The organism is Streptomyces lacrimifluminis, assembly GCF_014646095.1.
GTDB lineage: Bacteria > Actinomycetota > Actinomycetes > Streptomycetales > Streptomycetaceae > Streptomyces > Streptomyces lacrimifluminis.
Genome location: NZ_BMMU01000005.1, coordinates 1 through 55,686 on the forward strand (window position 1 = coordinate 1; position 55,686 = coordinate 55,686).

The 55,686-nt window shown below is 68.9% G+C and carries 56 protein-coding genes and 1 riboswitch (1 of these 57 only partly in view); of the genes, 26 read left to right on the forward strand and 30 right to left on the reverse strand.

Annotated features, from left to right (window positions below):
- The 4 genes from IEY89_RS09895 to IEY89_RS09910 all read left to right on the forward strand — a co-directional run.
- Positions 1-3,496, forward strand: a 3,496-nt coding sequence (locus IEY89_RS09895) for a multifunctional oxoglutarate decarboxylase/oxoglutarate dehydrogenase thiamine pyrophosphate-binding subunit/dihydrolipoyllysine-residue succinyltransferase subunit (RefSeq protein ID WP_189146952.1), incomplete at its 5' end; no start/stop codon positions are given.
- Between the two features lie 217 nt (positions 3,497-3,713).
- Positions 3,714-3,896 (forward strand): DUF6104 family protein, encoded by a 183-nt coding sequence (locus IEY89_RS09900; RefSeq protein ID WP_019075209.1) that lies wholly within the window; start codon positions 3,714-3,716, stop codon positions 3,894-3,896.
- A 161-nt stretch (positions 3,897-4,057) separates the two neighbouring features.
- On the forward strand, positions 4,058-4,942 hold the full coding sequence (locus IEY89_RS09905; RefSeq protein WP_189146953.1) for a DUF4097 family beta strand repeat-containing protein: 885 nt from the start codon (positions 4,058-4,060) through the stop codon (positions 4,940-4,942).
- A 1-nt stretch (position 4,943) separates the two neighbouring features.
- Positions 4,944-6,056 carry a helix-turn-helix transcriptional regulator gene (locus tag IEY89_RS09910; protein WP_189146954.1) on the forward strand — a complete coding sequence of 371 codons (1,113 nt, stop codon included), beginning with the start codon at positions 4,944-4,946 and terminating at the stop codon, positions 6,054-6,056.
- A gap of 57 nt (positions 6,057-6,113) precedes the next feature.
- On the opposite strand, the gene IEY89_RS09915 is transcribed toward IEY89_RS09910, so the two are convergent.
- The 4 genes from IEY89_RS09915 to IEY89_RS09930 form a co-directional block, all read right to left on the reverse strand.
- The gene (locus IEY89_RS09915) at positions 6,114-6,677 is read right to left on the reverse strand and encodes a Clp protease N-terminal domain-containing protein (RefSeq protein ID WP_189146955.1); all 564 of its coding nucleotides are present in this window, start codon (positions 6,675-6,677) and stop codon (positions 6,114-6,116) included.
- Positions 6,677-6,886 carry a helix-turn-helix domain-containing protein gene (locus IEY89_RS09920; protein ID WP_189146956.1) on the reverse strand — a complete coding sequence of 70 codons (210 nt, stop codon included), beginning with the start codon at positions 6,884-6,886 and terminating at the stop codon, positions 6,677-6,679. The genes IEY89_RS09915 and IEY89_RS09920 overlap by 1 nt, the downstream gene beginning before the upstream one ends.
- Before the next feature lie 192 nt (positions 6,887-7,078).
- Entirely contained in the window at positions 7,079-8,044 is a 966-nt protein-coding gene (locus IEY89_RS09925) for a zinc-binding dehydrogenase (protein ID WP_189146957.1), read from the reverse strand.
- A 306-nt stretch (positions 8,045-8,350) separates the two neighbouring features.
- Positions 8,351-9,559, reverse strand: a complete 1,209-nt coding sequence (locus IEY89_RS09930; protein WP_189146958.1) for an NAD(P)-dependent malic enzyme — start codon at positions 9,557-9,559, stop codon at positions 8,351-8,353.
- A 683-nt stretch (positions 9,560-10,242) separates the two neighbouring features.
- Between IEY89_RS09930 and IEY89_RS09935 the strand changes: the two genes are divergently transcribed.
- From IEY89_RS09935 to IEY89_RS09945, 3 genes are read left to right on the forward strand one after another with little or no spacing between them, the layout of a single operon-like run.
- Complete coding sequence (locus IEY89_RS09935; protein ID WP_189146959.1) at positions 10,243-11,205, forward strand: ABC transporter substrate-binding protein; 963 nt, start codon at positions 10,243-10,245, stop codon at positions 11,203-11,205.
- A gap of 32 nt (positions 11,206-11,237) precedes the next feature.
- Positions 11,238-12,167: an amino acid ABC transporter permease gene (locus IEY89_RS09940; protein WP_189146960.1), complete on the forward strand. Its 930-nt coding sequence runs from the start codon at positions 11,238-11,240 to the stop codon at positions 12,165-12,167.
- Positions 12,164-12,964 carry an amino acid ABC transporter ATP-binding protein gene (locus IEY89_RS09945; protein ID WP_308437427.1) on the forward strand — a complete coding sequence of 267 codons (801 nt, stop codon included), beginning with the start codon at positions 12,164-12,166 and terminating at the stop codon, positions 12,962-12,964. Before IEY89_RS09940 ends, IEY89_RS09945 begins: the two co-directional genes overlap by 4 nt.
- A 60-nt stretch (positions 12,965-13,024) precedes the next feature.
- Here IEY89_RS09945 and IEY89_RS09950 read toward each other — a convergent pair whose 3' ends face one another.
- Together IEY89_RS09950 and IEY89_RS09955 are read right to left on the reverse strand one after the other, a co-directional pair.
- A complete protein-coding gene (locus tag IEY89_RS09950) occupies positions 13,025-13,459 on the reverse strand; it encodes a hypothetical protein (RefSeq protein ID WP_189146961.1) in 435 nt (144 codons plus the stop codon).
- 183 nt (positions 13,460-13,642) lie between these two features.
- Complete coding sequence (locus tag IEY89_RS09955) at positions 13,643-14,422, reverse strand: class I SAM-dependent methyltransferase (protein WP_189146962.1); 780 nt, start codon at positions 14,420-14,422, stop codon at positions 13,643-13,645.
- A gap of 124 nt (positions 14,423-14,546) precedes the next feature.
- On the opposite strand from IEY89_RS09955, the gene IEY89_RS09960 reads away from it, so the two are divergent.
- Positions 14,547-15,194 carry a CGNR zinc finger domain-containing protein gene (locus IEY89_RS09960; protein WP_189146963.1) on the forward strand — a complete coding sequence of 216 codons (648 nt, stop codon included), beginning with the start codon at positions 14,547-14,549 and terminating at the stop codon, positions 15,192-15,194.
- Here IEY89_RS09960 and sodX read toward each other — a convergent pair.
- Positions 15,098-15,568 (reverse strand): nickel-type superoxide dismutase maturation protease, encoded by a 471-nt coding sequence (gene sodX / locus IEY89_RS09965; RefSeq protein ID WP_189146964.1) that lies wholly within the window; start codon positions 15,566-15,568, stop codon positions 15,098-15,100. The genes IEY89_RS09960 and sodX overlap by 97 nt on opposite strands.
- A gap of 144 nt (positions 15,569-15,712) precedes the next feature.
- Between sodX and sodN the strand changes: the two genes are divergently transcribed.
- Complete coding sequence (gene sodN, locus IEY89_RS09970; protein ID WP_005480378.1) at positions 15,713-16,108, forward strand: superoxide dismutase, Ni; 396 nt, start codon at positions 15,713-15,715, stop codon at positions 16,106-16,108.
- Positions 16,109-16,339: 231 nt separating this feature from the next.
- Here the strand turns inward: sodN and IEY89_RS40510 are convergent, their stop codons facing one another.
- From IEY89_RS40510 to IEY89_RS09990, 4 genes are all read right to left on the reverse strand, one after another.
- Complete coding sequence (locus IEY89_RS40510) at positions 16,340-16,603, reverse strand: methyltransferase domain-containing protein (protein ID WP_229695134.1); 264 nt, start codon at positions 16,601-16,603, stop codon at positions 16,340-16,342.
- An 85-nt stretch (positions 16,604-16,688) separates the two neighbouring features.
- Positions 16,689-17,573, reverse strand: a complete 885-nt coding sequence (ppk2, locus tag IEY89_RS09980) for a polyphosphate kinase 2 (protein WP_189146965.1) — start codon at positions 17,571-17,573, stop codon at positions 16,689-16,691.
- A 52-nt stretch (positions 17,574-17,625) separates the two neighbouring features.
- On the reverse strand, positions 17,626-17,859 hold the full coding sequence (locus IEY89_RS09985) for a hypothetical protein (protein WP_189146966.1): 234 nt from the start codon (positions 17,857-17,859) through the stop codon (positions 17,626-17,628).
- Between the two features lie 16 nt (positions 17,860-17,875).
- Positions 17,876-19,030 carry an inorganic phosphate transporter gene (locus tag IEY89_RS09990; RefSeq protein WP_189146967.1) on the reverse strand — a complete coding sequence of 385 codons (1,155 nt, stop codon included), beginning with the start codon at positions 19,028-19,030 and terminating at the stop codon, positions 17,876-17,878.
- Between the two features lie 107 nt (positions 19,031-19,137).
- On the opposite strand from IEY89_RS09990, the gene IEY89_RS09995 reads away from it, so the two are divergent.
- A complete protein-coding gene (locus IEY89_RS09995; protein ID WP_189146968.1) occupies positions 19,138-19,917 on the forward strand; it encodes a VOC family protein in 780 nt (259 codons plus the stop codon).
- 253 nt (positions 19,918-20,170) lie between these two features.
- Here IEY89_RS09995 and IEY89_RS10000 read toward each other — a convergent pair whose 3' ends face one another.
- From IEY89_RS10000 to IEY89_RS10010, 3 genes are all read right to left on the reverse strand, one after another.
- Positions 20,171-20,500 carry a DUF952 domain-containing protein gene (locus IEY89_RS10000; RefSeq protein ID WP_189146969.1) on the reverse strand — a complete coding sequence of 110 codons (330 nt, stop codon included), beginning with the start codon at positions 20,498-20,500 and terminating at the stop codon, positions 20,171-20,173.
- 77 nt (positions 20,501-20,577) lie between these two features.
- Positions 20,578-20,799, reverse strand: a complete 222-nt coding sequence (locus IEY89_RS10005; RefSeq protein ID WP_189146970.1) for a hypothetical protein — start codon at positions 20,797-20,799, stop codon at positions 20,578-20,580.
- 44 nt (positions 20,800-20,843) lie between these two features.
- Positions 20,844-21,428, reverse strand: coding sequence for a dihydrofolate reductase family protein (locus IEY89_RS10010; protein WP_189146971.1), 585 nt, complete (start codon positions 21,426-21,428; stop codon positions 20,844-20,846).
- A gap of 117 nt (positions 21,429-21,545) precedes the next feature.
- On the opposite strand from IEY89_RS10010, the gene IEY89_RS10015 reads away from it, so the two are divergent.
- On the forward strand, positions 21,546-22,154 hold the full coding sequence (locus IEY89_RS10015) for a TetR/AcrR family transcriptional regulator (protein WP_189146972.1): 609 nt from the start codon (positions 21,546-21,548) through the stop codon (positions 22,152-22,154).
- Here the strand turns inward: IEY89_RS10015 and IEY89_RS10020 are convergent.
- The 3 genes from IEY89_RS10020 to IEY89_RS10030 all read right to left on the reverse strand — a co-directional run bounded on the left by IEY89_RS10020 (position 22,145) and on the right by IEY89_RS10030 (position 25,595).
- Positions 22,145-22,774, reverse strand: a complete 630-nt coding sequence (locus tag IEY89_RS10020) for a GNAT family N-acetyltransferase (RefSeq protein WP_189146973.1) — start codon at positions 22,772-22,774, stop codon at positions 22,145-22,147. The two genes, IEY89_RS10015 and IEY89_RS10020, sit on opposite strands and share 10 nt — an antisense overlap.
- 176 nt (positions 22,775-22,950) lie before the next feature.
- A complete protein-coding gene (locus tag IEY89_RS10025; protein ID WP_373287220.1) occupies positions 22,951-24,192 on the reverse strand; it encodes a family 2 encapsulin nanocompartment cargo protein polyprenyl transferase in 1,242 nt (413 codons plus the stop codon).
- Positions 24,189-25,595, reverse strand: a complete 1,407-nt coding sequence (locus tag IEY89_RS10030) for a family 2B encapsulin nanocompartment shell protein (RefSeq protein ID WP_189146975.1) — start codon at positions 25,593-25,595, stop codon at positions 24,189-24,191. The genes IEY89_RS10025 and IEY89_RS10030 overlap by 4 nt, the downstream gene beginning before the upstream one ends.
- Positions 25,596-25,867: 272 nt before the next feature.
- On the opposite strand from IEY89_RS10030, the gene IEY89_RS10035 reads away from it, so the two are divergent.
- The 3 genes from IEY89_RS10035 to IEY89_RS10045 all read left to right on the forward strand — a co-directional run bounded on the left by IEY89_RS10035 (position 25,868) and on the right by IEY89_RS10045 (position 27,914).
- Positions 25,868-26,104: a hypothetical protein gene (locus IEY89_RS10035; RefSeq protein WP_189146976.1), complete on the forward strand. Its 237-nt coding sequence runs from the start codon at positions 25,868-25,870 to the stop codon at positions 26,102-26,104.
- 160 nt (positions 26,105-26,264) lie between these two features.
- Entirely contained in the window at positions 26,265-26,855 is a 591-nt protein-coding gene (locus IEY89_RS10040; protein WP_189146977.1) for an N-acetylmuramoyl-L-alanine amidase, read from the forward strand.
- 189 nt (positions 26,856-27,044) lie between these two features.
- A complete protein-coding gene (locus IEY89_RS10045) occupies positions 27,045-27,914 on the forward strand; it encodes a 1-aminocyclopropane-1-carboxylate deaminase/D-cysteine desulfhydrase (RefSeq protein ID WP_189146978.1) in 870 nt (289 codons plus the stop codon).
- Between the two features lie 21 nt (positions 27,915-27,935).
- Here IEY89_RS10045 and IEY89_RS10050 read toward each other — a convergent pair whose 3' ends face one another.
- Positions 27,936-29,531 (reverse strand): Na+/H+ antiporter, encoded by a 1,596-nt coding sequence (locus IEY89_RS10050; protein ID WP_189146979.1) that lies wholly within the window; start codon positions 29,529-29,531, stop codon positions 27,936-27,938.
- Positions 29,532-29,625: 94 nt separating this feature from the next.
- Between IEY89_RS10050 and IEY89_RS10055 the strand changes: the two genes are divergently transcribed.
- The 3 genes from IEY89_RS10055 (at position 29,626) to IEY89_RS10065 (ending at position 31,769) form a co-directional block, all read left to right on the forward strand.
- Positions 29,626-29,886 (forward strand): UBP-type zinc finger domain-containing protein, encoded by a 261-nt coding sequence (locus tag IEY89_RS10055; protein ID WP_164322494.1) that lies wholly within the window; start codon positions 29,626-29,628, stop codon positions 29,884-29,886.
- Positions 29,887-30,231: 345 nt separating this feature from the next.
- Positions 30,232-30,645 carry an ATP-binding protein gene (locus tag IEY89_RS10060; RefSeq protein WP_006380964.1) on the forward strand — a complete coding sequence of 138 codons (414 nt, stop codon included), beginning with the start codon at positions 30,232-30,234 and terminating at the stop codon, positions 30,643-30,645.
- The gene (locus tag IEY89_RS10065) at positions 30,642-31,769 is read left to right on the forward strand and encodes an RNA polymerase sigma factor SigF (RefSeq protein WP_189146980.1); all 1,128 of its coding nucleotides are present in this window, start codon (positions 30,642-30,644) and stop codon (positions 31,767-31,769) included. Before IEY89_RS10060 ends, IEY89_RS10065 begins: the two co-directional genes overlap by 4 nt.
- Positions 31,770-31,779: 10 nt before the next feature.
- Here the strand turns inward: IEY89_RS10065 and IEY89_RS10070 are convergent, their stop codons facing one another.
- A complete protein-coding gene (locus IEY89_RS10070) occupies positions 31,780-32,226 on the reverse strand; it encodes a hypothetical protein (protein ID WP_189146981.1) in 447 nt (148 codons plus the stop codon).
- Positions 32,227-32,443: 217 nt separating this feature from the next.
- Here IEY89_RS10070 and IEY89_RS10075 point away from each other — a divergent pair, with 217 nt between their 5' ends.
- Together IEY89_RS10075 and IEY89_RS10080 are read left to right on the forward strand one after the other, a co-directional pair.
- Positions 32,444-33,412: a diacylglycerol/lipid kinase family protein gene (locus IEY89_RS10075; protein WP_189146982.1), complete on the forward strand. Its 969-nt coding sequence runs from the start codon at positions 32,444-32,446 to the stop codon at positions 33,410-33,412.
- A gap of 319 nt (positions 33,413-33,731) precedes the next feature.
- Positions 33,732-33,989: a WhiB family transcriptional regulator gene (locus tag IEY89_RS10080; RefSeq protein ID WP_006380970.1), complete on the forward strand. Its 258-nt coding sequence runs from the start codon at positions 33,732-33,734 to the stop codon at positions 33,987-33,989.
- Positions 33,990-34,179: 190 nt separating this feature from the next.
- Here the strand turns inward: IEY89_RS10080 and IEY89_RS10085 are convergent, their stop codons facing one another.
- Positions 34,180-35,655 (reverse strand): sensor histidine kinase, encoded by a 1,476-nt coding sequence (locus IEY89_RS10085; protein ID WP_189146983.1) that lies wholly within the window; start codon positions 35,653-35,655, stop codon positions 34,180-34,182.
- Positions 35,656-36,168: 513 nt separating this feature from the next.
- Between IEY89_RS10085 and nagB the strand changes: the two genes are divergently transcribed.
- The gene (gene nagB / locus IEY89_RS10090; protein WP_189147215.1) at positions 36,169-36,954 is read left to right on the forward strand and encodes a glucosamine-6-phosphate deaminase; all 786 of its coding nucleotides are present in this window, start codon (positions 36,169-36,171) and stop codon (positions 36,952-36,954) included.
- 118 nt (positions 36,955-37,072) lie between these two features.
- Here the strand turns inward: nagB and IEY89_RS10095 are convergent, their stop codons facing one another.
- The 4 genes from IEY89_RS10095 to IEY89_RS10110 all read right to left on the reverse strand — a co-directional run bounded on the left by IEY89_RS10095 (position 37,073) and on the right by IEY89_RS10110 (position 41,949).
- Complete coding sequence (locus tag IEY89_RS10095; RefSeq protein ID WP_189146984.1) at positions 37,073-38,566, reverse strand: glycoside hydrolase family 3 protein; 1,494 nt, start codon at positions 38,564-38,566, stop codon at positions 37,073-37,075.
- A 9-nt stretch (positions 38,567-38,575) separates the two neighbouring features.
- Positions 38,576-39,490: a carbohydrate ABC transporter permease gene (locus IEY89_RS10100; protein ID WP_229695135.1), complete on the reverse strand. Its 915-nt coding sequence runs from the start codon at positions 39,488-39,490 to the stop codon at positions 38,576-38,578.
- A complete protein-coding gene (locus IEY89_RS10105; protein WP_189146985.1) occupies positions 39,487-40,485 on the reverse strand; it encodes a carbohydrate ABC transporter permease in 999 nt (332 codons plus the stop codon). Before IEY89_RS10105 ends, IEY89_RS10100 begins: the two co-directional genes overlap by 4 nt.
- Positions 40,486-40,665: 180 nt before the next feature.
- The gene (locus IEY89_RS10110) at positions 40,666-41,949 is read right to left on the reverse strand and encodes an extracellular solute-binding protein (protein WP_189146986.1); all 1,284 of its coding nucleotides are present in this window, start codon (positions 41,947-41,949) and stop codon (positions 40,666-40,668) included.
- A gap of 399 nt (positions 41,950-42,348) precedes the next feature.
- On the opposite strand from IEY89_RS10110, the gene IEY89_RS10115 reads away from it, so the two are divergent.
- From IEY89_RS10115 to IEY89_RS10135, 5 genes are all read left to right on the forward strand, one after another.
- Entirely contained in the window at positions 42,349-43,113 is a 765-nt protein-coding gene (locus IEY89_RS10115) for a GntR family transcriptional regulator (RefSeq protein ID WP_189146987.1), read from the forward strand.
- 158 nt (positions 43,114-43,271) lie between these two features.
- Positions 43,272-43,556, forward strand: coding sequence for a DUF3311 domain-containing protein (locus IEY89_RS10120; RefSeq protein ID WP_189146988.1), 285 nt, complete (start codon positions 43,272-43,274; stop codon positions 43,554-43,556).
- Positions 43,553-45,178: a monocarboxylate uptake permease MctP gene (gene mctP, locus IEY89_RS10125; protein ID WP_189146989.1), complete on the forward strand. Its 1,626-nt coding sequence runs from the start codon at positions 43,553-43,555 to the stop codon at positions 45,176-45,178. Before IEY89_RS10120 ends, mctP begins: the two co-directional genes overlap by 4 nt.
- A gap of 162 nt (positions 45,179-45,340) precedes the next feature.
- Positions 45,341-45,464, forward strand: a riboswitch (cobalamin riboswitch).
- 126 nt (positions 45,465-45,590) lie between these two features.
- Positions 45,591-47,978: a ribonucleoside-diphosphate reductase subunit alpha gene (locus tag IEY89_RS10130; protein ID WP_189146990.1), complete on the forward strand. Its 2,388-nt coding sequence runs from the start codon at positions 45,591-45,593 to the stop codon at positions 47,976-47,978.
- Positions 47,978-49,048 (forward strand): ribonucleotide-diphosphate reductase subunit beta, encoded by a 1,071-nt coding sequence (locus IEY89_RS10135; protein ID WP_373287221.1) that lies wholly within the window; start codon positions 47,978-47,980, stop codon positions 49,046-49,048. The genes IEY89_RS10130 and IEY89_RS10135 overlap by 1 nt, the downstream gene beginning before the upstream one ends.
- Before the next feature lie 18 nt (positions 49,049-49,066).
- Here the strand turns inward: IEY89_RS10135 and IEY89_RS10140 are convergent, their stop codons facing one another.
- Positions 49,067-49,261, reverse strand: a complete 195-nt coding sequence (locus IEY89_RS10140; protein WP_189146991.1) for a hypothetical protein — start codon at positions 49,259-49,261, stop codon at positions 49,067-49,069.
- Positions 49,262-49,354: 93 nt separating this feature from the next.
- Here IEY89_RS10140 and IEY89_RS10145 point away from each other — a divergent pair, with 93 nt between their 5' ends.
- Positions 49,355-50,317 carry a GlxA family transcriptional regulator gene (locus tag IEY89_RS10145; RefSeq protein WP_189146992.1) on the forward strand — a complete coding sequence of 321 codons (963 nt, stop codon included), beginning with the start codon at positions 49,355-49,357 and terminating at the stop codon, positions 50,315-50,317.
- Between the two features lie 30 nt (positions 50,318-50,347).
- Here IEY89_RS10145 and IEY89_RS10150 read toward each other — a convergent pair whose 3' ends face one another.
- The 5 genes from IEY89_RS10150 to IEY89_RS10170 form a co-directional block, all read right to left on the reverse strand.
- A complete protein-coding gene (locus IEY89_RS10150; RefSeq protein WP_189146993.1) occupies positions 50,348-51,718 on the reverse strand; it encodes a bifunctional albaflavenone monooxygenase/terpene synthase in 1,371 nt (456 codons plus the stop codon).
- Positions 51,715-52,800, reverse strand: coding sequence for an epi-isozizaene synthase (gene cyc1 / locus IEY89_RS10155; protein ID WP_189147218.1), 1,086 nt, complete (start codon positions 52,798-52,800; stop codon positions 51,715-51,717). Before cyc1 ends, IEY89_RS10150 begins: the two co-directional genes overlap by 4 nt.
- Before the next feature lie 308 nt (positions 52,801-53,108).
- Positions 53,109-53,759: a peptide deformylase gene (gene def, locus IEY89_RS10160; RefSeq protein ID WP_189146994.1), complete on the reverse strand. Its 651-nt coding sequence runs from the start codon at positions 53,757-53,759 to the stop codon at positions 53,109-53,111.
- Between the two features lie 124 nt (positions 53,760-53,883).
- Positions 53,884-54,864: a tetratricopeptide repeat protein gene (locus IEY89_RS10165; protein ID WP_189146995.1), complete on the reverse strand. Its 981-nt coding sequence runs from the start codon at positions 54,862-54,864 to the stop codon at positions 53,884-53,886.
- A 157-nt stretch (positions 54,865-55,021) separates the two neighbouring features.
- On the reverse strand, positions 55,022-55,686 hold the 3' portion of the coding sequence (locus tag IEY89_RS10170; RefSeq protein WP_189146996.1) for an HD-GYP domain-containing protein. The gene runs 562 nt beyond the window's last position; 665 of the gene's 1,227 nt are visible here — the last part of the coding sequence; its start codon lies beyond the right edge, outside the window; its stop codon occupies positions 55,022-55,024.

Below are 55,686 nucleotides of genomic sequence, written 5' to 3' on the forward strand. Positions count from 1 at the left end.
GGCTCCGGCGCCCGCTCCCCGGCCCACCTCGGCCGCTCCGGCCGCGAAGCCCGCCGCAGCGGCGGCCAAGCCGGCCGCCGCCAAGCCGAAGGCCGCTCCCGCGGCCGAGCCCGCCGCCGGCGCCGTCGACGGTCCCGAGTTCGTGACGCTGCGCGGCCCGTCCGCGGCTGTGGCGAAGAACATGAACGCCTCGATCGAGGTGCCCACGGCCACGTCCGTGCGCGCGGTCCCGGTGAAGCTGCTCTTCGACAACCGCATCGTCATCAACAACCACCTGAAGCGTGCCCGGGGCGGGAAGATCTCCTTCACCCACCTCATCGGCTACGCGATGGTGCAGGCCATCAAGGCCATGCCGTCGATGAACTACTCCTTCGCGGAGAAGGACGGCAAGCCGACCCTGGTCAAGCCGGCGCACGTCAACTTCGGCCTGGCCATCGACCTGGTGAAGCCCAACGGCGACCGCCAGCTCGTCGTGGCCGGCATCAAGAAGGCCGAGACGCTGAACTTCTTCGAGTTCTGGCAGGCCTACGAGGACATCGTCCGCCGCGCCCGCGAGGGCAAGCTGACGATGGACGACTTCACCGGTGTCACGGTCTCCCTGACCAACCCCGGCGGCCTCGGCACCGTCCACTCGGTCCCGCGCCTGATGCCCGGTCAGTCGGTCATCATGGGCGTCGGTTCCATGGACTACCCGGCGGAGTTCCAGGGCACCTCCCAGGACACCCTGAACAAGCTCGGCATCTCCAAGGTCATGACGCTCACGTCGACCTACGACCACCGGGTCATCCAGGGCGCCGCCTCCGGCGAGTTCCTGCGCGTCGTCGCGAACTACCTGCTCGGCGAGGCCGGCTTCTACGACGAGATCTTCGAGGCGCTGCGCATCCCCTACGAGCCGGTCCGCTGGCTCAAGGACATCGACGCCTCGCACGACGACGACGTCACCAAGCCCGCCCGCGTCTTCGAGCTGATCCACTCCTACCGGGTCCGCGGCCACGTCATGGCCGACACCGACCCGCTGGAGTACCGCCAGCGCAAGCACCCCGACCTGGACATCACCGAGCACGGACTCACCCTCTGGGACCTGGAGCGCGAGTTCGCCGTCGGCGGCTTCTCGGGCAAGTCCCTGATGAAGCTGCGCGACATCCTCGGCGTGCTCCGCGACTCGTACTGCCGCACCACCGGCGTCGAGTTCATGCACATCCAGGATCCCAGGCAGCGCAAGTGGATCCAGGACCGCATCGAGCGCCCGCACAGCAAGCCGGAGCGCGAGGAGCAGCTGCGCATCCTGCGCCAGCTGAACGCGGCGGAGGCCTTCGAGACCTTCCTGCAGACCAAGTACGTCGGCCAGAAGCGCTTCTCGCTGGAGGGCGGCGAGTCCGTCATCCCGCTGCTGGACGCCGTGATCGACTCGGCTGCCGAGTCGCGCCTCGACGAGGTCGTCATCGGCATGGCCCACCGCGGCCGTCTGAACGTGCTCGCGAACATCGTCGGCAAGTCGTACGCCCAGATCTTCCGGGAGTTCGAGGGCAACCTCGACCCCAAGTCGATGCACGGCTCCGGCGACGTGAAGTACCACCTGGGCGCCCAGGGCGTGTTCACGGGCCTGGACGGCGAGCAGATCAACGTCTCGCTGGCCGCCAACCCGTCCCACCTGGAGACGGTCGACCCGGTCATCGAGGGCATCGCCCGCGCCAAGCAGGACATCATCAACAAGGGCGGCACGGACTTCACGGTCCTGCCGGTCGCCCTGCACGGTGACGCGGCCTTCGCGGGCCAGGGCGTGGTGGCCGAGACGCTCAACATGTCCCAGCTGCGCGGCTACCGCACCGGCGGCACGGTCCACATCGTCATCAACAACCAGGTCGGCTTCACCGCGGCGCCCGAGTCCTCGCGTTCCTCCATGTACGCGACCGACGTCGCCCGCATGATCGAGGCGCCGATCTTCCATGTGAACGGCGACGACCCCGAGGCCGTCGTCCGCGTCGCTCGCCTGGCCTTCGAGTTCCGCCAGGCGTTCAACAAGGACGTCGTCATCGACCTCATCTGCTACCGCCGCCGTGGACACAACGAGTCCGACAACCCGGCGTTCACCCAGCCCCTGATGTACGACCTGATCGACAAGAAGCGCTCGGTGCGCAAGCTCTACACCGAGTCCCTCATCGGTCGCGGCGACATCACCCTGGAGGAAGCCGAACAGGCGCTGCAGGACTTCCAGGGCCAGTTGGAGAAGGTCTTCACGGAGGTCCGCGAGGCCATCTCCGCGCCGGCCGAGGCCCATGCCGGCGACCCCCGGGCCGAGTTCCCGGTGGCCGTCCAGACCGCGGTCTCCCAGGAGGTCGTCAAGCGCATCGCCGAGTCCCAGGTCAACATCCCCGACAACGTCACGGTCCACCCGCGGCTGATCCCGCAGTTGCAGCGCCGGGCGGCGATGATCGAGGACGACACGATCGACTGGGGCATGGGCGAGACGCTCGCGATCGGCTCCCTGCTCCTGGAGGGCACCCCGGTGCGCCTCTCGGGCCAGGACTCCCGGCGTGGCACCTTCGGCCAGCGTCACGCGGTCCTGATCGACCGGGTCACCGGCGAGGACTTCACCCCGCTCCTGCACCTGTCGGACGACCAGGCCCGCCTGAACGTCTACGACTCCCTGCTCTCCGAGTACGCGGTCATGGGCTTCGAGTACGGCTACTCGCTGGCCCGCCCCGACGCGCTCGTGATGTGGGAGGCGCAGTTCGGCGACTTCGTCAACGGCGCGCAGACGGTGGTGGACGAGTACATCTCGGCCGCGGAACAGAAGTGGGGCCAGACGTCCGGCGTCACCCTGCTCCTCCCCCACGGCTACGAGGGCCAGGGCCCGGACCACTCGTCCGCGCGCATCGAGCGGTTCCTCCAGCTGTGTGCCCAGAACAACATGACGGTCGCTCAGCCGACGCTGCCGTCGAACTACTTCCACCTCCTGCGGTGGCAGGTGCACAACCCGCACCACAAGCCGCTGGTGGTCTTCACCCCGAAGTCGATGCTGCGCCTGAAGGCGGCGGCCTCGAAGACGGAGGAGTTCACCACGGGCGCCTTCCGCCCGGTCATCGGCGACGAGTCCGCCGCCGCGGCCGACGTCCGCAAGGTCGTCTTCTGCGCCGGCAAGCTGTACTACGACCTTGAGGCCGAGCGGAAGAAGCGCGGCACCACGGACACGGCGATCATCCGCATCGAGCGCCTGTACCCGCTCCCGGGTGCGGAACTCCAGGCGGAGATCGCCAAGTACCCGAACGCCGAGAAGTACCTGTGGGCGCAGGAGGAGCCGGCGAACCAGGGCGCGTGGCCCTTCATCGCCCTCAACCTGATCGACCACCTGGACCTCGCGGTCGGCGCGGACATCCCGCACGGCGAGCGTCTGCGGCGCATCTCGCGTCCGGCGGGCTCGTCCCCGGCGGTGGGTTCGGCGAAGCGTCACCAGGCGGAGCAGGAGCAGCTGGTACGTGAGGTGTTCGAGGCGTAAGCCTCAAGCGGCTCCCAGCGGCTCTGCCGAACAGGGTCGACGCACGAGTGCCCGGCACCGGAGAGATCCGGTGCCGGGTTCTTTGTCGTCAGGGCCCCCGATACGTGCACATAACCTGGAGGGGTACGACCGGCGGCCCCGGCCCCGGCCCGGCCCCGGTCACAGTCCTCACCACCAAGTCCCGGCAATCCCAGCAGCAGTCCCCAGGAGAACAACCGTGTACTTCACCGACCGAGGCATCGAAGAACTGGAGAAGAGGCGCGGTGAGGAGGAGGTCACCTTCGAGTGGCTCGCCGAGCAGCTGCGGACGTTCGTCGACCTGAACCCGGACTTCGAGGTCCCGGTGGAGCGCCTGGCGACCTGGCTGGCCCGGCTGGACGACGAGGACGACGACGAGTAGCGCGTGGGCAGGCGCGGCGAGCGGCTCCGGTCCGGGTGTCTTGACTTTCCGCGACCGCGATATATCGTGAATAACGGAAGACGCGATATGGCGTGTCGTGACGTACCCGGTCGTCGGCCCGCCGTTCGTCAGCCCGTCCGTTCACCAAGGGGGTCCGCACCATGTCCACCACATCCGCGTCCGAGTGGTCCGTCAAAGAACCCGGCAACCTCGCCTTCGCCGAGCCGATCACGGACCTGCACGTACGCATCGTCAACGGCACGGTGAACGTGGTGGGCACGGACGAGCCCTCCGCCCGTCTGGAGGTCTCCGAGATCGAGGGCCCACCCCTGGTGGTGACCCAGGAGGACGGCGTCCTGACGGTGGCGTACGAGGACCTGCCCTGGCAGAACTTCCTCAAGTGGCTTGACCGCAAGAGCTGGCGCCGCACCGCGGTGGTGTCCCTGACCGTCCCGGCCGGCGCACGCGTCGAGGTGGGCGTGGTCGGCGCCGCCGCGGTCGTCTCGGGGGTCGACGGGCCGACGGTGGTGAAGGGCGTCACCGGCGACACGACTCTCGTCGGCCTCTCCGGGCCCGTCCGCGCGGACACGGTCTCGGGCAGCCTGGAGGCCCAGGCGGTCACGGGCGACCTGCGCTTCAACTCCGTCTCCGGCGACCTCACCGTGGTCGAGGGCTCCGGACCCTCCGTGCGTGCCGAGTCGGTGAGCGGCTCCATGATCGTCGACCTCGACCCGGAGGGCCCGACGGACGTGCAGCTGACGAACGTCTCGGGCGAGATCGCCATCCGCCTCCCGCATCCGGCGGACGCCGAGGTGGAGGCGAACACGGCGAGCGGAAGGATCTCGAACGCCTTCGACGACCTCCGCGTCCACGGCCAGTGGGGCGCCCACCGCGTCACCGGCCGCCTCGGCGCCGGCACGGGCAAGCTCCGGGCGACGACGGTCTCCGGCTCGATCGCCCTGCTCCGCCGCCCCCAGCGGGAGGACGAACCGGCCGACTCCACCCCCGAGGACACTTCCGGTACGACGAACAAGAAGGTGCTCTGACATGCCTCCCGTCTTCGCCCACGGCCGCCTGCGCCTCTACCTGCTGAAGCTGCTGGACGAGGCCCCCCGCCACGGCTACGAGGTGATCCGCCTCCTGGAGGAGCGCTTCCAGGGGCTGTACGCGCCGTCGGCGGGCACCGTGTACCCCCGCCTGGCCAAGTTGCAGACCGAGGGTCTGGTCACGCACACCACCGAGGGTGGCCGCAAGGTGTACGCCATCACGGACGCGGGCCGTGCCGAACTGGCCGACCGCAGCGGCGAGTTGGCCGACCTGGAGCTGGAGATCCGCGACTCGGTCGCCGAACTCGCCGCCGAGATCCGGGCCGACGTCCGGGGCGCGGCGGGCGATCTGCGCCGGGAGGTGCGCGCGGCGGCGAGCGCGGCCCGCAGAGCCCCCGGAGCCGCGCCGAACGCCCCGTTCGGGGAACACGGGGACCACGGTGAGCACGGGGATCACACGGACGGCGGCGACAAGGAGGCGTGGCGTGCCGCCAAGGAGGAGATGCGGCGCGCCAAGCAGGAGTGGAAGGAGCAGGCCCGGCGCGCGAAGGACGAGAGCCGCCGGGCCCGCGAGGAGGCCCAGCGGGCCAGGCGCCAGGCCAAGGAGGCCCAGGACCATGCCCGCGCCCAGGCCCAGGAGGAGGTCCAGCGCATCGCCAGGCGCGTCCAGGAACAGGTCCAGGACCACTTCAGCCGGGGCGACTGGCCGACGGGGGTCCGGGAGGGCCTGACCGAACTGGCCAAGGAGTTCGGCGAGTTCGGGAAGGACTTCGGCAAGAACCTCGGCAAGGACATCGGCCAGGGCCTGGGCAAGGACTTCGGCTTCCCCCGCCCCGGCTCCACCACGACCGCCACGGCACCGGAACCGGAGCGCCCGCAGTACACGGACACTCCCCCGGACTTCCCGGCCGGCTACGAACCGTCCTGGGCCCACGAGGACTCCACCGGCGACCCGGCCCGCGACCTGGACCGCCTCCTCGACCGCTTCCGGGACGGCATCCGCGACACGGCCCGCGATCACAGCGTCACGGAACCCCAACTCCACGAGATCCGCAGCCACTTGTCCGCGGCGGCGGCACTGGTGGAGGCGACGCTGCGGGCCCCCAAGATGTGAAGGGGGACGCGGCCGAGACACGGTACCCCGCGCCGAACACCGTCCCGGCCCGCCGCCTCAGCCCGCCCTGGCCTCACCCCCGCCGTACAGCACACGGCTCAGGGCCTCGTACGTGACTCCCTGATCGGCGAGGACCTCCGCCGGTACGCCGGGGCGGGCCGTGAGGGCGAGGAGGATGTGCTCGTCGCCGATACGGCGCTCCCGGTGGGCCAGGGCGATGCGCAGACACCTCTCCAGCACCTCCTTGGCGTCCCGGCTGAAGGTGCGGCGCCCCGACCACCACCCCTTGTCCTTGCGATCGCCGGACATCGCACCGACGCCGTGCACCTCCTCGATCCGGGAGACGATGTCGGAGACGTCGATTCCGAGCCCGGCGAGGGCGTCGGCCTCGGCCTGGGACAGCCCGGCGCGGCGCCGGGCGTCGGCCAGAGCTGCCCGCACTGACTCCTTCCGGTCGGCGAGTCCGAGCGAGGCAAGCGCGAAGGAGCCTCGACTGGCCTCGCGGTCGAGCAGCGCGAGCAGCAGGTGCTCGGCGTCGACGGACCGGCTGCCGACGCGTTCGGAGTGCTCGGCGGCACCCCGCACGACGTCGCGTGCATCGCTCGTGAACCGTTCGAACATCAATGCCTCCCGTGTTTCTTGTGCACGGCCTGCCTGCTGACACCGAGTTCCGCGGCGATCTCCTGCCACGACCAGCCCTGATTGCGCGCACTGCGCACCTGCACGGACTCCAACTGCTCGACCAGCTTCCGCAGCGCGGAGACGGCCCGCAGCCCGATCCGCGGATCGCGGTCACCCGCGCGCTCGGCGAGATCTGTTGCTTCGGTCATGACGTCAACTTAGGTTGACATCACCGACACTGTCAACCCTAGTTGACGCGGAGAGTGCCGCGCACGCACGAGCGGCGGACCCGGAAACCCGGGCCCGCCGCAGGAAGACGCGCGTGACGGTGATCGGAACACGATGTTCAGGACGTGATGACAGGAGGCGCTGGTCAGGAGGCGGTGACCAGGAGGTGCTGATCAGGAGGTGGTGAGGACGATCTTGCCGAACAGGTCGCCGGACTCAAGGCGTTCGAAGCCCTCGCGGGCCCGGTCCAGTGGGAGCACCTCGTCGATGACGGGCCGCACGCCGGTGGTGGCGCAGAACGACAGCAGGTCCTCCAGCTCGTCCTTCGTGCCCATCGTGGAACCGACGACCTTGAGTTCGAGGAAGAAGATGCGGGTCAGTTCGGCGTGCGAAGGGCGGTCGCCGCTGGTGGCGCCCGAGATGACGAGCGTGCCGCCGGGCCGCAGCGACTTGACCGAGTGCGACCAGGTGGCCGCCCCGACCGTCTCGATCACGGCGTCCACGCGCTGCGGCAGCCGTGCTCCGGACTCCACCGCCTCGACAGCACCCAGCTCCACCGCCCGCTTCCGCTTGGCCTCGTCCCGGCTGGTGGCGAACACCCGCAGGCCCGCGGCCTTGCCGAGCACGATCGCGGCGGTCGCGACACCACCGCCGGCGCCCTGCACGAGCACCGAGTCGCCGGGGCGGACTCCCGCGTTGGTGAAGAGCATGCGGTACGCCGTCAGCCAGGCCGTGGGCAGACAGGCGGCCTCCGCGAAGGAGAGCTCCTTGGGCTTGGGCAGGACGTTCCACGCCGGTACGGCGACCTGCTCGGCGAAAGTGCCCTGGTAGCGCTCGGTGAGGATGGAACGGGGCTCCTTGGGGCCGACGCCGTGACCCGTCTGGCCGATGACGGAGTGCAGGACGACCTCGTTGCCGTCCGCGTCGACGCCGGCCGCGTCGCAGCCGAGGATCATCGGCAGGCGGTCCTCGGGGAGTCCGACCCCGCGCAGGGACCAGAGGTCGTGGTGGTTGAGCGAGGCGGCCCTGACGTCGACCGTCGTCCAGCCGGGGCGCTCTCCGGGGGCTGGGCGGTCGCCCAACTCCAGTCCGTCGAGCGGGTGGTCGGGGTCGATACGGGCGGCGTAGGCAGCGAACATGACCTTGACGATAGGGGTCGGGGCGGGCCGGGGGAACGAGGTGACGCTGTGACACACGCCCTGTTGATTTCACCCCCGCCGCCCCTACCCGGCCCTCCCCCAGAGGGGGGACCCCCATCGGGGGCGCTGCCCCCGAACCCCCGCTCCTCAAACGCCGGAGAGGCTGAACCAACCAGCCCGTCCGGCGTTTGAGGACGAGCGCGTTCAGCGCGAAGGGGGGTCTGGGGGCACAGCCCCCAGGGACGGGGCGGGTAGGGCGAGAAAAATGGCCCCGCCGCAACCGGCGGGGCCACCCAAAGCCAAAGCTCAGCGCCGAGCGACACCCTCCGCCCGAGCCGCCGCAGCGACCGCCGCGGTCACCGCCGGAGCGACCCGCGAGTCGAACGGCGACGGAATCACGTAGTCCGCGGCCAGATCCTCACCGACGACAGCCGCGAGCGCGTCAGCCGCCGCGATCTTCATCCCCTCAGTGATCCGCGAGGCCCGCACCTGCAACGCCCCCGCGAAGATCCCCGGGAACGCCAGCACGTTGTTGATCTGGTTGGGGAAGTCCGAGCGCCCGGTCGCGACGACCGCCGCGTACCTGTGCGCCACATCGGGGTGCACCTCGGGGTCAGGGTTGGCCATCGCGAACACGAACGCGCCCTTGGCCATCGAGGCCACCGCCGCCTCCGGGACCGTACCGCCGGAGACTCCGATGAAGACGTCGGCGCCCGCCAGGGCGCTCTCCAGCGACCCCGTCAGTCCGGCCCTGTTCGTGAGCTCGGCCAGCTCGCGCTTGACCGGCGTGAGGTCGTCCCGGTCTGCCGAGACGATGCCCTTGCGGTCGGCGACGGCGACATCGCCGAGCCCCGCCTCAAGAAGGAACTTCGCGATGGCGACGCCCGCCGCACCCGCGCCCGAGATCACCCCACGCAGCTCCCCGAGCTCCCGCCCGGTGAGCCGCGCCGCGTTACGCAGGGCCGCCAGCGTGACGATCGCCGTGCCGTGCTGGTCGTCGTGGAAGACGGGGATGTCCAGCTGCTCCTGGAGCCGCCGCTCGATCTCGAAGCACCGCGGTGCCGAGATGTCCTCCAGATTGACCCCGCCAAAGGACGGCGCAAGCCGGACCACCGTCTCGATGATCTCGTCCACACCCGTGCAGGCCAACGCGATCGGGACCGCGTCCACGCCACCGAACTGCTTGAACAGGATCGCCTTGCCCTCCATCACCGGGAGGGAGGCCTCGGGGCCGATGTCCCCGAGTCCGAGGACCGCCGTACCGTCCGTCACGACCGCGACGACGGACGACTTCCAGGTGTAGTCGTTGACGAGGTCGGGCTGCTCGGCGATGGCGGTGCACACCCGGGCCACACCAGGTGTGTACGCGAGGGACAGGTCGTCCTTGTCACGGATCGGCACGGTGGCCTGCACGGCCATCTTGCCGCCCCGGTGCAGGGCGAACACCGGGTCGAACTCACCGGCATCACTGTCGGTTTCGATGTCGCTGCGAGGATTGACGATCTCCGCTGCCACTTTGTTGTACCCCTTAGGTCTTCACGGTTTGAGGGTGGCCACTCCTGGTGAGGGGTGGGCGGGCACCGCGCAAGGCCCCGGTGAGTGATGCGCACGGGCACGAACGCGACGGGCGCGCCGCACACGCGCCCTGAGCCCCTGATGAGGGGTGTAAAGAACCTTCTTACCGGACGGAGGACACCGGCGACGACCCCATAACGCGAAGGTCACACGTGGGCGACATGACTCATCACCACACATGACCACATACCCGGGCATGATCGATCAAATCGAGAAGCGAGTCGACGAACGAACCGGGCACCGGATCGGGACCCTTGTCGGGCGACGAGTCGCGCCCCGAGTCCGGCCAAAGCTCTCGCGCGGCCGGGCGTACGGATGCAACAGCCGCTCACCTGGCGAGATACACCGAAGATCCTCCGGGCGGAACGGTTGATTCCCGTAGAAGATCCGGGAAGCTCCGGCTCTCATGCGCCGACCTGACGCTCCACGGGGGTCACCCGTTATCCGATTTTGACATGGCCGGTCGTCTGAATGCCTCCGTCCGAATGGCAAGATGCCGTAATCACACAAGGTCGCGACACTCAAAGATGTGTGCACCAGTCGACCGACCCGCCGGCATCGTCCGCCCCCTGGGCGGACGCCGGCCCCAATGGCTCACCATCCATCCGCCGGAGGAACCCACCATGACCGCACGCTCCACCCTTCGTACGACCGCAGCGCACAACCGGCTAGCCGCGGTCGGTGCGATCGCGGTCGCGGGCGCCCTGCTGCTCACCGGATGCGGTGACCAGACAGACAAGGGCAACGACAGCAGCTCCAGCTCTCCGTCCTCGACGGCGCCGCTCGCCGACAAGCTTCCCGCGAGCATCCGGAACGCAGGCGTCGTCAAGGTGGGCTCCGACATCGCGTACCCGCCCGTCGAGTACATGGTCGACGGCAAAGCCGCCGGCATCGACCCGGACATCGCAGCCGCTCTCGGCAAGCAGCTGGGCGTGAAGTTCGAGTTCCAGAACGGAAAGTTCGACCAGCTCATCGTCGGTCTGCAGTCCAAGCGGTTCAACGTGGTCATGTCTGCGATGAACGACACGAAGGACCGTCAGAACGGCGTCGACTCGGACACCGGCAAGAAGGTCGGCGACGGTATCGACTTCGTCGACTACTTCACCGCCGGCACCTCGATCCTGGTCCAGAAGGGCAACCCGAAGGGCATCAAGTCCCTGGACGACCTGTGCGGCAAGGTCGTAGCCCTGCAGAAGGGCACCACGTCCGAGGGCATCGCCAAGACACAGAGCGCGAAGTGCAAGACGGACGGCAAGAAGGCCATCGACCTGCAGACCTTCGACACCGACCCCGAGGCGCTGCTGCGCCTCAAGCAGGGCGCCTCGGTCGCCGACCTCAACGACTTCCCGGTTGCCGCCTACAACGCGAAGACCTCAGGCGGCGGCAACGACTTCGAGGTCATCGGCGATCAGATCGAGGCAGGCCCGTACGGCATCGGCGTCAGCAAGGACAACGCCGAGCTGCGAGATGCCCTCCAGGCGGCAATGGCCGCGATCATCAAGAACGGCGAGTACGCGAAGATCCTTGAGAAGTGGAACGTCGTGGACGGCGCGGTGACCGAGTCCAAGGTCAACGGTGGCTCCTGATCTGCCCGGCGCAACACTGAAGGGCAGTCACCGTGACTGACACTGTCGACAAGGCTCCGGCGCCCTCACTGCCTCCGGAGCAGATCAAGGCCATCCCCGTACGCCACTACGGCCGCTGGGGTGCTGGTGTGGCGGTCGTCGCGCTGCTGGTGATGATCGGGATCGCCTTCTCCAACGCGAAGATCAACTACAGCATCATCCCGGACTACGTCACGGACGGGACCATCCTCTCCGGCGTATGGCACACGCTGTACATCTCCGTCCTCGCCATGCTCCTCGGACTCGTCCTGGGTGTGGTTCTCGCGGTGATGCGGATGTCGTCGAACCCCGTCACGAGCACCGTGGCCTGGTTCTATGTCTGGTTCTTCCGTGGCACGCCCGTGCTGGTCCAGCTCCTCCTCTGGTACAACATCGCGCTCGTGTTCCCCGTCCTCAACCTGGGGTTCTACAAGGACGAGATGAACCAGGTGATGACGCCGTTCCTGGCAGCGTTGCTGGGGCTCGGCCTCAACGAGGCCGCGTACATGTCCGAGATCGTCCGGGCGGGCATCCAGTCGGTGGACGAAGGACAGACAGAAGCGTCGCATGCCCTGGGCATGACCCAGGGCAAGACTCTGCGTCGCGTGATCCTCCCCCAGGCGATGCGGGTGATCGTGCCACCGACGGGCAACGAGTTCATCAACATGCTGAAGACCTCGTCGCTCGCCTATGCGGTCCAGTTCAACGAACTCATCAAGCGATCCACGGACATCTCCAGCACTTCGCTCGCGGTCGTCGAGCTATATTTCGTGGCATCGATCTGGTACCTGATCCTGACCAGCGTGTTCAGCGTCGGCCAGTACTACCTTGAACGGCGCTACGCACGTGGATCGTCGCGCAACCTGCCACCGACCCCACTCCAGCGTCTGAGGAAGAACCTCCGACTATTCGGTTCTTTCCGCCGTCCGGAGGTGGCCCGATGAGCGGCATCAGCAAGAGCCTTGGCAAGCCCACGAGCGGGCACCCCATGGTGAAGGCCGAAGGCGTACATAAATCCTTCGGTCTTGCCCACATTCTCAAGGGCATCGATCTGGAGGTGAATGCGCGTGAGGTGTTCTGCCTGATCGGCCCGTCCGGCTCCGGTAAATCAACATTCCTGCGATGCATCAACCACCTGGAGAAGATCAGCGCCGGCCGTCTGTCCGTCGATGGCGAGCTGGTGGGTTACCGGCAGAAGGGCGACAAGCTCTACGAGCTGAAGGAGCGTGAAGTCGCTGCGCAGCGACGGGACATCGGCATGGTGTTCCAGCGCTTCAATCTCTTCCCTCACATGACGGCTCTGGAGAACGTCATGGAAGCGCCGGTCCAGGTCAAGCGCGAGTCCAAGGCTGTAGCCCGGGAGCGGGCTCAGCAGCTGCTGGACCGTGTGGGGCTCGGCGATCGGAAGAGTCACTACCCTGCCCAGCTCTCCGGCGGTCAGCAACAACGGGTCGCCATCGCCCGCGCGCTGGCGATGGAGCCCAAGCTGATGCTCTTCGATGAACCGACCTCGGCTCTCGACCCCGAGCTCGTCGGTGAGGTCCTCGACGTCATGCGGGACCTTGCCGAGGACGGCATGACGATGATCGTCGTCACACACGAGATGGGCTTCGCCCGCGAGGTCGGCGACTCTCTCGTGTTCATGGACGACGGTGTGGTGGTCGAGGCCGGCCATCCGAGAGAAGTGCTAACAAACCCGCGGCACGAACGGACGCAGGCGTTCCTGTCGAAGGTTCTCTGAACAGGAAAGGGCGCACCGGATTTCCTCCGGTGCGCCCTTTCCTGTCAAGCTCGACCGATCCTACTTGCCGGAGACATATCCGATGATGGCATTGGACGGGTGCTGGTTGGCACCATTGGCTCCGTCCCTGGCCACCACCGCAAAGTTGATGAAGATCTGTCGGCCTTCAGGGAAATCGTAGTCACAGGTGACCGTCTTGCCGGCGCCCTTGGCGTTGTGGCACTCGCCCCTGTCCAGAATCTTGTTGTGGTTCCCGTTGTCCGCCACATACCAGACAACGACCGACCGAAGCCCATCGGCAAAGTTGTCGAGCACCTCTACCCGGTCGTCAGAAGAGTAGAAACACGCATATCCGGCCTTGGCGAAGGCCAGGGTGCAAAACTTCGTCACCGTCGCAGAGGCCGGAGTGGTAGCGGTCAAAACCATCCCCGCAGCGATAGCTGCAGTGCCTACCGCGGTCAGCGACCTACGCGCGCGCACAGAAATTTGCTTCATTTACGGCTCACTCCCCGTTTCACACAAGATGTTCTGGAGAAGATCTTGTGGAGCAATCCTGGGCGTGTCAAGGAACCCATTCGAAATCTGAGGGAAAATTGAGCCTGTTCCGGAAAATCCGGCTCACTTTCCGAGAACCGAACGATAAACCCGCCGAACCCATCCGAAACGACCGGAATTCCATCACCTCAGCGCGAGCAACAGCGTGTCCGAGGGTGAGCACCACACGGGACGGGCCTCCGTGAACCCCTTCTCGCGCAGCACACGCGCGTGCCACCCGGCGGAGGGCGTGTCGCCCTCGGCGTGCTCACCATAGATCTCGAAGCGGCGGGCGGTCGGCCCGGCGAGGACGGGGTCCTGGGCGGCGAGCCGCCACCATTCCGCCCAGTCGACGGCGCCGTCGTGTTTGGCCTGATCCATACGTGCGTGGCGCAGTGCGCGCTCCGCCGCGTTGATCCGGGGCGTGCTGTCGTCGATCATGTGGTCCGCGTTCATGAACAGACCGCCGTCGCGGACGAGCTCCGCGATCCGGCCGTAGAGGTCCGCGAGGGGTTCGCTGTGCAGCCAGTGCAGGGCGGTGGCGGTCAGAACGGCGTCGTACGAGTCGTGCGGCAGCCCGCTCGCCCACCGCGGGTCCTTGAGGTCGGCCGTGACGAAGGTGACGCGGTCGTCTCCCGCGAAGGTGCCCTCGGCGATGGCGAGGAGCGCCGGGTCGAGGTCGACACCGACGCTGGCGGCCTGCGGGAACCGGTCGAGCAGCCGGGACGTGATACTTCCCGTGCCGCACGCGAGGTCGAGCACGCGCGGGGCGGGGCCGACGAGGGCCTCGACCATGTCGAGCATGACCCGGAACCGTTCCTCACGGTCCGGCATGTACCACTCCTGCTGCCGGTCCCAGCTCGTCTGCCAGGCGTTCCAGTCGGTGCCGGCGTTCGTCCCGGTGGTGCCCGTAGTGGTGGTCATGGAAAACCCCTCCGCGTCGGTCGCTCACTCGCCCGCTTCACCCGCATGCGTAATACCCTGGAAGCAATATCAGCCGTTACTTCCTCGCATCCACGACCATAGAGCGCCCTCGTAAGGACTACAAGTGGAACTGGCCTATTACTCGGACTACGCCGTGCGCCTCGTCAACACCGAGGAACCGGCCCGCGGAAAGGACTCGCTGACCTCGATCGACGCCGTCCGCGATCTCTTCGGCGCCAACCAGCAGGCCGCCCGCCGCGCCGCCGACGCCGACGTGACCCGGTTCCGCTCCGTACGGGCCCGCCTGCGCGCGGTCTTCGAAGCGGCGGACACGGGGGACGAGACGCTCTCCGTGGACCTGCTGAACTCGCTCCTGCTGGAGTTCCCGGTGAGCCCGCAGATCTCCGGGCACACCGCGTCCGACGAAAGGAGGGGCCGGGACGACGACGGCCGCCCGCTGTGGCACATGCACCTCGCCGACCACCCGTCGAACGCGACGGCGGGCTACGCGGCCATCGCCGCCATGGGCCTGGCCTTCCACCTCACCGAGTACGGCGTGGACCGCCTCGGCCTGTGCGAGGCACCGCCCTGCCGCAACGCCTACCTCGACACCTCGACGAACCGCTCCCGGCGCTACTGCTCCGACCGCTGCGCGACCCGGGCCAACGTGGCCGCCTACCGCGCCCGCAAGCGCCTGGAGGCGGACCGGTCCGAGAAGACGGGCCTGGCGGCCGACACCGCCCAGCGCAGCAGCGTCACCGGCGAGCGCTGACCGGGCTTGAGCGGCCGGTACCGGAACCGGACCCTGCCGAGGATCAGATCGTGCGGCACGGTGCCGTAGTCGGTGCTGTCGCCGCCGGCGAAGGAGTTGTCCCCGAGCACCCACCAACCGCCCTCGCGGCGCTCCGCGGCCCGTTTGACGACCAGTAGGTCCTGCTGGAACGGATGACGCAGGACGACGATGTCGCCGACCCTCACCCGGTTCCCGTACCGCACCACGAGAAAGTCGCCGGGATACAGCGTGGGCACCATGGACGGTCCGGTCACGGCGACCCATCCGAAGTGCTTCGCGACCCCTCGGCGCTCGCTCCCGTGCTCGCTTCCCTGTTCGCTTCCGTGTTCGCTCTCCTGCGACAGCTCCGGCATCCCGGCACCTCCCCGGTTCCATCCTCCACCAGTCCCAGTCTGACCCCCTACTTTTGTCCTAAGCCCATGGGGGCACTCGCGAAAAGCCTTCTCTCAGGGAGTAATGTCCAACCTGAGAAGACGATCACGAGGAAGGAACGCTCCATGCTTTCCCGCCTGTTTGCCCCCAAGGTCAAGGTCAGCGCTCACTGCGACCTGCCCTGCGGTGTGTACGACCCGGCCCAGGCCCGCATTGAGGCGGAGTCGGTGAAGGCCGTGCAGGACAAGATGGCCGCCAACGACGACCCGCACTTCCAGGCGCGCGCCACCGTCATCAAGGAGCAGCGCGCAGAGCTCGCCAAGCACCACGTTTCGGTTCTGTGGAGCGACTACTTCAAGCCGCCGCACTTCGAGAAGTACCCGGAGCTGCACCAGCTGGTCAACGACGCCCTGAAGGCCCTCTCGGCCGCCAAGGCGTCCACGGACCCGGCGACGGGCCAGAAGGCGCTGGACTACATCGCCCAGATCGACAAGATCTTCTGGGAGACGAAGAAGGCCTGATGCACGCCTTCTTCGAAGGGCCGGTCGCAGGCTGACCGGCCCTTTTCCCTGTCCCTGGCCGCGTCGGCCCGCCCGACGCCTACGGACGATGGTCCCCGCCCGGCAGTCGACCTCGGACTTCCCCTCGCGCGCGATCGGGTCGGTGACGACGCCACGGGCACGCTCCAGGGCACCAGGTACGCGACGACGAACTCAGTTCGGCCTTGTCCCGGTCGCCGCTGGCCGAGGCGATCACCACCCCGTCCGGGCGACCGCGCGGGACAACTCCCGCACCGCCCGCGGGACATCGGGCACGAAGTACGGCCTGTGCAGCGCCAGAGCCGCGTCCACGCTCCCCCTGGGCGGCGGCAGTCGCGTGACATCCGCCACGGCGACCGGGCCGGGGACTCCGGCGAGGAAGCCGGGCGCGTTGTCCGGGCACAGCCGGAACAGGTCGGGCCGGCCCTCGCACAGCCGCTGGACGTACTTCCCGTTGCCGCAGCCGGCGTCGACCACTCACCCCTTCCCCCGCACTCCCTCCCCCGCAACCGCCCACCTGCTCGACGACGTCAGCGGCTCCGGGGTGCGGGTGGGGCGGCGTTCACATGCCGTGGTCGTCCTCCCCTGCCTCCAGCAGGTTCACCGCCGAGCCCACGATGCTCGGGTCCGGGCTGCCGACGACCTCCTCGTCCTTGCCCGTGTAGTCGAAGCGGGCCAGGACGCTGCGCATCGCCTCCACCCGCGCCCGCTTCTTGTCGTTGCTCTTCACCACCGTCCAGGGGGCCTGTTCGGTGTCCGTCGCACGGAACATGGCGACCTTGGCGGCCGTGTAGTCGTCCCAGCGGTCCAGGGAGGCCAGGTCCATGGGGCTCAGCTTCCACTGCCGTACGGGGTCGACCTGGCGGATCGTGAAACGCGTGCGCTGCTCGCCCTGGGAGACCGAGAACCAGAACTTGATCAGGTCGACACCGTCGTCGACGAGCATGCGCTCGAACAGCGGGGCCTGGCGGGTGAAGCGGCGGTACTCGTCGTCCGTGCAGAAACCCATGACCCGTTCCACGCCGGCCCGGTTGTACCAGGAGCGGTCGAAGAGGACTATCTCGCCTGCGGTCGGGAGGTGTTGGACGTACCGCTGGAAGTACCACTGGCCGCGTTCGCGCTCGGTGGGTTTCTCCAGGGCCACCACGCGGGCGCCGCGCGGGTTGAGGTGCTCCGTGAAGCGCTTGATCGTGCCGCCTTTCCCGGCCGCGTCCCGGCCCTCGAAGACGACGACCAGCCGGCGGCCGGTCTGCTTGATCCAGCTCTGCAGCTTCAGCAGTTCGATCTGCTGGAGCCGCTTGTGCAGGTCGTACTCCCTGCGCTCCATGCGCTCGGGGTACGGGTAGTTCTCCCGCCAGGTCTCGACCGGCGTGCCGTCCGGCCGGACGAGGACGGGTTCGTCGAGGTCGCTGTAGTCGACCTTCAGCCCGGACATCAGGGGAGTCATACGGTCGGCCTCCTTGGCATCAACATCAGCGGTCAATGGCGATCAGCAGCGGTCAGTGGAACTGCGGCACGATCAGATGGATGCCGTACGCGACCACGGCCGCACATGCCAGGAAGCACAGCCCCGCCTGGGCGAACCCGAGCGTGTGGGTACCTCCGTCATTCTCGCGCGCACCCTCGACCCGGGCGAGTCCAAGGACGCCGAAGGCGAACACGACGACCACGGCGACGGTGGCCCCGAGGCTCACCGCCGCGACCTGGCCCAGTGCGGTCCAGTCCAGCTTCATGTGGGTTCTCCCTCGCTCACGCGGCCGTGCCGACGGTCGTCGGCGCCGTCGGCTTGATGCTGACCTCGTGGGTGTCGTTGACGTTGTGCGCGCCCACCGGGTTACGGCGCGCGGCGAGGACGATGCCCGCCGTGACCGCGACGGCGACCAGCGCGACGACCACGGTGCCGAAGTTTCCGCCGTACCTGACCGCGCCCGCGGAGACCCCGCCGACCAGTGCCGCGGCGGGCAGGGTGATCAGCCACGCCATGACCATGCGGCCCGCGACACCCCAGCGCACCTCCGCCAGCTGCCGGCCCAGGCCCGCGCCCAGGATGCTGCCCGAGGCCACCTGGGTGGTGGACAGGGCGAAGCCGAGGTGGGCGGAGGTGAGGATGACGGCCGTGGACGCCGTCTCGGCGGCGAAGCCCTGCGGCGACTGGATCTCGGTCAGGCCCTTCCCCATGGTCCGGATGATCCGCCAGCCGCCCAGATAGGTGCCGAGGCCGATGGCGAGCCCCGCCGAGGCGATGACCCACACCGGCGGACCGGCGTCGTGGCCGAGCGCGCCGGCGGAGATCAGGGTCAGGGTGATGATGCCCATGGTCTTCTGCGCGTCGTTCGTGCCGTGCGCGAGGGAGACGAGAGAGGCGGAGGCGATCTGACCGGCCCGGAACCCCTTGGTCACCGAGTCCGTGCGGGCGCGGGCCGTGAGCCTGTACGCGAGGTAGGTGGCGATCAGGGCCGCGATTCCGGCCACCAGCGGCGAGGCCAGCGCCGGGATCAGCACCTTCTCGACGACCTTGGTGAAGTGCACACCCTCGGCGCCCGCGCCCACCCACACCGCGCCGATCAGCCCGCCGAACAGGGCGTGCGAGGAACTGGACGGCAACCCCACCAGCCAGGTGAGCAGGTTCCACAGAATCGCCCCGACCAGCCCCGCGAAGATCATCCCCGGGGTGACGAGCGTGTCGTCGACGATGCCGCCGGAGATCGTCTTCGCGACCTCGGTGGACAGGAACGCGCCGACGATGTTGAGGACTCCGGCGATCAGGACCGCTGTTCTCGGTTTCAGGGCGCCGGTGGCGATGGAGGTGGCCATCGCGTTCGCCGTGTCGTGGAACCCGTTGGTGAAGTCGAAGGCCAGGGCCGTCACGATGACGACCGCGACCAGGAACGTGATGTGGTCCATGTGTTCGATGGAAGCAAGCGCAGGCGTACTCGCGACGAACGGCGGGCAAAGCCTGTTCCTGGAAAAAGCGCAGGTGACGTGGACGACCGCCACCTTACGATCACGTCATGAGCAACGGCATCGGCACCGAGAGCGGCATCCGCTGGACCTACGCCTTCGTCGACCGGCCCGTCGGCCTTCTCGGCGCCGCCCAGACGTTCTGGACCGCTGTCACGGACACGCGGATGTCCGAAACCCGGGGTGAGCAGGGCGAGTTCGTGACCCTGTTGCCGGGCGCGGGCGACGCCTGCGTCAAGGTGCAGGGGGTGGACTCCGGGGGCGGAGGCGCCCATCTCGACTTCGCCGTCGAGGACGTCGACGCCTTCGTCGGATCGGCGTCGTCGCTCGGGGCGACGGTCGTGGGCGCGCACACCGGCTGGGCCGTGCTGCGGTCCCCCGCCGGGCAGTTGTTCTGTGCCGTGCCCTGGCACGGGGAGGCGGTCCGGCCCCCCGTGGTGGACGGCAGCCGCCTCGACCAGGTGGCCATCGACATCCCGCCCGGCGCCTACGGCACGGAAGTCGCCTTCTGGGAGCGGCTCACCGCCTGGGACTCCCTGGCCGGCTCACTCCCGGAGTTCCACGTCCTCAGGCACCCGGCGGGCCTCCCGGTCCGCGTCCTCCTCCAGCGTCTCGGCACCGACCGGCCCAGCGCCTCCGCCCATCCGGACCTGGCCTGCGCCGACATCGGGGCGACCCGCGTCCGCCACGAGCGACTGGGGGCCACGGTCGTCGCCCGGCACGCCCACTGGACGGTCATGCGCGACCCGGCGGGCGGCACGTACTGCCTCACCGGCCGCGACCCCGAGACGGGCGGGCTGCCGAAGGCGACGGGCGGACAACCCCGCTGAGGAACGATCGCGGACGCGCACGCCACGGCCGTCGGAATGGCCTCCGGCGCCGGCTCCGGGGAACCCTCCGGCGTCTTCGGGCACACGTCCTCCGTGTCCTGCCGCAGGAGCGGCGCCGGATCGCTGACGCCCGTCCCGTACCGGCCCTGCGCCGACGGCGGCTCCGCCGAGTCCCGCAGTCACACCGTGAGCCCGCCCCCGACCGCCACGGCGGCCATCCACACGAGCACGGCCCGCCGCCACGCCCCGCGGCTCACCCCCACGCCTCGACATCGATCACGGCGGCCACCGGGATCGGTCCGTAAACGTGCGGGTACTCCTCGCCGCCCGGCTTCGGGGCCTCGTACCTCAGGGGCACGTCCAGCCGAGCGGGGTCCACGACCAGCACCACCAGATCGTCCGGGCCGTCGTAGGAGCCGTACAGGAAGGCCGCCACGACCGGGAGCTGGGCGCGGGTCGAGCAGTGGATGAAGCCCTCCTCCCGGAGGGTGCGGCCACGCGTCGACATCTCGTACGCGCCTCGCTCGCGGGCCGCGTCCCAGAGGGCCCGTTCGGTGATGTGGAGTACGTGCGGTTCGGACATGGACCCAACCTACGGGCCCGGCCGTGCCGCGCGTACCCCGGCCGGTCGGGGCGCCCGGCACGTCTCGGCGCCCGGATTCAGGGGTTCCCCGGGGCGGGCCCGCCCTTCGCTCCCGATCTCGGTCCCGGTCCCGGTCCGGCCGCGGTCTCCGCCGCCGGATCGGCGTACGCCTCGCACTCGGTGTTCCGGCACGGCCCGGCGACCCACTTCGGCACCCATGCGCCCAGGGTCTTGTACCGGCGCACCACCGTGGTCACACGCTGCCCGCAGACGGGACAGTCGTGCTCGTCTCTGCCCATGCCTTCAGGGTATTGCGGGAGCGGCCCGAGCGCTCCCCGCCGGTTCAGGGCTTTCTGCTGTACGTCCGCACGAGGACGCCGTTCCCGAACGGGCGCACCTCGCCGAGGACGAACTCCGAGACGTCGAAGCCGGTGCCGAACATCGGCATGCCGGTGCCGAGGACGATCGGGTACGTCTTGATGACGAGCTCGTCGATCTCGTCGATCAGTTCGCCCGCGATCCGTGAGCCGCCGCACAGATAGATGCCCAGCTCGCCGTCCTCCGCCTTGAGTTCGCGGACCTTGGCGACCAGATCCGCGGCGATGATCTCGACGTGCGGGTCGGGCGACTCCGCCAGGGTGCGCGAGGCGACGTACTCGCGCAGATGTGCGTACGGGCTGGTGATGCCCTCCTTCAGGGCCACCTCGTAACTGGCCCGGCCCTGGACGACCGTGTCGAAGCGGCGACCCGGCAGGTCGTCGAGGCCGAGTGCGCGGCGGCCTCCGGTCGAGAGGGTCTCGGGGTACTCGGTCTTCAGGAACTCCAGGAACTGCTCGTCGACGAAGGGATACATGAAGGCGGCGTCGCCGCTCTCGTCCCCGATGAAGCCGTCGATCGAGCAGGCGACGAAGTAGGTGAGCTTGCGCAAGCTGTTCTCTTTCCGCAGGGGGTGCCGTGTGGGATCGAACAACTTCACTTATAGTGCTTCACCTGGAGTGGTTGCAAGGGATTATCGGATGGTTCGGCAGTCGGTAAGGAGGTTCCGGTGGTCAGGAATCCGGAGCGCAGGGCAGGTCTCGTCGATGCCGGGGCCGAGGTGCTGGCGCGTGAGGGGGCACGCGGGCTGACCTTCCGGGCGGTGGACGCGGAGGCCGACGTACCCATCGGTACCGTCTCGAACTACTTCACCGGGCGCGACGACCTGCTGCGGCAGATCGACGCCCGGCTGCACGAGCGGCTCGCGCCCGACCCCGAGGTGCTGGCCGGGCTGCTGGAACTGCCCAGGGACCGCTCACTCGTCGTGGCCTTCATGCACGACCTGATGGACCGGGCCACCCGCGACCGCACGGGGTACCTGGCCCTCCTGGAGATGCGCCTCGAAGCCACCCGGCGTCCCGAACTGCGCGCCTCGTACACCAGGTCGGTACGCGGCGACCTGGAAGAGGGCATGGAGTTCCACCGCGCGGCCGGGCTGCCCGGCGGCGACGAGACGGTCGCCGTGCTCTATCTCGCGATGCTCGGGCTGCTGCTGGAACATCTGACGCTGCCGGGCGTGCTGGACGGCGTGCTGCCGGGAGTCACCGTCCCGGAGGGGCTGGTGGAACGGATCGTGGCGGCCGTCGTACCGGAGGCGGCAAGTGGGGATCAGGCCTGAGGCTCGCGCCACATGGGCCACATCCGAGGGCCGTCCGGGAGGTCGAGGGGCTGGCCGAGGAGGTCGAAGCCGAGGCGCTCGTACAGCATGCGGCTACGGGCGTTGCTGGCCTCCAGATAGGCGGCCACTCCCTCCCGGTCGCAGCGGTCGAGGACCTGCTGGACGAGGGCGGTACCCAGCCCCCGGCCCTGGCTGTCCGGTGCGACGCCGATCATCCACAGGTATTCGTGAGCGCGCCCGGAGGGGTGTATCCCGGCCGTGAGCCGCCCGATCAGTTCGACGCGCTCGTTGTCGGGATCGACGGCCTCGCGCAGCTGGGCGGCGTCGTCGCCCTGTTCCGCGTCCCCCTCGTTCTCGGGGGTCGTGGGGGTCTCCGGGTGGGCGTCGGCGGGGACGGACAGCCAGAGTGCGCAGGCCGTGCCGTCCTCGGCGAGGTCGACGCGGCCCTCGGCGAGCACGATGTCGAGGAAGGCGGCCATCAGTCTGGGATGCGTCGCACGGCGGTGCGCCGGGTCCGGGAAGACCCAGCTGCTCACCGGATCGTCCTGGAACGCCCCGTCGAGCAGTCGGACGACCACTTCCCGGTCGCCCTCGCCCGCCGTACGTATCGCCACGCCCATGACCTGCCCCTTTTGTCTCAACCGCCGTTGATCGTACGGCGGTTGAGCCTAACGGGTGCGGGGTGTGCGGCGGGGCCCGCACACCGTGGGGATGTGCGGGACCCGCCCGGCCGGAGCGCTGCGGTGGGACGCACGGAGTCAGGGCCGTACGCCCCGCCGCAGGTGGCTCCGGGGCCTCAAGTGGTGCGGCGGGTCACGAACTCGGCAAGGGACAGGAGACCACCGGCTGCCTCCGGGTCGGGAACCGCGCGGGACAGTTCGTGTATCGCGCGGGCCATCCGGTCGGCCGCCTGGAGCTGCGCCCAGTCCCGGCCGCCCGCCCGCTCGACCGCGAGCACCGTCCGCTCCAGCGCCCCTTCCTGCGCCTCGTCGTACGGAACCGCGTACAACTCGGCCAGTTCGGTGGCCGCCGGTGTGCCGGAGGCCAGTGCGGCCACCACGGGCAGGGACTTCTTGCGGGCGACCAGATCCGCCCCGGCCGGCTTGCCGGTGCGGCTCGGGTCACCCCATATCCCGATCACGTCGTCGATGAGCTGAAAGGCGAGCCCGGCCTCCCGGCCGAACGCGTCCATCGCTTCGACGTCCTCGGCCGACCCGCCCGCGTACAGCGCCCCGAGGGCGCAGGCGCAGCCGAGCAGCGCGCCCGTCTTGGCCTCGGCCATGGCGAGACACTCGTCGAGGGTGACCTCGCCGGGGCCCCGTTTCTCCATGGCCGTGTCCGCGTGCTGCCCTTCGCACAGCTCGATGACACAGGACGCCAGCCGGGCGGCGGCGGTGGCGGACGCCGGGTGCGGGTCCTCGGTGAGCAACTTCAGAGCCAGGGCCTGCAGGGCGTCCCCCGCGAGGATCGCGTCGGCGTCACCGAACACGGTCCACGCGGTGGGCCGGTGTCTGCGGGTGGTGTCCCGGTCCATGACGTCGTCGTGCAGCAGGGTGAAGTTGTGGACCAGCTCCACCGCGGCGGCTGCCCGTGAGGCTGCCTCCCGCCTGCCGCCGAGTGCCGCGGCGGCGGTCAGCACGAGGGCGGGGCGGATCGCCTTGCCCGCGTTGCCCGCCGCCGGGCTGCCGTCCGCGTGCTCCCACCCGAAGTGGTAGAGCGCGACACGGCGCATGGACCCGGGCAGCGACTCGATCGCCGCGCGCAGCACGGGATCGACCATGGTCCGGGCCTGCTCCAGGATGAGGGCGGCGTCCTGCCCGTCCACCCCGCCGGACGCCGCCCTCTCCTCCCCTTTCCCCCGTACATGTACGGGGGATGATCCCCCCTGCCTCGCGTGCCTCGTGCCCACGGCCGGCCGCTCCCGTCCTCCGGACTCCGGTGATCTCTCCGAAGGCCTCTCCGCCGGACTGCCGATGGGGTTCCGCCTCTCCGGATCCAGAGTCCCGATGGTCTCGGCCGGGCCGTGGGCCCGGGTCATCGCCAGCGGCCGATCTCGACGTTCTCCATCACGCCGAGGGCGTCCGGCACCAGGACGGCCGCCGAGTAGTAGGCCGTCACCAGGTAGTTGATGACCGCCTGCTCGTTGATACCCATGAACCGCACGGACAGACTGGGTTCGATCTCGTCCGGGATACCGGCCTGCTGGAGCCCGATGACCCCCTGCTCGGCCTCGCCGGTACGCATGGCGATGATCGAGGTCGTACGGGCCTCGGTGACCGGGATCTTGTTGCACGGGAAGATCGGCACACCGCGCCAGGTAGGGATGCGGTTGCCGCTCATGTCGATCGTCTCGGGGACGAGTCCGCGCTTGTTCAGCTCACGGCCGATCGCGGAGATCGCACGCGGATGCGCGAGCAGAAACTTGGTCCCGCGCCGCCTGCTGAGCAGTTCGTCCAGGTCGTCGGGGCTGGGTACGCCGTCGTGCGGCTGGATCCGCTGGTCGTACTCGCAGTTGCTGAGCAGCCCGAACTCCCGGTTGTTGATGAGTTCGTGCTCCTGGCGCTCCTTCAGTGCCTCGACTGTGAGCCGGAGTTGCTGCTCGGTCTGGTTCATCGGCTGGTTGTAGAGATCCGCCACGCGGGAGTGGATGCGCAGCACCGTCTGGGCGATGCTCAGTTCGTACTCGCGGGGCCTGGCCTCGTAGTCGACGAACGTGCGCGGGATGTCCGCCTCGCCGTGGTGACCGGCCGCGAGGTCGATCTCCTTCTCTCCGTACCTGTTGGCGCTCTGCTCCGGGACCGCGCGCAGCGCCCGGAGGTGCTCGCGCAGTGAGTCGGCACGCTCGGCGACCTGCTCGAAATGCTGACGGGAGAGTGTCAGCACGATGCACGTGGTGACCGCGCGGGCCGTGTACTCCCACAGGGCATCGGGGTCGAGGAGCGCCTGGTCGCCGAAGTACGCGCCGTCGGCCAGCATGCCGAGTTCGGCGTCGTCCCCGTACGGGCCCGTGCCGATCTTCTCGACCTTGCCGTGGGCCAGCAGGAACACCTCGTCGTTCGTGCTGCCGAAGGAGGCGATCTCCGATCCGGGCGCGAACTCCCGCTGCTCGCAACGCCGGGCGAGCTCCGCGAACACCTCCTCGTCCTCGTAGTCCCGCAGCGCCGGCAACTCGGACAGTTCGGCGGGGACCACTTCCACGCGGTCACCGGTCTTCACGAACGTCAGACGGCCGTCTCCCACGGAGTAGGTGAGCCGCCGGTTCACACGGTATGCACCACCCTGCACGTTCACCCAGGGAAGCATCCGCAGCAGCCAGCGCGAGCTGATCTCCTGCATCTGGGGAACGGATTTGGTGGTGGTGGCCAGGTTCCGCGCGGCCGAAGTGCCCAGACTCTGCTGCGGCTTGTCCTGCTCCGTGCGGATCTCTTCGCCTACCGACATAAAGAACTGCCCTCCCAATAACGCGTAATGCGCCGATGCGTCGACCCCCCTCGGGCGTGCTCCGCATCGGACGCCTGCGCGCCCCAGCCTTCCTCACCAAACGTGTCAGTGCTATTACACGAATGAGCGGGAATGGATCATCGCCAAAGTGGGCACAAAGGGGTTCTTCGTCAGATCGTTCGACCCGGCGAACGAGAAATGCCTCGTCCGGGGAACTTCAAGATCGGGCCGGCCGTTTGAACAGTCGACGGACAACGAACAAGGAGATACCGATGGCAGGCTTCCTGGACCGCGCCAAGGAACAGGCACAGCGCGGCCTGACGCAGGGCAAGCAGAAGCTCGACGAGGTACAGGCGCAGCGGGCCGGCGGCGACCTGCTCAAGAAACTGGGCGCGGCGTACTACGCGGAGCGACGCGGCAGCGGTTCCCCCGACGCGACACAGCGGGCGCTGCAGGCCCTGGAGAGCCACATCGCGGTGAACGGGGACTCGTTCCTGCACCACCAGTGACGGCCGGTGCCGCCCGGTCGGCGTCGCCCTCTCGGCGTCGCTGACCGGATCGGCTCGCACGCCGTACGAACAATTCGCCCTGACTGTTGGATTCCGGTACAAGCTGCGATACGAGGTGGTCACGACCGGTGACCGTCGCGCAGCATGTGAGGAGACGGTCATGGCCCCACCCATGTCCGCTGCCGACTTCCTGGACCGGCTCAGGGAGGAAGGCGTCACCGTCGTCGAGGTCGGCGACTGGGTCCACCACAACCGCGATCACAAGGGTCCCTGGGGCCCGGTTCACGGTGTGATGATCCATCACACCGTGACCGAGGGCAGCGAGTACACGGTGGAACTCTGCCGTGCGGGCTATGCCGGGTTGCCCGGCCCACTGTGCCACGGCGTCGTCACCAAGGACGGCCGCGTCCATCTGGTCGGATACGGCAGGGCCAACCACGCGGGCCTGGGTGACGACGACGTCCTGCGCGCGGTGATCGCCGAGAAGGCTCTTCCGCCGGACAACGAGGCCAACACGGACGGCAACCGGCACTTCTACGGCTTCGAGTGCGAGAACCTCGGCGACGGGGAGGATCCCTGGCCGCAGGCCCAGCTCGACGCCATCGAGAAGGTCGCCGCCGCGGTGTGCCGCCATCACGGCTGGACGGAACGGTCGGTGATCGGCCACCTCGAATGGCAGCCCGGCAAGATCGATCCTCGGGGCTTCACCATGCAGTGGCTGAGGGAACGGGTACGGGATCGCCTGAAGTAGGGATTTCCTCGCCCCCGCCGCCCCTACCCGTTCCCGTCCCGTCCCGTTCCTGGGGGCTGCCCCCCCCAGACAGGCTGGATGTCCTGGGCCCGCGCTGGACACAGACGGTGAACGGGCAGGTGGGTGGGAAACGACGCCTGTGGTGGACCGGCCGAGCCAGTCGGCGCCTGGCCGGTTGACAATGGCCCCGTGTCCCTCCCCACGCCCCTCCAGGAACTCGCCGACCCCCGTTTCGCCCGCCGCCACCTCCGGCTGCTTCTCAAGCGCGACGACCTCATCCACCCGGACCTGATCGGCAACAAGTGGCGCAAGCTGGTACCCAACCTGGAAGCCGCCGCCGGCCGCCCGATCCTCACCTTCGGCGGCGCCTACTCCAACCACCTTCGCGCCACAGCCACCGCCGGGCGTCTCCTCGGCGTGCCCACGATCGGTGTGGTCCGCGGTCAGGAACTCGCCGACATCCCCCTCAACCCCTCCCTCGCCCACTGCACGGCGAACGGCATGCGGCTGCACTTCGTCGACAGATCGACGTACCGGCACAAGGCCGATGCCGACACCCTCGCCGCCGTCCGCCGGGCGGCCCGCGCCGAGGACGCGTACGTCGTGCCGGAGGGCGGCAGCAACCCCCTCGCGGTACGCGGCTGTCGCGCCCTCGGTGAGGAGCTGCGCGGCCACGCCGACGTCGTCGCGGTCGCCTGCGGCACCGGCGGCACCCTCGCCGGCCTCGCCGCGGGCCTCGCCCCCGACCAGAGCGCCCTCGGCATCCCCGTCCTCAAGGGGGGCTTCCTGGACACGGAGATACGGGCCCTCCAGGACCTCACCTTCGGCGGGCCCCGCGGCTCATGGACCCTCGACCACCGTTTCCACTTCGGCGGCTATGCCCGTACGACCCCCGAACTGCACGCCTTCGCCGACGACTTCGAGGCCCGTCACGACGTACCCGTGGAACGTCTCTATGTCGCCAAGATGCTCTACGGACTTGTCGCCCTCGCGGAAGAAGGCGCGTTCGCGAACGGGACCACCGTCGCGGCGGTGATCACGGGCCGTCCGTTCCCCTGAACCACCGGAGGCGCACCCGCCCTACTCCGCCTCCCGGAACGCCGCCGCCTCCTCCAGGTCCAGCCGTCGCAGCAGGGTCCGCAGCATCTCGTCGTCGATGTGGCGTCCGTCCCGAAGCCGGACGAAGACCTCGCGTTCCGCGCTGATCATCTCGCGGGACAGCCGCCGGTACGTGTCGTCCACCGTCTCGCCGGTCACGGGGTTGACCGAGCCCAGCCGCTCCCAGACGGCGTTCTGCCGGCGTTCCAGCACCGTGCGCAGCCGGTCGGCCAGCGGAGGCGGCAGCGCGTTGCGGTCGTCCTCCAACAGGCCCTCCAGGCGCCGCTGTGCCGCCCTGGACGCCTGCGCCTGGGCGTTCGCCTCCGCGAGCGTCTCGGCCTGCGCGTCACGCCCGGGCAGCTTCAGCAGACGGATCAGCGGGGGCAGCGTCAACCCCTGGACGACCAGCGTGCCGATGACCGTCGTGAAGGTCAGGAAGAGCACCAGGTTCCGTTCCGGGAACGCCTCGCCGCCCTCCATGGTGAGCGGGATCGAGAAGGCGATGGCCAGCGAGACGACGCCCCGCATCCCGGCCCAGGAGATGACGAACGCGCCCTTCCAGGTCGGGTTCGGCTCCCGTTCCCTGATCCGCGCCGACAGCAGCCGGGGCACGAACGTCCCGGGGTACACCCACGCGAAGCGGGTGACGACGACCACGAGGAAGACGGCGATCGCGTACCAGGCGGCATCGACACCCTCGTACTCTCCGAGTCCCTCCATGACGACCGGCAGTTGCAGCCCGATCAGGGCGAAGACGGCCGATTCGAGAACGAAGGCGACCATTTTCCAGACCGCCTCCTCCTGGAGACGGGTCGCGAAATCGACCTGCCACGCGCGATGTCCCAGGTAGAGCGCCACGACCACCACCGCGAGGACCCCGGAGGCGTGCACCGCTTCGGCGACCGCGTACGCCGCGAACGGGATCAGCAGGGACAGCGTGTTCTGGAGCAGCGCTTCCTTCAGGTGGGTACGCAGCCAGTGGATCGGCATCATCAGGATCAGCCCGATCCCGATGCCGCCGACCGCCGCGAGCAGGAACTCGCCGATGCCGCCCGCCCAGGTCGCGCCCTCCCCGACGGCCGCCGCGAGAGCGACGCGGTACGCGGTGATCGCGGTGGCGTCGTTCACCAGGGACTCGCCCTGGAGGATGGTGGTGACCCGCGACGGCAGCCCGACCCGGCGCGCGATCGCCGTGGCCGCGACGGCGTCCGGCGGCGCCACGACCGCGCCTAGCACCAGCGCGGCGGTCAGCGGCAGCCCGGGCACGATCAGATAGGCGGCCCAGCCGACGACGAGGGTCGCGAAGAGCACGTACCCGACCGACAGCAGTGCCACGGGCCGCAGTTGCGCGCGCAGATCGAGGTACGAGCTGTCGACGGCCGCCGTGTACAGCAGCGGGGGCAGCATCAGCGGCAGGACGACATGCGGGTCGAGCGCGTAGTCGGGCACCCCGGGGACGTACGCGAACACCAGGCCGGCGGCGACCAGCAGCAGCGGGGGCGGGACAGGTGTGCGGCGGGCCGCGGCGGCAATGGCGGCGCTGCCCGCGACCAGCAGGAGCAGTGGCATCACATGCATCGGTTTCGGCCCACTCTCGTTTCCACCCACCCTGTCATCCGCGCACTCCGGCTTTCCGCGCGGCTGCGCGCACGGCCGTCGTAACCTGGCAATCATGAAACAGTGCACGCATGCCGACGCGCTGCCCCTCCCGGAACCCCAGCCCAAGAACGAGACCTGTCCGGAGTGCCTGGCGGCCGGAACCCACCCGGTGCAGTTGCGCCTGTGCCTGGAATGCGGCCACGTCGGCTGCTGCGACTCCTCGCCCATGCGCCACGCGACAGAGCACCACAAGGAGACCGGGCACCCGGTGATGCGGACCTTCGAACCCGGCGAGAGCTGGCGCTGGTGCTTCGTCGACCACGTCCTCGTCTGACCGCTCGGACGACAGCGTGGAGGCGAAAAATGCCGCACACCCGGCCCCGCACCCGTGTGAGCAGGGGCATTGGTGACCGAGGGTGTACTCATGTGACCCTGGATCCGGACGGTTCGACCGTCTGACGTCTGGGTACGTCAACCCGGCGCGTGCTCTTCCCAATTGGGCCCGCAGACCCCTAGCCACTGTGCGTATACACAGGTTTACTATGAGTGACGACAAGGGGCTGGGGTCCCGGGACAGGAAAGCCGAGAGCGCGGTAGCGTCACCGCTGAACCACGTATCGCGTTACCCGGGGGGCGACCCTCGGCCCCCGAAAGAGCTTGTACCACCTTGGAGGTGAGGGTGTCCCAGTTCGCAGGCGAGCCCGCGACCCAGGACTTCGTCGAAGTCCGGCTGCCGGCCGCGGGTGCCTACCTGTCGGTGCTGCGTACGGCCACGGCCGGTCTCGCGGCCCGTTTGGACTTCACCCTCGACGAGATCGAGGACCTGCGCATCGCAGTGGACGAGGCCTGCGCGATCCTGCTTCAGCAGGCCGTGCCCGGCTCCGTACTCAGCTGTGTGTTCCGACTGATCGACGACTCCCTGGAGGTCACGGTCTCGGCTCCGACCACCGACGGTCACGCCCCCGCGCGCGACACCTTCGCCTGGACCGTCCTGTCGGCTCTCGCGGGCCAGGTCGACTCGACCGTCGCCGAGGACAAGACCGTGTCGATCAGTCTCCACAAGAAGCGCGGCGCGGGACCCGGGCCGGCGTGAGGAACGGGGACGGGCCGGTGCGGGACGAAGAGCGCGGCACACGGGAGCTGCCCGCGGCGGGCGATGACGGCCCGGACGGGCAGCGGGGCACGGCGGACGCCGTTTCCGGCATCGCCGGTATCTCCGGCATCCCCGAGCAGGCCCGGCCGCACCCGGAGGACAACCCCCCGGAGGCCGGCTTCATGGACGACGGGCAGCTGGATCGGGAAGGTGCCGTGCAGAGTGCGCCCCTGGAAGGGCCAAGTGAGGTCTCCCTTGTTCGAGCCGACGCTCGGACTCGGGGAGGGTCGACGGGCGGGACGATGAGCGAGCACGAACGAGACGACGCGCAGGGCGCACAGCAGACGGCGCAGGCCACACAGCACTCCCCGACGGACCGCAGCGGAGCGCGCGCCCTGTTCTACGAGCTGCGCGCACTGCCGGACGGCAGCGCCGAGTACGCGGAGCTGCGCAACCGGCTGGTCCGTATGCATCTCCCGCTCGTCGAGCACCTCGCGCGCCGCTTCCGTAACCGCGGTGAGCCGTTGGACGACCTGACCCAGGTCGCGACCATCGGCCTGATCAAGTCGGTCGACCGCTTCGACCCGGACCGCGGCGTCGAGTTCTCGACGTACGCGACCCCGACGGTCGTCGGCGAGATCAAGCGGCACTTCCGTGACAAGGGCTGGGCGGTCCGTGTCCCGCGCAGGCTCCAGGAGCTGCGTCTCTCGCTCACCACGGCGACGGCGGAACTCTCACAGCGGCACGGCCGCTCCCCCACGGTGCACGAGCTCGCCGAGAAGCTGGGCATCTCGGAGGAGGAGGTCCTGGAGGGCCTGGAGTCGGCCAACGCGTACTCCACGCTGTCCCTGGACGTCCCCGACACGGACGACGAGTCCCCGGCGGTCGCGGACACACTGGGTTCGTACGACGAGGCCCTGGAGGGCGTCGAGTACCGCGAGTCCCTCAAGCCGCTCCTCGAGGATCTCCCGCCCCGCGAGAAGCGCATCCTGCTGCTGCGCTTCTTCGGCAACATGACGCAGTCGCAGATCGCGCAGGAGGTCGGCATCTCCCAGATGCACGTCTCCCGTCTGCTGGCCCGGACCCTGGCCCAGCTGCGCGAGAAGCTGCTGGTGGAGGAGTAAACCTTCGGGTCTACTCCGGTTCGCTGCCGGGCCCCCGGATCCCGAGGGCCCGGGTCGTCTCCTGGTTCACCAGCAGCACCAGCGCGGTGACCGCCACGACACCCAGCACGATCCCGCCCGGGATGGCCATGCTGTCGGCCTGGAGCAGGTTGTAGGCGACGGGCAGCGCCATGATCTGCGTGATGACGGCGGGCCCCCGGCTCCAGCTCCGCCGCCCCAGCAGCCCGCGCGCGGCGAGCAGGGGCAGCAGCGCGAGCACGACGAGCGTGACACCGCCGGTGACGGCCTGCTGCCGGTCATCCGGGTCGCCCGTCAGCCCCAGTACGAGGATGAGGGCCCCGCCGACAACCAGGGCAAGCCCCTCCAGCGCGGCCAGCACGGCTGCGAGGGTCAGCCTCAGGGGTCGCGGCTCCGTGGATTCGGGGGTTTCCGGGGCAGGGTTCCGCTCAGCGCTCACGTCAGAAGGGTAGCCGTGGACACCACGGCGCCCGGTCCGCGCCCCCAGGGGCGCGGGGCTGTGACATGTTGCGGCTCCGCCGCGGGGCGCGACCAGCCACAACGCACCCGCAGCTTCATACGGCGCTTCCCGCGGAGCGCCCCGCTCACGCCCCCCGCTTCCTACTGATCCCGACCTGCCCTGGGCCGAGTACCACCGGGTAGGTACCCTGCTTCGCATGCGTGCACTTCTCGTGGTCAATCCGGCGGCTACCACCACAAGCGCACGTACGCGCGATGTGCTGACCCATGCTCTCGCGAGCGAGATGAAACTCGAGGCGGTCACCACCGAGTACCGGGGCCACGCGCGTGACCTCGCCCGGCAGGCGTCGGAGAGCAAGGACATCGAGCTGGTCGTCGCCCTCGGCGGCGACGGGACGGTCAACGAGGTCGTGAACGGCCTTCTGCACAACGGGCCCGACCCGGACCGGCTCCCCCGCCTCGCCGTGGTCCCCGGCGGCTCCACGAACGTCTTCGCCCGCGCCCTCGGTCTGCCCAACGACGCCGTGGAAGCCACCGGCGTCCTCCTGGACGCCCTGCGCGAGGAGCGGGAGCGCACGGTGGGCCTCGGTGTCGCGAGAGGCACCCCGGGCACCGAGGACGAGTCGGTGCCGGAGCGCTGGTTCACGTTCTGTGCCGGTCTGGGATTCGACGCCGGTGTGATCGGCCGTGTGGAACAGCAGCGGGAACGCGGCCGTAAATCCACACATTCCCTTTACCTGCGGCAGGTCGTGCGTCAATTCCTGGGAGAGGCCAATCGCCGGCACGGCACGATCACCCTGGAACAGCCGGGGGCCGACCCGGTGACGGATCTGGTGCTGTCCATAGTCTGCAACACGTCCCCATGGACGTATCTGGGTAATCGTCCGGTGTACGCGTCGCCTAAGGCTTCGTTCGATACCGGGCTCGACGTACTCGGTCTCAGCCGCATGTCGACGGGCGCGGTTGCCCGGTATGGCATGCAGTTGCTCACTTCGTCCCCCGAACGGGGACCCCATGGCAGGCATGCCACCTCCCTGCATGACCTGACAGACTTCACCTTGCATTCGAAGGTCCCCCTGCCCCTCCAGATGGACGGCGACCACCTGGGACTGCGAACGAGCGTGACGTTCACAGGCGTACGCCGTGCACTGCGTGTGATTGTGTGAGCGGAACGGGCTAAAGTCCTTCCACTCGAACGTTTAGGCCAGGGTCCACCCCATGGAAGTACGGCTGTGACCGAGCCGACACCGAGGAATCAAAAAAAACTTTCCGGTAGGGGTTGTATCCGCCGCTGAGGTTTGCGAGTCTCTAAGTGGCGCTCGGGACGGCCCGCAACACCGGCCACCACAGAGAGCCAGAACCCCTCCTCACTTCACAGGACCACATCAGTCCATCTGATGATCGGCCCTTCACTTGTTGAGGGATTCGTGAAAGCGTTCACATTCACAAGCAACGTGCATGTAATACCAAGGAGAGGTAGCAGCCATGGACTGGCGTCACAACGCCGTTTGCCGCGAGGAAGACCCGGAACTCTTCTTCCCCATCGGCAACACCGGTCCTGCGCTGCTGCAGATCGAGGAAGCCAAGGCCGTCTGCCGCCGCTGCCCCGTCATGGAGCAGTGCTTGCAGTGGGCGCTTGAGTCCGGCCAGGACTCCGGCGTCTGGGGTGGTCTCAGCGAGGACGAGCGCCGTGCCATGAAGCGTCGCGCCGCCCGCAACCGGGCCCGCCAGGCAACCGCCTGACAACCCACCCCAACAGCCTGAGCTTGGCGGCGCGTACAGCGAGTACGCATCTCCCGCCCCCGAGCCGCAGCGCGCAGTTCCCCCGATGCGCATGACAACAAGCATCTGAGCCCCGGACCATCCCATGGTCCGGGGCTCATCGCTGTGCCCGGGCCTGTCGCCGTACCCGGGCTCATCCGCCCTGCGGGGGCTACTTGTTGGCGCGCACCGGGATGTCGAGGATCACCTGTGTACCCCGCTCGGGCGCCCGCACCATGTCGAACGTGCCGCCCAACTCCCCCTCCACCAGCGTCCGTACGATCTGCAGACCGAGGTTGCCGGAGCGGTGCGGGTCGAAGCCCTCGGGGAGACCCACGCCGTCGTCCTGGACGGTGACGAGGAGACGGGCCTCCTTGGTGGTGCCGCCGCGGACCGCCGAGACCTCGACCGAGCCGGTGTCGCCCGGTCCGAAACCGTGTTCCAGGGCGTTCTGCAGGATCTCGGTCAGCACCATGGAGAGCGGGGTCGCGACCTCCGCGTCCAGAATGCCGAAACGCCCGGTACGCCGACCGGTGACCGTGCCCGGTGAGATCTCGGAGACCATCGCGAGTACGCGGTCGGCGATCTCGTCGAACTCCACGCGCTCGTCCAGGTTCTGCGAGAGCGTCTCGTGCACGATCGCGATGGACCCGACCCGCCGTACGGCCTCCTCCAGTGCCTCGCGCCCGCGTTCCGAGTCGATGCGCCGGGCCTGGAGGCGCAGCAGGGCGGCCACCGTCTGGAGGTTGTTCTTGACGCGGTGGTGGATCTCCCGGATGGTCGCGTCCTTGGTGATCAACTCGCGTTCGCGACGGCGCAGTTCGGTGACGTCCCGGAGCAGGACGAGCGAACCGATGCGCGTCCCCTTGGGCTTGAGGGGAATCGCGCGGAACTGGATGACCCCGTCGGCGGACTCGATCTCGAACTCACGCGGCGCCCAGCCGCTGGCGACCTTGGAGAGCGCCTCGTCCACCGGGCCCCGGGACGGCGCGAGTTCGGCGGTGGTCATGCCCAGGTGGTGGCCGACGAGGTCGGAGGCGAGGCCGAGGCGGTGGTAGGCGGACAGCGCGTTGGGCGAGGCGTACTGGACGATGCCTTCGGCGTCGAGCCGGATCAGGCCGTCGCCGACCCGCGGCGAGGCGTCCATGTCGACCACCTGGTTCGAGAAGGGGAACGATCCGGCGGCGATCATCTGGGCCAGGTCGGAGGCGCTCTGGAGATACGTCAGCTCCAGGCGGCTCGGGGTCCGGACGGTGAGGAGGTTGGTGTTGCGCGCGATGACACCGAGGACACGTCCTTCCCGGCGTACGGGGATCGACTCGACGCGGACAGGGACCTCTTCACGCCATTCCGGGTCGCCCTCGCGCACGATCCGGCCCTCGTCCAGGGCGGCGTCCAGCAGCGGGCGGCGGCCACGGGGAACGAGGTGGCCGACCATGTCGTCCTGGTACGAGGTGGGGCCGGTGTTGGGCCGCATCTGGGCGACGGAGACATAGCGGGTGCCGTCGCTCGTGGGGACCCACAGGACGAGGTCGGCGAAGGAGAGGTCGGAGAGCAGTTGCCACTCCGACACCAGCAGGTGCAGCCACTCCAGGTCGGAGTCGCTGAGCGCGGTGTGCTGGCGTACGAGTTCGTTCATGGAGGGCACGTGTGCGAGCGTACCCGCCGGTTCGGACACGGCCGGAAACCACAGGCCGGCGGGGGTCCTCGAAGGGGGCCCGCACCCGCGGGCCGCGGCGCCTGAGAGGGACCCTCAGCCCTCCCGGCACCGCAGCCCGGAGCAGCAACGGCCGCGGGGTGTGCGGTCCCGGTCGGCCGATGGATGAGGAGCCGGCGCAGTCAGGGCAGAGAGCCCCGGTTCCTCGATCCGCCTTCCTGTGCGGGGAAGACGGAGGCTCTGGTCGTACGTCTCTCTACGCATTGTGGACTAGACCACAGAGTGTGTCCATGCGTTGAAGAGTGTTTGTTGCTGTGCTTTCGCGAGCAGACCGGACGCTTGAGGACTGCCCGAGGGCACTGGCCGGACGCCCAAGCTTCCACCATGCAGCCTAGCTCTGTTGGTTCCTGTGCGGGGGTGGATCGCCAGGTCATTTTCCGCCGATACCCCGCTCTGTTAGATTGGTCTAAACCACACGGCTCTCTCCAGATCGGCAGGCCCAGCGTGGAAGTTGTCATCGTTCCGGACGCCAAGGCGGGTGGCGAGCTCATCGCCGGGGCCATGGCACAGCTGCTCCGGCACAAGCCGACCGCCCTGCTCGGTGTGGCCACCGGCTCGACCCCGCTGCCCATCTACCAGGCGCTCGCGGCCCAGGTGAGTGCCGGTGCCGTGGAGGTGTCCCGAGCGCGGATAGCCCAGCTCGACGAGTACGTGGGGCTGCCGGCCGAGCATCCTGAGTCGTACCGTTCCGTCCTGCGGCGCGAGGTGCTGGAGCCGCTCGGGATCGGGATGGACGCGTTCATGGGGCCCGACGGGACCGCCGAGGACGTGCGGGGAGCGTGCGAGGCGTACGACCGGGCGCTGGCCGAGGCCGGCGGGGTAGATCTGCAGTTGCTGGGGATCGGGACCGACGGGCACATCGGGTTCAACGAGCCGTGCTCGTCGCTGCGCTCGCGGACCCGGATCAAGACGTTGACCGAGCAGACCCGGATCGACAACGCGCGGTTCTTCGACGGCGACATCGCTCAGGTGCCGCATCACGTCATCACGCAGGGCATCGGCACGATCCTTGAGGCTCGGCATCTGGTGCTGCTGGCGACGGGTGAGGGCAAGGCCGATGCGGTGGCGGCGACTGTGGAGGGGCCTGTCGCCGCGGTGTGCCCCGCGTCGGCGCTGCAGTTGCATCCGCATGCGACGGTGGTTGTCGACGAGGGTGCGGCTTCCAAGCTGAAGCTTGCGGACTATTTTCGGCACACTTTTGTCAACAAGCCTGAGTGGCAAGGGATCTGAGGGATCTCTTGGTCTGCCGGGTTCGGTTGTCGGCTGGGTGCGGGTCCGCTGTGGCTGGTCGCGCAGTTCCCCGCGCCCCTAGAAAGCCGGTCCCCCTCGAAAGAGGGGTACCGGCTTTCTATCGTCGTGCGATGAGCTCCGCCGCCGCCTGGCCACAGACTCTGGCCGCGCCGTGGGTTGCCAGGTGGGCGGCGCCTCGGCGGGGGGACTGGGGGACGCCCATCTCGACGACGATCGTGTCGGGGCGGGCGGTGAGGAGGGTGTCGAGGGCCGCCGACATCCACGGGTGACGGTGTTCGTCGCGGACCACGGCGACGATGCGGCTCCGGCCCGCCTCGGTCAGAGCCGCCCGGGCCGCGGCCTCGCCGGTGAAGGTGCCGGTGCGGGTGCCGGGCAGGAGGCGTACCAGCTCGGCTGCCACACCCCACGGGGTCTCGCTGCCGACGGCGAAGTTCGCCACGGGGGTGAAGGCGGCCACGTACGGGGGTTCGCTGAGGGGTTCGAACGGGGCGGAGTCCGCCGGGTACGTCACCTCCACGGCGCGTCGGGCGGCCAGGAGGCCCACGTCCGGGGGCCTTGTCACGGAGGGCTCCCGCGGTGTTGTCGCCGTCCAGCGGGACAGGGTCCGGACGCGGTCCGCCGCGTCCGCCAGGCGTTCTTCCGGGAGTTCGCCGGTGCGGACGGCCTTGATCAGGGCGTCGCGCAGGCGGCGTACCGTCTCGTCGTCCGCGAGGCCGCCGCCCACACAGATGGCGTCGGCACCGGCGACGATGGCGAGGACACTGCCGCGTTCGATGCCGTAGGTGCCCGCGATGGCCCGCATCTCCATGCCGTCGGTGACGATCAGGCCGGTGTAGCCGAGTTCGCCGCGCAGCAGGTCGGTGAGAACGGGGTGGGAGAGGGTGGCCGGGTGGTCGGGATCCAGAGCGGGGATCAGGATGTGGGCGCTCATCACCGCCCTGGTGCCGGCGTCGATCGCGGCGCGGAACGGGGACAGCTCACGGTCGAGGACGACGGAACGGCTCGCGTCGATGCGTGGGAGGGCGTGGTGCGAGTCGACCGACGTGTCTCCGTGCCCCGGGAAGTGTTTCGTGCAGGCGGCGACGCCCGCCGTCTGGAGGCCGGTGACGTAGGCCGCGGTGTGGCGGGCGACCAGCTCCGGGTCGGCGCCGAAGGAGCGGACGCCGATGACGGGGTTGGCGGGGTCGGAGTTGACGTCCGCCGACGGGGCCCAGTTGAGGTTGACCCCGCAGACACGGAGGCGGTGGCCGAGTTCGTGCGCGACCTGCCGGGTCAGCTCGACGTCGTCGATCGCGCCCAGGGCGTGGTTGCCGGGGAAGGAGGAGCCGGTGTGGACCTCCAGGCGGGTGACGTCGCCGCCCTCCTCGTCGATCGCGACCAGGACGTCGTCGCGTTCGGCGCGCAGCTGGGCGGTGAGGGCGGTCAGTTGGGCGGGGGACGTGATGTTGCGGCCGAACAGGCCCACGGAGGCGAGGCCCTCGCCGAGGCGGCGCAGCAGCCAGTCGGGGGCCGTGGTGCCGGTGAAGCCCGGCTGGAGGACGGTGAGCGCGTCGCGGGTAAGGACGTCCGGGCGGCGGGCGAGTGTCGTCATCGGGTGGGGTTATCCCTTCACGGCGCCCGCGGTCAGGCCCGCGGCCATCTTGCGCTGGACGAGGAGGAAGAGGACGACGATCGGCACGGCCATCAGCGTGGAGCCGGCCATCATCGGGGCGTACTCGGTGCCGTGCTTGGTGGTGAAGTTGCCGAGCCAGACGGTGGCGGTCTGGTTCTTCTGGCTCATCAGCATCAGGGCGTAGAGGTACTCGTTCCAGGCCTGGATGAAGCCGTAGACCGAGGTGGCGACCAGGCCGGGGGCCAGCAGGGGGAAGACGACGCGGAGGAAGGCGCTGGTGCGGGAGCAGCCGTCGACCATCGCCGCCTCCTCCAGTTCCTTCGGGATGTTGACGATGAACCCGCGCAGGGTCCACACCGTGAACGGGAGGATGAAGGTCAGGTAGGTGATGATCAGGCCGGTCAGCCTGTCGTACTGGCCGAGGTCGTTGAGGAGCAGGAACACGGGGATGATCATCGCGACCAGGGGGACCATCTGCACGGCCAAAATGCCGACGATGACAATCTTCCGCCCGCGGAAGGCGAAGCGCGAGATGGCGAGGGCGGCCAGCATGCCCACGATGACGCCGATCACCACCACCGTCAGGGACACGATGAGGCTGCGGCCGACCGGCCCCCAGAAGTCGGCGATGGTCAGCGCGCGGTGGAAGTTGCCGAGGGTGAAGCCCGTCGGGAGGAGGCTCGGGTCGGGGTCGATCGCGTCCTTCGCCGGTTTGAACGCCGTGTTCAGCATCCAGTAGACGGGGAAACCGGCCGTCAGGAGGACGAACAGGCCCAGCACGTTCCAGCCGGCCTTCGACCTCCGGGGCTTCGCGGGAGCGGAGAGGGCTACCCCGCTCGTGCCGGTCACGTTGGTCGTGCTGGTCGTGCCTGTCGTGCTGGTCGTGCTGGTCGTGCCGGTCATTCGACGTCTCCGATCTTCAGCATCTGGCGCATGTAGACGGCGACGACACCGAGCAGCAGCACCACGGTGAGCAGGGCGATCGCCGAGCCCTGGGCGTAGTCGTTGACGGCGAAGGCCCGGTCGTAGGAGTAGGTGGTCAGGAGCTGGAACTCGGCCTCCGGGTGGCCGTTCCTCATGACGAACACCTGGGGGAACACACCCATGTCCCAGATGACCGACAGGGTCGTGAGCATCACGATGATCGGCTTGAGGATCGGGAGGGTGACGTAACGGAAGACGCCCCAGGCGCCCGCGCCGTCCAGCCGGGCCGCCTCCTCCAGCTCCTTCGGGACCTGGGTCAGTCCAGCGCCGAGCGTGATGACCACGAACGGCACCGCGCCCCAGACGACGAGCAGCATGATCACGGCCAGGCCCTGGGGTCCGCTGGCGAACCAGTTGTGGCCGATCAGCTCGACGCCGGGCAGCTTGCTCAGCAGGGCGTTGACGATCCCGTAGTCGGAGTCGAACAGCCACTTGAAGACGGTGGTCGCCACGATGATCGGCATGCCCCAACTGGCCACCAGGACAATGTTGATGAGCGTCTTCATCCAGCCGCTCACCCGCTGGAGCAGCAGCGCGATCAACATGCCGCCGACCATCGTGAGGACCACGCAGCCGACGGCGAAGACGATCGTGCGGACGACGACGGCCCAGAACTCGGCGTCGCCGAGCACCTGGGAGAAGTTGTCGAGGCCCACCGACTCGGCCGGCTGGAAGCCCCACAGCTGGGACTGCCCGAACTTCTGGAAGGACAGGGTGACCAGACGGACGAGGGGGTAGCCGAGGACCAGCACGAGGACCAGCAGACAGGGGGCGAGCAGGGCCCACGGGATCGCGGCGGTGGCCTTCGGGGTCCGTCTTTCGGGCGGGGCGTCCGTGCCTGTCGGCGGCGTCGGCGGCACGTGCCGCGTCGACGGCGGCAGCTTGGCAGGGGTGGTCGTTTCAGCGGCACTCATCCGCGCGCTCCTCAGCGGTCCCTCAGGTCGTACCGTCGTTGCGGTCGTGGGTCGTCGGTCGTCCACGTCTGGCGTCCGGCGTCCGGCGTCCGGCGTCCGGCGTCCGGCGTCCGGCGTCCGGCGTCCGGCGTCCGGCGAGCGAGCGGGGCCCTCCCCGTGACAGGGCCCCGCGTCGGCCCGCTACTTGACGTTGATGACCTTGTCGATCGCCGCGTCCGCTTCCTTCGCGGCGGCCTCGACCGTCTTCTTGCCGGTGCCGATGCTCTGCAGCATCGTCTGCAGGATCTGGGCCTTCTCGACCTGGCCCCAGCCCGGTGCCATCGGCACGAACCAGTTGGACTCGGCCGCCGTGGCCGGGACCGCCGTCGCCGGGTCGCTCTTCAGGGTGGCGAGGTCGGTCTTGTTGTTGGGCAGGTTGCCCTTGGCGATCAGGCCCTTCTGTCCGCTCGCCCCGGTGTACGCGTTGATCCACTCGGCGGCGACCGTCTGCGCCTTCGACTTCACCGGGACGGCGAGGTCCGAACCGCCCAGGAACACCGGCATGTTCTTGCCGGACGGGCCGGGCATCACGAAGTTCTCCAGGTTGCCCTTGAGCTTGCCGGTCTTGTCGTTCTCCGGCGCCTCGGCGGTCGCGCCCTCCCAGGCGGCGGCGAAGATCATGCTCGACCTGCCCTGGCCGTAGACGATGTAGCGGTCGGACTCGTCCTTGGTCTTGTCGCCGTGCATGTACTTGTCGACGACGTTCTTGAACTCGGTGAGGCCCTTGACGGACTCCGGCGAGGAGAGGCTCGCCTTCCACTGGCCGCCCGACTCCTCGGCGATCGAGCCGCCGGCGTCGTACACGAAGGACATGGCGGCATACCAGTCGCGGGTGGGCTGGTACCAGGCGTTGTACTTGTCGCCCTCCTTCTTCTGGATCTTGTCCAGGGCGGAGGTGAGTTCGGCGTACGTCTTCGGCAAGGACTTGACGCCGACCGAGGCCGCCACGTCCTTGCGCCAGTTGGCGACGCGGCCACCGGCGTAGTAGGGAACGCCATAGGTCTTGCCGTCGTAGGTGACGGAGGCCTTGAGGCCGTCCAGCCAGGCGGCCGAGTTGTCGAACTTCGCCGGGTCGAGAGGAGCGAAGGCACCCTTGACCATGTAGCCGAGCATCTCGGTGTTGCCCATCTCGACCACGTCGGGCGCCTTGTCCGTGGCAAGGACCGCGTCGAGCTTGGCGTTCTTGTCGGGCCAGCCGTAGTACTCGTGGTTGATCTTGATGCCGGGGTGCTTCTTCTTCAGCGTGGCGTCGGCGGCCTTCACCAGCTCGGGCCAGTTGTTCTGCGCGTCCACGGTCAGCCAGACGGTCAGCTCCTTGGCGTCGGCGCCGGTGTTGTCCGAGCTGCCGCTGCCACTATCCCCGCATGCCGCGACGGAGACCATCATGCCCGCGATACCGATCGCGGCTATCAGCTTGCGCTTCACGCCAACCTCCTCAGGAGCTGGACCAATGGTGTAGACCAGTAGGCGGAGCTTGGCTCAGACCAAACAACGTGTCAAGAGCTCGGGAACCCCTTTGACCAGCCGTTATGCGACCTACATATGCAGGAACCTTTAAGTAAGAAGGTGGCGGAAATACCCTGCACATCCCTCCGGTTGGAGGTAGACCACTCGGAGGGCGCCGGGACACGGACTTGGGCGGGCCTTTCCATACGGTGGACTAGACCAGCATGGGGCGTGAAGGTATACAGAGGGGATCACCGAGCGCGTGAGGGCTCGGGGAGACCATTCACAGGTCGATCGGGGCGCCGGCCGTGCCACGATGTGAACTTGGACCGGCCCAGACGCCGGCCGTAGCGGCACCAGGAGCCGGGAAGGCGGAGCATGAGCACCGACGTGAGCAGTGCGGAGAACGAGGGTGGGGCTACCGTCCGTACCGCGCGCGTGCCCAAGTACTACCGTCTGAAGAAGCATCTGCTCGACATGACGGAGACCCAGTCGCCCGGCACCCCGGTCCCGCCCGAGCGCACCCTGGCGGCGGAGTTCGACACCTCCCGCACCACCGTCCGCCAGGCCCTTCAGGAACTCGTCGTCGAGGGCCGGCTCGAACGCATCCAGGGCAAGGGCACCTTCGTCGCCAAGCCGAAGGTCTCCCAGGCGCTGCAACTCACCTCGTACACCGAGGACATGCGCGCCCAGGGCCTCGAACCCACCTCGCAACTCCTCGACATCGGCTACATCACCGCCGACGACGCCCTCGCCGGCCTGCTCGACATCACGGCGGGCGGGCGCGTCCTGCGCATCGAGCGGCTGCGGATGGCGAACGGCGAGCCGATGGCCATAGAGACCACCCATCTCTCCGCGAAGCGCTTCCCCGCCCTGCGCAGGTCGCTCGCGAAGTACACGTCCCTCTACACGGCCCTCGCCGAGGTGTACGACGTCCACCTCGCGGAGGCCGAGGAGACCATCGAGACCTCCCTCGCCACCCCGCGCGAGGCCGGTCTGCTCGGCACCGACGTGGGCCTGCCGATGCTGATGCTGTCCCGGCACTCGCTGGACAGGGAGGGCCTGCCGGTGGAATGGGTGCGCTCCGTGTACCGGGGCGACCGGTACAAGTTCGTGGCCAGGCTGAAGCGTCCGACGGACTGACCGCACGCCCGAACCGGTTCCGCCGCCACTGACACACTCCCCTCACCAACAGGGGTTATCCGTTATGCGGACGGGGTTCCGTAAAAGGGAACCGTCCCCTAGATTCCTGCGCGTTGCACAAGTGATCACAGGGATCGGCGAGGGGACGGAGTCCTGACATGCCAGAAGCGCCTGAAGTGAGACAACCGGTCGCGGAACCACCGGTGGTGACTCCGATCCGCGTCGTCATCGGGCTCTGCCTCTTCGCACCCTTCGTCGCGATGCTGTGGGTCGGCTCGTACGCGAAGGTCGATCCGACCTTCATCGGCATCCCGTTCTTCTACTGGTACCAGATGCTGTGGGTGGTCATCTCCACCGTGCTGACGATGACCGCGTACCAGCTCTGGCAGCGTGACCAGCGCGCCCGCAAGGCGGCTGCCGAGGACGGGGGTGCGTCCGCGTGAACGACGGCGTGAACGGCGTGGCACTCGTCGTCTTCATCATCTTCTTCCTGGCCGTCACGGTCATCGGTTTCATGGCCTCGCGCTGGCGCAGGGCCGAGAACGAGAACAGCCTCGACGAATGGGGCCTGGGCGGCCGGTCGTTCGGCACCTGGGTCACCTGGTTCCTGCTCGGCGGCGACCTCTACACGGCGTACACCTTCGTGGCCGTACCGGCGGCGATCTACGCGGCCGGCGCGGCCGGGTTCTTCGCGGTGCCGTACACGATCCTCATCTACCCGCTGATGTTCGTGTTCCTGCCCCGCCTGTGGTCGGTCTCGCACCGGCACGGGTACGTCACCACCTCGGACTTCGTGCGCGGCCGGTTCGGTTCGAAGGGTCTGTCGCTGGCGGTCGCCGTCACCGGCATCCTGGCGACGATGCCGTACATCGCGCTGCAACTGGTCGGCATCCAGGCCGTGCTGGACGTGATGGGCGTCGGTGGCGGCGAGGACACCAACTGGTTCGTCAAGGATCTGCCGCTGCTGATCGCCTTCGGTGTGCTGGCCGCGTACACGTACTCGTCGGGTCTGCGGGCGCCCGCGCTGATCGCGTTCGTGAAGGACGGGCTGATCTATCTCGTCATCGCGGTCGCGATCATTTACATCCCGATCAAGCTGGGCGGCTTCGACGACATCTTCAAGGCCGCGGGCGACGCCTTCTCCCAGACCAGTCCGGCGACCGGCAAACCGCGTGGCGCCCTCACCCCGGGCGAGGCCTCGCAGTGGACGTACGCCACGCTGGCGCTCGGTTCGGCGCTGGCGCTGTTCATGTACCCGCACAGCGTCACGGCCGTCCTCTCCAGCCGCAGCCGTGACGTGATCCGCCGCAACTCCACGATCCTGCCCCTGTACTCGCTGATGCTGGGCCTGCTCGGGCTGCTGGGCTTCATGGCGATCGCGGCCGGAGTCAAGGTCACCAACGGCCAGTTGGCGATCCCGCAGCTCTTCGAGGACATGTTCCCGGCCTGGTTCGCGGGGGTGGCCTTCGCGGCGATCGGCATCGGGGCACTCGTCCCGGCGGCCATCATGTCCATCGCGGCGGCGAACCTCTTCACCCGCAACATCTACAAGGACTTCCTCAAGCCCGACGCGACACCGGAGCAGGAGACCAAGGTCTCCAAGCTGGTCTCGCTCCTGGTGAAGGTGGGCGCGCTGGCCTTCGTCCTGACCATGGACAAGACGGTCGCCATCAACTTCCAGCTCCTGGGCGGCATCTGGATCCTGCAGACCCTCCCGGCCCTGGTCGGCGGCCTGTTCACCCGCTGGTTCCACCGCTGGGCCCTGCTGGCCGGCTGGGCGGCGGGCATGCTGTACGGCACGCTGGCGGCGTACGGGGTCGCGTCTCCGACGCAGAAGCACTTCGGTGGCAGCGCGAAGGAGATCCCGGGGATCGGTGAGATCGGCTACATCGGTCTGACCGCGTTCATCCTGAACGTCGTCGTCACGGTGGCCCTCACCTTCGTGCTGAAGGCGCTGAAGGCCCCGGAGGGCGTGGACGAGACGAAGCCGTCGGACTACACGGCGGACGCGGGAGATCCGGGCGTGGCGAAGCTGCCGCCGGCCACGGCGGGCTCCGCGCACTGAGGGCTCCGCCGGGTCCGCGGTCTTCGTCTGCGGGCCCGGTGGGGGCTTGTCGCGCCCGCGCGGCGGAGCCGCACATCCATACAGCCCCGCGCCCCTTAGGGGCGCTCAACTCCCGCCACGACACAACATGTAGGGGTGCTTCCAGGGCCCGGCACAAGATGTATGCTCGTGCTCGCTGTCGCCGCAGGGGAATCCGGTGTGAATCCGGAACTGTCCCGCAACGGTGTACTCGTGCACGTCTGTGCGCGTGTCCAGTCCGAGGACCTGTCGACAGCGCGCCCGGCCGACCGGTCCGGGCGCCTGACGTCCGGGCCTCGTGGAGTGGGCCGGTGGACGCGCGCGTACCCGTAAGGCGTCCGTGTGCCCCGCTGCCCTCCGCAAGGCCCCGTGCCGAGCGAGGGAGAGCCCCCACGTGACCATCGCGCCAGCCGAACCGGCTTCAGCGACCGCAGTGGCCCCACTGACCCCAGTGGAGACGGACGGTCCCGGTGCCGCCCTGCTGCGGGCCCTGACCGAGCTGACCGCCGACCTTCCGGACGCCGACCCCGGACGGGTCGCCGCCGCCGCGCTGCGCGGCCGGTCCGCCCGGGCCGACGAGCCGGAGCTGCGCGAGCTGGCCACCGAGGCCGCGGCCGGCCTCATCTCCGAGGACCCCGTCTACTCCCGGCTGGCCGCCCGGCTGCTGACCGTCAGCATCACCGCCGAGGCCGCCTCGCAGGGCGTCACGTCCTTCTCCGAGTCGGTCGCGGTCGGCCACCGGGAGGGCCTGATCGCCGACCGCACCGCCGAGTTCGTACGGCTGCACACGGACCGTCTGAACACCCTGATCGACGTCGAGGGCGACGACCGCTTCGGGTACTTCGGGCTGCGGACCCTGCACAGCCGGTACCTCCTGCGCCACCCGGTCACGCGTCGGGTCGTCGAGACGCCCCAGCACTTCATGCTGCGCGTCGCGAGCGGCCTGGCGGAGGACGACAGTCACCGGGCCCTCGACGAAGTCGCCGCGCTCTACCGGCTGATGAGCCGCCTCGACTACCTCCCCTCCTCCCCCACCCTCTTCAACTCCGGTACCCGGCACCCCCAGATGTCGTCCTGCTACCTCCTCGACTCCCCCGTCGACGAACTGGACTCCATCTACGACCGCTACCACCAGGTCGCCCGTCTCTCGAAGCACGCCGGCGGCATCGGGCTGTCGTACTCCCGGATCCGCAGCCGCGGTTCGCTGATCCGCGGCACCAACGGGCACTCCAACGGCATCGTGCCGTTCCTGAAGACGCTGGACGCCTCCGTCGCCGCCGTGAACCAGGGCGGCCGGCGCAAGGGCGCGGCCGCGGTGTACCTGGAGACCTGGCACTCCGACATCGAGGAGTTCCTGGAGCTGCGCGACAACACGGGTGAGGACGCCCGCCGTACGCACAACCTGAACCTCGCGCACTGGATCCCGGACGAGTTCATGCGCCGGGTGAACACGGACGCCCTCTGGTCGCTCTTCTCCCCCTCCGACGTGCCCGAACTGGTCGACCTGTGGGGCGACGAGTTCGACGCCGCCTACCGCGAGGCCGAGGAGGCCGGGCTCGCCCGCAAGACCATCCCGGCCCGCGATCTGTACGGCCGCATGATGCGTACGCTCGCGCAGACCGGCAACGGCTGGATGACCTTCAAGGACGCCGCCAACCGCACCGCCAACCAGACGGCCGAGCCGGGCAACGTCGTCCACTCCTCGAACCTGTGCACCGAGATCCTGGAGGTCACGGACGACGGGGAGACCGCGGTCTGCAACCTGGGCTCGGTGAACCTCGGCGCGTTCGTCGACACGGCGGCCGGTGACATCGACTGGGAGCGGCTGGACGAGACGGTCCGTACCGCCGTCACCTTCCTCGACCGGGTCGTCGACATCAACTTCTACCCGACCGAGCAGGCGGGCCGGTCGAACGCGCGGTGGCGTCCGGTCGGTCTGGGCGCGATGGGCCTGCAGGACGTCTTCTTCAAGCTGCGCGTCCCCTTCGACTCGCCCGAGGCGAAGGCTCTCTCCACGCGCATCGCCGAGCGGATCATGCTCGCCGCGTACGAGGCCTCCGCCGACCTCGCCGAGCGCGGCGGCCCGCTGCCGGCCTGGGAGAAGACCCGTACCGCCCGCGGTGTGCTCCACCCCGACCACTACGACGTGCAGCTGAACTGGCCCGAGCGCTGGTCGGAGCTGCGGGAACGTATCGCCGGGGTCGGCATGCGCAACTCGCTCCTCCTCGCCATCGCGCCCACGGCCACCATCGCCTCGATCGCCGGCGTGTACGAGTGCATCGAGCCGCAGGTCTCCAACCTGTTCAAGCGCGAGACGCTGTCCGGCGAGTTCCTCCAGGTCAACTCCTACCTGGTGCGGGAGCTCAAGGACCTCGGCGTGTGGGACGCCCGCACCCGGGAGGCGCTGCGCGAGTCGAACGGCTCGGTGCAGGACTTCGCCTGGATCCCGGCCGACGTACGGGCGCTGTACCGCACGGCGTGGGAGATCCCGCAGCGCGGGCTCATCGACATGGCCGCCGCCCGGACGCCGTTCCTGGACCAGGCGCAGTCCCTGAACCTGTTCCTGGAGACGCCGACCATCGGCAAGCTCTCCTCCATGTACGCGTACGCCTGGAAGTCGGGCCTGAAGACGACGTACTACCTGCGCTCGCGCCCCGCGACCCGCATCGCCCGTGCCGCACAGGCCCAGCCCGACAAGACCGTCCCCGCGCAACAGGCGGCCCCCGAAGACGCCGTCGCCTGCTCCCTTGAGAACCCCGAGTCCTGCGAGGCCTGCCAGTAATGAGCTCCGCCCACCCGTCGCCCGACCACCGCCCCTCAACGGCGGCACTGCGTGCCGACACCTCCACATTCAAGAACCTGCTCGACCCGGGCTTCGAACTGACTCTCCGCCCCATGCGCTACCCGGACTTCTACGAGCGCTACCGGGACGCCATCAAGAACACCTGGACCGTCGAGGAGGTCGACCTCCACTCGGACGTCGCCGATCTGGCGAAGCTGTCCGAGGGTGAGCAGCACATGATCGGCCGGCTGGTCGCGTTCTTCGCGACGGGCGACTCGATCGTCGCCAACAACCTGGTGCTCACGCTCTACAAGCACATCAACTCCCCCGAGGCACGGCTGTATTTGAGCCGCCAGCTGTTCGAGGAGGCCGTGCACGTCCAGTTCTATCTGACGCTCCTCGACACCTACCTCCCCGATCCGGCGGACAGGGCCGCGGCCTTCGACGCGGTGGAGAACATCCCGTCCATCCGCGAGAAGGCCGAGTTCTGCTTCAGGTGGATCAACGAGGTCGAGAAGCTCGACCGGCTGGAGACCCAGGCCGACCGCCGCCGGTTCCTCCTCAACCTGATCTGCTTCGCCGCGTGCATCGAGGGCCTGTTCTTCTACGGGGCCTTCGCGTACGTCTACTGGTTCCGCAGCCGGGGTCTGCTGCACGGTCTGGCCACCGGCACGAACTGGGTCTTCCGGGACGAGACCATGCACATGAGCTTCGCGTTCGAGGTGGTCGACACCGTCCGCAAGGAGGAGCCTGAGCTGTTCGACGACCAGCTTCGGCACCAGGTTACCGACATGATCCGGGAGGCGGTCGAGGCGGAGCTGCAGTTCGGCCGGGACCTGTGCGGTGAGGGTCTGCCGGGCATGAACACCGAGTCGATGCGGCAGTACCTGGAGTGTGTCGCCGACCAGCGGCTGGCCCGGCTGGGCTTCGCCCCGGTGTACGGCTCCGAGAACCCCTTCTCCTTCATGGAGCTGCAAGGGGTCCAGGAGCTGACCAACTTCTTCGAGCGCCGCCCGTCGGCGTACCAGGTGGCGGTGGAAGGCTCGGTGTCGTTCGACGACGAGTTCTGACACCGATGGCCGGCCGGGTCACGCCGCCCGGGTCACGTCCTGGGCGGTGATCGCCGGGCGGACCCGGGTCGCCCCGTCGGCCTGCTGGGCCGTGCGGAGCTGGCGGTCGATGTGCCGGTCGCGCGCCAGCCCGACGAGGGACGGGAGGGCGAGGAGCACGAAGATCGCGACGACGACGAGGATTCCGACGATGTTGTCCGTTGCTGTGTTCATGGACATTAGTCTCGCGCCGAATGCTCCTGACCGTCAGTGGCAGGACTGCCGCACACCCTCGATTTCCTGCCAATACCGAGGCACACTGGAGACATGCTCGAAAACGTTGCCGTAGTTCTGCTCGACGGAGTGCACCCCTTCGAACTCGGTGTCGTCTGCGAGGTCTTCGGCCTCGACCGCAGCGACGAGGGCCTGCCGGTGTACGACTTCGCGGTCGCCTCGGCCGAGGGCCCGACACTGAGCACCCACGCGGGCTTCACGGTCGGTACGGAACACGGGCTGGAGCGTCTGGAGACCGCCGACCTGATCGCCGTACCGGCCGGCCAGACCTATACGGACCGGGAGTATCCGCCGGAGCTGCTGGCCGCGCTGCGGCGGGCCGTGGAGCGCGGGGCCCGGGTGCTCAGCGTCTGTTCCGGGGCCTTCGTGCTCGCCGCCGCGGGACTGCTGGACGGCCGGCGGTGCGCGGTGCACTGGCGGCACGCCGACGAGCTGGCCCGGCGCTATCCGAGGGTCCGGGTCGAGCCGGACGTGCTGTACGTCGACGAGGGACCGGTGATCACCTCCGCCGGCACGGCCGCCGGGATCGACGCCTGTCTGCACCTCGTACGGGAGGAGCACGGGCCCGAGGTGGCCAACGCCATCGCCCGCCGGATGGTCGTACCGCCGCACCGGGACGGCGGGCAGGCCCAGTACATCGAGCGGCCCCTGCCCCGGTCGCGGTGCGACACCGTCGGGGAGGTGCTGGTGTGGATGGAGCGCCATCTCGACGAGGAGGTGACCGTCGAGCAGCTGGCCGAGCGCGCCCATATGTCGCCGCGCACCTTCGCCCGCCGCTTCCAGCAGGAGACCGGCACCACGCCCTACCGCTGGATTCTGCGGCAACGCGTCCTACTGGCACAGCAGTTGCTGGAAGCGACGGACGAGACGATGGACGCGATCGCCTGGCGCACCGGGTTCGGCAACGCGGCGGCGCTGCGCCACCAGTTCGTACGGTCCCTGGGGACCACCCCACAGGCGTACCGGCGTACGTTCAAGGGCCCGGAAGCCGCCTGACCGTACGCCCGCTTCCCCGTCCGGGCCCCTTCAGCGGGGTATCGCCCGCAGCAGCATCCGGTCCGGGTGCAGCGTGATGCCCACACGGACCGCGTCGCGCGATCCGGGCACCCGTTCGAAGCGCCACTTCCTCGCCACCTCGGCCGTGAGAATGGTCAGCATGGCCATCGAGAAATGGTCACTCGGACACTTGCGGTTGCCCACGCCGAACGGGGTCATCGCGTACTTGGGCAGGTCCTTGACACGTTCCGGAAGCCAGCGGTCGGGGTCGAACTCGGTGTTCCGCTCGTACGAACGCGGATCGCGCTGTATCGCGTACGGGCTGTACACGAGATCGGCACCGGCCGGAATCCGATAGCCGCCCAGCTCGGTCTCGGCCACCGCCCGCCGTGTCAATATCCATACGGGCGGCTGCAAACGCATCGTCTCGACGACGACATTGTTCGTGTGCGCCAGCTTGCGGACGTCCGCGAATGCGACCGCGCGGTCGCCCCCGACCGATTCCGCCTCTTCGGCGACCTTGTCGGCGTGTTCCGGCTGTTCGGCGAGGACCTGGAGCAGGGACATGATCGTGGAGGCGACGGTTTCGGCGCCCGGGGTGACTATGGCGATGACCTGGTCATGGATCTCCTGTTCGCCTATGGGGTCGCCATTCTCGTTCTTCGCTGTCAGCAACGCCGTCAGCAAATCGTCCGGTTTTTGACCGGATGCCCGACGCTCGGCCACGATCTCGTCGACGACGAGATGCATATCGGCCAGGGCCCGGTTGAATGTGAGGTTGGCCGGCAGCGGAAGCCGGTAGAGCGGTCCCGCCGGGATCACCATGCGCCGGTACATCCCCAGGAACACCGTGGCGAGCGCGGCGCACAGCCGTTCGGCCCGCTCGTCCATGTAGTCGCCGCGCAGCAGACAGCGGGCCGCGATCCGCACGGCGATCCGGAAGGACTCCGAGGTGCAGTCGATGACCTCGCCCGGCTGCCAGCGCCGGGCGAACGCCTGCGCCTCCTCCGTCATGACCGGCCCGTACTCGGGGAGGACGTCCAGCCTGAACGCGGGCTGGATGGTGCGCCGTTGACGCCGGTGGGTGGGCCCGTTGGCGGTGGCCACGCCCTCCTTGCCGAGCAGTCCTTCGAGGGACTCCCACAGCGGGCCGCCGATGATGTAGTCGGGGTTCAGCGCGAGTTCCCCGACCAGTTCCGGCGCGGTGGCGGCGTACACCGTCTTGGGGCCGAGTTTCAGCCGTACGACGTCGCCGTGGTCGCGGAGCCGGGCGAAGTAGCCCAGCGGGTCGCGGAGCAGCTGCCAGCCGTGGCCGAGGAGCGGGACACCGCCGCCCGCGAAGGGCGGATCGGGCAGCTCCCTGGCGTGGGGGGACGCGGGACGTACTGATTCGACGGTCATTTCTCACCTGCCGCTTCGTTGTTGACGTACGGGGGTGTGGAGCGGTCGTCCCAGTTGTCGACCATGTAGCGGCCGGACTCGTGGTGGAACCAGTAGACGGAACTGAACCAGTTCCGCATATTGCCGAGGCAGGAACTCACCGCGGTGCTGATCTGCTTTCCCCGCGCACTGCCGTCGTCCAGTGATTCGGCGAACCTGCGCACTTCCTGTTCCGTCGAGAGGAATTCCATGACGGCCCCCTCGACCCGCCCTCTGATTTCCGTGACGGCCTCTTCGAGTGTCAGCCCGTCGTGCCGGATCAGACTGATTCCGAGATTGTGCACCTCGTCGCCCGCGATTTCCTTCGGGAGCGAGCAGAGGTCGTTGTACCAGGCGGCGAATTCCTGACTCAGTAGCGCCGCCCGGCGGAATGCCGGGTGTTTCCTCACCATGGCCGGAAGTTCACATCCCGCGCTCGGTTCCAGGAGATCGGTCCAGATCCAGTGCGCGAAGGTGAGCCGCCGAAGTTCGAGATATTCATCGACTTTTGGCACGGTTCCGTTTGTGCGGTTACGGAATTCACGGTCGTATGCCTCGATCACCTCGTGGAAGTGCCGCGCGAAGCGGGCGTTCCACCTCCTGCCCAGGAACGAGTACAGGCGCAGCACACTGTCCGCGAACCCCGCGACCAGCGGGTCCCGGTGGTACAGAAACAGCCCGGGTGCGTCCAGGGCGGCATGGAGCCGGCCCTTGAGATGCCGCCAGGAGGCGGGTCGGCCGTGCACGATGTCGCGGTCGTGGCGGTCGTCCCAGACGAAGAACCAGGCACTGAAGTCCGCTATCGCCTGGAGTACCTCCTCCGGGGCGCCGAGGTAGTACCCGGCCATGAGGTCGGTGTAGCAAAGTCCGTCGGCATATTCTGCGACCTTGTCCGCCGACATGAGGCGTTTTTCCAGCAGCCAGCCCCTGGTCATCTCCTGCAGTCGGGGCCAATACGGATGCAGTTGCCGGGGAAACGCCGCCTCGATCACAGGTAAGGCCAGTGATGGTGGGATCGCTACCGCTGGTGTCGCCGGTGAGGTGCTGTATGGGAAAGCAGGCACGAACAAACCCCTCTCAGCCGCGAGTTGGCGCAACACCTCTCCCGCTGTGCCGGGCGTGCGCCGTTGCGTATCCCCGCAGTTCCCATTCAGCACCACAACTGACCGTTCTGGGAACGGATTTGCTTCCTTCACTACCCCAAGCTGCCGAGATTCACCTCTCGCTTGACTGATTCTGGATCACTGGAGGCGCGCTTGAGTCCAGATTTCGATCGAACGTGCGACGGACACGCGAACGGCTCCTGGTCAGAGCCTCACCCTGACCAGGAGCCGTTCGCGTGTCCGTGTGCCTCAGACGTTGTCAGAAGTTGTCAGTCGTTCGCGACCACGGGGTACCGGGGCTCGTTCTCGGCCATCTGCCGCAGCGCGTCCTTGCGCTCACGCTTGGAGAGCCGGTCGATGTACAGGTACCCGTACAGGTGATCGGTCTCGTGCTGCAGACAGCGCGCGAAGTAGCCGGTGCCGCGCACCTTGATCGGGTTGCCCTTCTCGTCCTGCCCGGTCACCTCGGCGTAGTCGGGCCGAGCGAGCGGCGCGTACGCGGTCGGCACCGAGAGGCAGCCCTCGTTGCTGTCGTCCAGCCGGCGCCGGTCGGCGGGCAGCTCGACCAGCTTCGGGTTGCAGATGACACCGGTGTGCCGGGCGCCCTCGTCGTCGGGGCAGTCGTAGATGAAGACCTTCAGGTCGACGCCCACCTGGTTGGCGGCGAGGCCGACGCCCTCGGCGGTGCGCTGGCTGGCGAACATGTCCGCGACCAGCTGGTCCAGCTCCGCGCCGAACTCGGTGACGTCCTGGCACTCCTTGTGCAGCACCGGGTTGCCGACGACGGTGATGGGCCGCGAGGTCCCGCGCTCACGCCAGGCGGCCTCGCGCTCCTCGCCGTCCTCGGTGTCGATGACGAAGCCCTCGTCGTCCACGGGAAGCACGCCCACGTGCTGCTGATCGGTGTCCTGCTGCGCCATGACCGACGTATGCCTTCCTGCAAAAACTGGGGTGAGTTGCTGATACAGGGTACGGGGAGCGCCCTGACAGGGGTGCGGGGAACTGCGCGATCAGCCACAACGGACCCGCACCCGGCAACGAGACCTAACACACCTCTTCGAGATCCCGCCAGTCCCGGCTCTCCGGACTGTCCGCGACCCACCCGTCCAGCAACCCGCGCACGAGGGACGCCGGGGCAGCGATGCCACACTCCCGCTCCGGCGCCCACAACTGCCCGTCCGTACGGTGTCCCAGCGGCCCGGGGTGCCCCGGCTCACTGTGGTCGTGCGGATCGAGATGCTCACCGTCACCCTCGTCGGACGGCATCCGGGACTCCGAGCACGTGCGGCACAGCAACCGCACCGACGACGACCAGTCCTCCGCGGCGAAGCCGGCGTCGGACGCCAGTCGCTCCAGGGCGTCCCGGTCGTCCTCGGCGGCGGCTTCCAGGAGGACCACCCAGGTGGGTACGGGCGAGGGCGCCCACAGCTCGATCTCGTCGAACACGGGGTAGGAGTGCCCGGCCGCGGTCGTCCGCTCCCCGTGCGGCACTCCGTCGTGCAGCACGACCTCGCCCCAGCGCCGCCCGGAGGACGGCAGCGGGATCGACAGCACCTCGATACGGGCGGGGTCCAGCCGCCGCCCCCACACGACCTCGGCCTCGCCCTCGGGCGACAGCCGTACGGCCGCGCTGCCCAGATCCATCCCGACGGGCTCACCGGCGGCGGTGGCACCCCCGGGCACCCGCAGCCCGTACGCCTGCCAGGCCCGCCGGGCCAGCGGCCAGTCCTGGAGGGCGGTGGCCGCGATGCCCACGTTCCACCAATCGGGGGCCCCGGTCTCCCGGTCCAGCAGCGCCACGGCGCGCAGGCCTGCCGCCCGGGCCTGCTCCCAGTCGTGCCGGAACTTGTGCAGCAGAGCGAGGTTGAACCAGGACTCGGACAGCCAGGGTTCAAGATCGGCGGCACGTGTCAGCAGCGCGCCCGCGTCCTCGTACCGCCCGTCACCGATCAGCGTGAACGCGCGATCGGTGGCCTGCCGCCATGAGGCGGAGGGCCGGTGCCGCCCCTTGCCGAAGATCCTCACGATTCCCGCCTGCCAGTGCCGTGGAGTGGGCCGGCTTCTGCCCCCGTACAGCCTCTCCCTCGCATCCAACCACGGACCGCTGGAGGGGCGCTCATTACCCATGGGTTACCCAACCGAGGGCAGCGTAAGACCGTCCACCCCTCTCCCACCACCATCTTCAACCGATGCGCTCCCGGACGACTCCGCCATTCCTGGCGAGTACCCGCCCGAGGGATTCCACCACTTCGGGCTGATAGTCCCGGCCGGTTCCCAGCCGCAGCTCCTCGAGCGCCCGCAGCGGACCGCCCGCTCCGGCGTCCCGCACCTTCTCCTCGTAGGCGTTGACGGTCCGCACGATGCGCGCGGACACCGGTTGCTCCCGGTACGGATCGGCCTGCCGCTCCACCACCACGGCAACCGCCGCCGCCACCCCCGTCTGCCGTACGACGGCCCCGCCGAGCAGCGCGATCCGGCGCTGTTCCTCCACCGGGAGTACGGCGGTGGCCCCGGCCGGTACCGGGTCGACGAGGCTGAGCTGCCCGATGTCGTGCATGAGGGCCGCGTACTCCAGCACGGTCAGCTCCGCCTCCGACAGCCCCAGTTCCCGCCCCACCGCCCGGCTGAGCACCGCGACGCGCCGCGCGTGCCCGGCCGGGGTGTACCCGGCGATCTCGGTGGCGCGGGCCAGGGACGCGATCGTCTGCCGATAGGTGGCCCGCACGGCCGCGTACCGCCGGAAGGCGAGCTGCGTGAGGAGCAGCGGCAGCGAGAAGACGGGCAGCGCCCAGAGCCCGACGACGGCGACGGCCAGCGCCATGACCACCCCGGTGGCGCACACGGCGG

What these genes read in the sequence shown, in the direction of transcription:
- IEY89_RS09905 (WP_189146953.1), top strand. Translation starts at nt 4,058, where the DNA reads ATGTCCACCACATCCGCGTCCGAGTGGTCCGTCAAAGAACCCGGCAAC.
- IEY89_RS09910 (WP_189146954.1), top strand. Translation starts at nt 4,944, where the DNA reads ATGCCTCCCGTCTTCGCCCACGGCCGCCTGCGCCTCTACCTGCTGAAG.
- IEY89_RS09915 (WP_189146955.1), bottom strand. Translation starts at nt 6,677, where the DNA reads ATGTTCGAACGGTTCACGAGCGATGCACGCGACGTCGTGCGGGGTGCC.
- IEY89_RS09920 (WP_189146956.1), bottom strand. Translation starts at nt 6,886, where the DNA reads ATGACCGAAGCAACAGATCTCGCCGAGCGCGCGGGTGACCGCGATCCG.
- IEY89_RS09925 (WP_189146957.1), bottom strand. Translation starts at nt 8,044, where the DNA reads ATGTTCGCTGCCTACGCCGCCCGTATCGACCCCGACCACCCGCTCGAC.
- IEY89_RS09935 (WP_189146959.1), top strand. Translation starts at nt 10,243, where the DNA reads ATGACCGCACGCTCCACCCTTCGTACGACCGCAGCGCACAACCGGCTA.
- IEY89_RS09945 (WP_308437427.1), top strand. Translation starts at nt 12,164, where the DNA reads ATGAGCGGCATCAGCAAGAGCCTTGGCAAGCCCACGAGCGGGCACCCC.
- IEY89_RS09950 (WP_189146961.1), bottom strand. Translation starts at nt 13,459, where the DNA reads ATGAAGCAAATTTCTGTGCGCGCGCGTAGGTCGCTGACCGCGGTAGGC.
- IEY89_RS09955 (WP_189146962.1), bottom strand. Translation starts at nt 14,422, where the DNA reads ATGACCACCACTACGGGCACCACCGGGACGAACGCCGGCACCGACTGG.
- sodX (WP_189146964.1), bottom strand. Translation starts at nt 15,568, where the DNA reads ATGCCGGAGCTGTCGCAGGAGAGCGAACACGGAAGCGAACAGGGAAGC.
- sodN (WP_005480378.1), top strand. Translation starts at nt 15,713, where the DNA reads ATGCTTTCCCGCCTGTTTGCCCCCAAGGTCAAGGTCAGCGCTCACTGC.
- ppk2 (WP_189146965.1), bottom strand. Translation starts at nt 17,573, where the DNA reads ATGACTCCCCTGATGTCCGGGCTGAAGGTCGACTACAGCGACCTCGAC.
- IEY89_RS09985 (WP_189146966.1), bottom strand. Translation starts at nt 17,859, where the DNA reads ATGAAGCTGGACTGGACCGCACTGGGCCAGGTCGCGGCGGTGAGCCTC.
- IEY89_RS09990 (WP_189146967.1), bottom strand. Translation starts at nt 19,030, where the DNA reads ATGGACCACATCACGTTCCTGGTCGCGGTCGTCATCGTGACGGCCCTG.
- IEY89_RS09995 (WP_189146968.1), top strand. Translation starts at nt 19,138, where the DNA reads ATGAGCAACGGCATCGGCACCGAGAGCGGCATCCGCTGGACCTACGCC.
- IEY89_RS10000 (WP_189146969.1), bottom strand. Translation starts at nt 20,500, where the DNA reads ATGTCCGAACCGCACGTACTCCACATCACCGAACGGGCCCTCTGGGAC.
- IEY89_RS10005 (WP_189146970.1), bottom strand. Translation starts at nt 20,799, where the DNA reads ATGGGCAGAGACGAGCACGACTGTCCCGTCTGCGGGCAGCGTGTGACC.
- IEY89_RS10020 (WP_189146973.1), bottom strand. Translation starts at nt 22,774, where the DNA reads ATGGGCGTGGCGATACGTACGGCGGGCGAGGGCGACCGGGAAGTGGTC.
- IEY89_RS10025 (WP_373287220.1), bottom strand. Translation starts at nt 24,192, where the DNA reads ATGACCCGGGCCCACGGCCCGGCCGAGACCATCGGGACTCTGGATCCG.
- IEY89_RS10030 (WP_189146975.1), bottom strand. Translation starts at nt 25,595, where the DNA reads ATGTCGGTAGGCGAAGAGATCCGCACGGAGCAGGACAAGCCGCAGCAG.
- IEY89_RS10035 (WP_189146976.1), top strand. Translation starts at nt 25,868, where the DNA reads ATGGCAGGCTTCCTGGACCGCGCCAAGGAACAGGCACAGCGCGGCCTG.
- IEY89_RS10040 (WP_189146977.1), top strand. Translation starts at nt 26,265, where the DNA reads ATGGCCCCACCCATGTCCGCTGCCGACTTCCTGGACCGGCTCAGGGAG.
- IEY89_RS10050 (WP_189146979.1), bottom strand. Translation starts at nt 29,531, where the DNA reads ATGCATGTGATGCCACTGCTCCTGCTGGTCGCGGGCAGCGCCGCCATT.
- IEY89_RS10055 (WP_164322494.1), top strand. Translation starts at nt 29,626, where the DNA reads ATGAAACAGTGCACGCATGCCGACGCGCTGCCCCTCCCGGAACCCCAG.
- IEY89_RS10075 (WP_189146982.1), top strand. Translation starts at nt 32,444, where the DNA reads ATGCGTGCACTTCTCGTGGTCAATCCGGCGGCTACCACCACAAGCGCA.
- IEY89_RS10080 (WP_006380970.1), top strand. Translation starts at nt 33,732, where the DNA reads ATGGACTGGCGTCACAACGCCGTTTGCCGCGAGGAAGACCCGGAACTC.
- IEY89_RS10095 (WP_189146984.1), bottom strand. Translation starts at nt 38,566, where the DNA reads ATGACGACACTCGCCCGCCGCCCGGACGTCCTTACCCGCGACGCGCTC.
- IEY89_RS10100 (WP_229695135.1), bottom strand. Translation starts at nt 39,490, where the DNA reads ATGACCGGCACGACCAGCACGACCAGCACGACAGGCACGACCAGCACG.
- IEY89_RS10105 (WP_189146985.1), bottom strand. Translation starts at nt 40,485, where the DNA reads ATGAGTGCCGCTGAAACGACCACCCCTGCCAAGCTGCCGCCGTCGACG.
- IEY89_RS10115 (WP_189146987.1), top strand. Translation starts at nt 42,349, where the DNA reads ATGAGCACCGACGTGAGCAGTGCGGAGAACGAGGGTGGGGCTACCGTC.
- IEY89_RS10120 (WP_189146988.1), top strand. Translation starts at nt 43,272, where the DNA reads ATGCCAGAAGCGCCTGAAGTGAGACAACCGGTCGCGGAACCACCGGTG.
- IEY89_RS10135 (WP_373287221.1), top strand. Translation starts at nt 47,978, where the DNA reads ATGAGCTCCGCCCACCCGTCGCCCGACCACCGCCCCTCAACGGCGGCA.
- IEY89_RS10140 (WP_189146991.1), bottom strand. Translation starts at nt 49,261, where the DNA reads ATGAACACAGCAACGGACAACATCGTCGGAATCCTCGTCGTCGTCGCG.
- IEY89_RS10145 (WP_189146992.1), top strand. Translation starts at nt 49,355, where the DNA reads ATGCTCGAAAACGTTGCCGTAGTTCTGCTCGACGGAGTGCACCCCTTC.
- IEY89_RS10150 (WP_189146993.1), bottom strand. Translation starts at nt 51,718, where the DNA reads ATGACCGTCGAATCAGTACGTCCCGCGTCCCCCCACGCCAGGGAGCTG.
- def (WP_189146994.1), bottom strand. Translation starts at nt 53,759, where the DNA reads ATGGCGCAGCAGGACACCGATCAGCAGCACGTGGGCGTGCTTCCCGTG.